The 57,280-nt window shown below is 45.0% G+C and carries 70 protein-coding genes and 2 pseudogenes (1 of these 72 cut by a window edge); 3 read left to right on the top strand and 69 right to left on the bottom strand.

The genetic code is table 11. The annotated features are described in order from the left end of the window. The 3 genes from E5161_RS00370 to E5161_RS21225 all read right to left on the bottom strand — a co-directional run. Positions 1 to 700, bottom strand: partial view of a class I SAM-dependent methyltransferase gene (locus E5161_RS00370; RefSeq protein ID WP_136775620.1) — the 5' portion only. Its footprint begins 92 nt before the window's first position; the window shows 700 of its 792 coding nt (coding positions 1–700); its start codon is at positions 698 to 700; its stop codon lies off the left edge, out of view. A 131-nt stretch (positions 701 to 831) separates the two neighbouring features. Beyond that, entirely contained in the window at positions 832 to 1,191 is a 360-nt protein-coding gene (locus E5161_RS00365; protein WP_136775619.1) for a hypothetical protein, read from the bottom strand. A 172-nt stretch (positions 1,192 to 1,363) separates the two neighbouring features. Beyond that, positions 1,364 to 1,495 carry a hypothetical protein gene (locus E5161_RS21225; RefSeq protein ID WP_281279820.1) on the bottom strand — a complete coding sequence of 44 codons (132 nt, stop codon included), beginning with the start codon at positions 1,493 to 1,495 and terminating at the stop codon, positions 1,364 to 1,366. 1,030 nt (positions 1,496 to 2,525) lie between these two features. Here E5161_RS21225 and E5161_RS20625 point away from each other — a divergent pair. Beyond that, entirely contained in the window at positions 2,526 to 2,696 is a 171-nt protein-coding gene (locus tag E5161_RS20625; RefSeq protein ID WP_169306528.1) for a hypothetical protein, read from the top strand. A gap of 372 nt (positions 2,697 to 3,068) precedes the next feature. Here E5161_RS20625 and E5161_RS00350 read toward each other — a convergent pair whose 3' ends face one another. The 12 genes and pseudogenes from E5161_RS00350 to E5161_RS00290 form a co-directional block, all read right to left on the bottom strand. Beyond that, positions 3,069 to 3,629, bottom strand: a complete 561-nt coding sequence (locus E5161_RS00350; protein ID WP_246042039.1) for a GNAT family N-acetyltransferase — start codon at positions 3,627 to 3,629, stop codon at positions 3,069 to 3,071. A gap of 192 nt (positions 3,630 to 3,821) precedes the next feature. After that, positions 3,822 to 4,490, bottom strand: coding sequence for a Type 1 glutamine amidotransferase-like domain-containing protein (locus tag E5161_RS00345; protein ID WP_136775617.1), 669 nt, complete (start codon positions 4,488 to 4,490; stop codon positions 3,822 to 3,824). 523 nt (positions 4,491 to 5,013) lie between these two features. After that, positions 5,014 to 6,363: a glycosyl hydrolase family 18 protein gene (locus tag E5161_RS00340; protein ID WP_136775616.1), complete on the bottom strand. Its 1,350-nt coding sequence runs from the start codon at positions 6,361 to 6,363 to the stop codon at positions 5,014 to 5,016. 87 nt (positions 6,364 to 6,450) lie between these two features. Continuing rightward, positions 6,451 to 7,059, bottom strand: a pseudogene (locus E5161_RS00335) (aminoglycoside 6-adenylyltransferase); the annotation flags it as partial. 176 nt (positions 7,060 to 7,235) lie between these two features. Further along, positions 7,236 to 7,730, bottom strand: coding sequence for a VOC family protein (locus E5161_RS00330; protein WP_136775614.1), 495 nt, complete (start codon positions 7,728 to 7,730; stop codon positions 7,236 to 7,238). 811 nt (positions 7,731 to 8,541) lie between these two features. Beyond that, positions 8,542 to 9,258: a glycoside hydrolase family 25 protein gene (locus E5161_RS00320; protein WP_246042038.1), complete on the bottom strand. Its 717-nt coding sequence runs from the start codon at positions 9,256 to 9,258 to the stop codon at positions 8,542 to 8,544. A 7-nt stretch (positions 9,259 to 9,265) separates the two neighbouring features. Further along, on the bottom strand, positions 9,266 to 11,011 hold the full coding sequence (abc-f, locus tag E5161_RS00315; RefSeq protein ID WP_425456417.1) for a ribosomal protection-like ABC-F family protein: 1,746 nt from the start codon (positions 11,009 to 11,011) through the stop codon (positions 9,266 to 9,268). A 468-nt stretch (positions 11,012 to 11,479) separates the two neighbouring features. After that, positions 11,480 to 11,578 (bottom strand): sporulation protein YjcZ, encoded by a 99-nt coding sequence (locus E5161_RS21005; protein WP_136775611.1) that lies wholly within the window; start codon positions 11,576 to 11,578, stop codon positions 11,480 to 11,482. 100 nt (positions 11,579 to 11,678) lie between these two features. Then, positions 11,679 to 13,151, bottom strand: coding sequence for a mechanosensitive ion channel (locus E5161_RS00305; protein ID WP_136775610.1), 1,473 nt, complete (start codon positions 13,149 to 13,151; stop codon positions 11,679 to 11,681). Between the two features lie 174 nt (positions 13,152 to 13,325). Beyond that, positions 13,326 to 14,753, bottom strand: coding sequence for an NAD-dependent malic enzyme (locus E5161_RS00300; RefSeq protein ID WP_136775609.1), 1,428 nt, complete (start codon positions 14,751 to 14,753; stop codon positions 13,326 to 13,328). 35 nt (positions 14,754 to 14,788) lie between these two features. After that, entirely contained in the window at positions 14,789 to 16,222 is a 1,434-nt protein-coding gene (aspA, locus tag E5161_RS00295) for an aspartate ammonia-lyase (RefSeq protein ID WP_136776359.1), read from the bottom strand. Between the two features lie 107 nt (positions 16,223 to 16,329). Then, positions 16,330 to 18,138: an ABC transporter substrate-binding protein gene (locus E5161_RS00290; RefSeq protein WP_169306526.1), complete on the bottom strand. Its 1,809-nt coding sequence runs from the start codon at positions 18,136 to 18,138 to the stop codon at positions 16,330 to 16,332. Between the two features lie 113 nt (positions 18,139 to 18,251). Between E5161_RS00290 and E5161_RS00285 the strand changes: the two genes are divergently transcribed. Continuing rightward, a complete protein-coding gene (locus tag E5161_RS00285; protein ID WP_136775607.1) occupies positions 18,252 to 18,431 on the top strand; it encodes a hypothetical protein in 180 nt (59 codons plus the stop codon). 117 nt (positions 18,432 to 18,548) lie between these two features. Further along, positions 18,549 to 18,743, top strand: coding sequence for a hypothetical protein (locus E5161_RS00280; protein WP_136775606.1), 195 nt, complete (start codon positions 18,549 to 18,551; stop codon positions 18,741 to 18,743). 27 nt (positions 18,744 to 18,770) lie between these two features. Here the strand turns inward: E5161_RS00280 and msrB are convergent, their stop codons facing one another. The 54 genes and pseudogenes from msrB to E5161_RS00005 all read right to left on the bottom strand — a co-directional run bounded on the left by msrB (position 18,771) and on the right by E5161_RS00005 (position 56,999). Further along, a complete protein-coding gene (gene msrB / locus E5161_RS00275; protein ID WP_281279819.1) occupies positions 18,771 to 19,754 on the bottom strand; it encodes a peptide-methionine (R)-S-oxide reductase MsrB in 984 nt (327 codons plus the stop codon). A 50-nt stretch (positions 19,755 to 19,804) separates the two neighbouring features. Next, positions 19,805 to 20,473 carry a molybdate ABC transporter permease subunit gene (gene modB / locus E5161_RS00270; protein WP_136775605.1) on the bottom strand — a complete coding sequence of 223 codons (669 nt, stop codon included), beginning with the start codon at positions 20,471 to 20,473 and terminating at the stop codon, positions 19,805 to 19,807. A 21-nt stretch (positions 20,474 to 20,494) separates the two neighbouring features. Then, positions 20,495 to 21,247 (bottom strand): molybdate ABC transporter substrate-binding protein, encoded by a 753-nt coding sequence (modA, locus tag E5161_RS00265; protein ID WP_169306525.1) that lies wholly within the window; start codon positions 21,245 to 21,247, stop codon positions 20,495 to 20,497. A 66-nt stretch (positions 21,248 to 21,313) separates the two neighbouring features. Beyond that, a complete protein-coding gene (locus tag E5161_RS00260; protein WP_246042037.1) occupies positions 21,314 to 21,814 on the bottom strand; it encodes a GNAT family N-acetyltransferase in 501 nt (166 codons plus the stop codon). Positions 21,815 to 21,841: 27 nt separating this feature from the next. Continuing rightward, the gene (locus tag E5161_RS00255; protein WP_136775602.1) at positions 21,842 to 22,363 is read right to left on the bottom strand and encodes a GNAT family N-acetyltransferase; all 522 of its coding nucleotides are present in this window, start codon (positions 22,361 to 22,363) and stop codon (positions 21,842 to 21,844) included. Next, positions 22,335 to 22,871 (bottom strand): hypothetical protein, encoded by a 537-nt coding sequence (locus tag E5161_RS00250; protein WP_136775601.1) that lies wholly within the window; start codon positions 22,869 to 22,871, stop codon positions 22,335 to 22,337. Before E5161_RS00250 ends, E5161_RS00255 begins: the two co-directional genes overlap by 29 nt. Before the next feature lie 22 nt (positions 22,872 to 22,893). Beyond that, positions 22,894 to 23,190: an antibiotic biosynthesis monooxygenase family protein gene (locus tag E5161_RS00245; protein WP_136775600.1), complete on the bottom strand. Its 297-nt coding sequence runs from the start codon at positions 23,188 to 23,190 to the stop codon at positions 22,894 to 22,896. 37 nt (positions 23,191 to 23,227) lie between these two features. Continuing rightward, positions 23,228 to 23,848 (bottom strand): class I SAM-dependent methyltransferase, encoded by a 621-nt coding sequence (locus E5161_RS00240; RefSeq protein WP_169306524.1) that lies wholly within the window; start codon positions 23,846 to 23,848, stop codon positions 23,228 to 23,230. A gap of 16 nt (positions 23,849 to 23,864) precedes the next feature. Then, on the bottom strand, positions 23,865 to 24,425 hold the full coding sequence (locus tag E5161_RS00235; RefSeq protein ID WP_136775598.1) for a GNAT family N-acetyltransferase: 561 nt from the start codon (positions 24,423 to 24,425) through the stop codon (positions 23,865 to 23,867). 21 nt (positions 24,426 to 24,446) lie between these two features. After that, on the bottom strand, positions 24,447 to 25,061 hold the full coding sequence (locus tag E5161_RS00230) for a LysE/ArgO family amino acid transporter (RefSeq protein ID WP_136775597.1): 615 nt from the start codon (positions 25,059 to 25,061) through the stop codon (positions 24,447 to 24,449). Between the two features lie 54 nt (positions 25,062 to 25,115). After that, positions 25,116 to 25,532 carry a metallothiol transferase FosB gene (gene fosB / locus E5161_RS00225; protein WP_136775596.1) on the bottom strand — a complete coding sequence of 139 codons (417 nt, stop codon included), beginning with the start codon at positions 25,530 to 25,532 and terminating at the stop codon, positions 25,116 to 25,118. Positions 25,533 to 25,600: 68 nt separating this feature from the next. Beyond that, the gene (locus E5161_RS00220) at positions 25,601 to 26,062 is read right to left on the bottom strand and encodes a GNAT family N-acetyltransferase (RefSeq protein ID WP_169306523.1); all 462 of its coding nucleotides are present in this window, start codon (positions 26,060 to 26,062) and stop codon (positions 25,601 to 25,603) included. Positions 26,063 to 26,082: 20 nt separating this feature from the next. Continuing rightward, positions 26,083 to 26,349 (bottom strand): hypothetical protein, encoded by a 267-nt coding sequence (locus tag E5161_RS00215; protein ID WP_136775594.1) that lies wholly within the window; start codon positions 26,347 to 26,349, stop codon positions 26,083 to 26,085. Positions 26,350 to 26,366: 17 nt separating this feature from the next. Next, a complete protein-coding gene (locus E5161_RS00210; RefSeq protein WP_136775593.1) occupies positions 26,367 to 26,894 on the bottom strand; it encodes a GNAT family N-acetyltransferase in 528 nt (175 codons plus the stop codon). Next, positions 26,891 to 27,535 carry an HD domain-containing protein gene (locus tag E5161_RS00205; RefSeq protein WP_136775592.1) on the bottom strand — a complete coding sequence of 215 codons (645 nt, stop codon included), beginning with the start codon at positions 27,533 to 27,535 and terminating at the stop codon, positions 26,891 to 26,893. The genes E5161_RS00210 and E5161_RS00205 overlap by 4 nt, the downstream gene beginning before the upstream one ends. Before the next feature lie 118 nt (positions 27,536 to 27,653). After that, positions 27,654 to 29,267 (bottom strand): glycoside hydrolase family 13 protein, encoded by a 1,614-nt coding sequence (locus E5161_RS00200; protein ID WP_136775591.1) that lies wholly within the window; start codon positions 29,265 to 29,267, stop codon positions 27,654 to 27,656. 196 nt (positions 29,268 to 29,463) lie between these two features. Beyond that, positions 29,464 to 29,946: a hypothetical protein gene (locus E5161_RS00195; RefSeq protein WP_136775590.1), complete on the bottom strand. Its 483-nt coding sequence runs from the start codon at positions 29,944 to 29,946 to the stop codon at positions 29,464 to 29,466. Positions 29,947 to 30,021: 75 nt separating this feature from the next. Beyond that, positions 30,022 to 30,213, bottom strand: coding sequence for a hypothetical protein (locus tag E5161_RS00190; RefSeq protein ID WP_136775589.1), 192 nt, complete (start codon positions 30,211 to 30,213; stop codon positions 30,022 to 30,024). A 17-nt stretch (positions 30,214 to 30,230) separates the two neighbouring features. After that, a complete protein-coding gene (locus E5161_RS00185) occupies positions 30,231 to 30,926 on the bottom strand; it encodes a class I SAM-dependent methyltransferase (protein WP_246042036.1) in 696 nt (231 codons plus the stop codon). Positions 30,927 to 30,954: 28 nt separating this feature from the next. Then, positions 30,955 to 31,575, bottom strand: a complete 621-nt coding sequence (locus E5161_RS00180; protein ID WP_136775587.1) for an FMN-binding negative transcriptional regulator — start codon at positions 31,573 to 31,575, stop codon at positions 30,955 to 30,957. A 97-nt stretch (positions 31,576 to 31,672) separates the two neighbouring features. Further along, positions 31,673 to 32,131: a GNAT family N-acetyltransferase gene (locus E5161_RS00175; RefSeq protein WP_136775586.1), complete on the bottom strand. Its 459-nt coding sequence runs from the start codon at positions 32,129 to 32,131 to the stop codon at positions 31,673 to 31,675. Positions 32,132 to 32,208: 77 nt separating this feature from the next. Continuing rightward, positions 32,209 to 32,466: a DUF2164 domain-containing protein gene (locus tag E5161_RS00170; RefSeq protein WP_136775585.1), complete on the bottom strand. Its 258-nt coding sequence runs from the start codon at positions 32,464 to 32,466 to the stop codon at positions 32,209 to 32,211. Positions 32,467 to 32,525: 59 nt separating this feature from the next. Further along, entirely contained in the window at positions 32,526 to 33,665 is a 1,140-nt protein-coding gene (locus tag E5161_RS00165) for a toxic anion resistance protein (RefSeq protein WP_136775584.1), read from the bottom strand. A 26-nt stretch (positions 33,666 to 33,691) separates the two neighbouring features. Further along, positions 33,692 to 35,380, bottom strand: coding sequence for a vWA domain-containing protein (locus E5161_RS00160; protein ID WP_136775583.1), 1,689 nt, complete (start codon positions 35,378 to 35,380; stop codon positions 33,692 to 33,694). A 9-nt stretch (positions 35,381 to 35,389) separates the two neighbouring features. Then, positions 35,390 to 36,127 (bottom strand): hypothetical protein, encoded by a 738-nt coding sequence (locus E5161_RS00155; protein WP_136775582.1) that lies wholly within the window; start codon positions 36,125 to 36,127, stop codon positions 35,390 to 35,392. A 283-nt stretch (positions 36,128 to 36,410) separates the two neighbouring features. Next, positions 36,411 to 36,734, bottom strand: coding sequence for a DUF3024 domain-containing protein (locus E5161_RS00150; protein WP_136775581.1), 324 nt, complete (start codon positions 36,732 to 36,734; stop codon positions 36,411 to 36,413). Between the two features lie 21 nt (positions 36,735 to 36,755). Further along, positions 36,756 to 37,253 (bottom strand): DUF3995 domain-containing protein, encoded by a 498-nt coding sequence (locus E5161_RS00145; protein ID WP_136775580.1) that lies wholly within the window; start codon positions 37,251 to 37,253, stop codon positions 36,756 to 36,758. Between the two features lie 43 nt (positions 37,254 to 37,296). Continuing rightward, positions 37,297 to 37,929 (bottom strand): GyrI-like domain-containing protein, encoded by a 633-nt coding sequence (locus E5161_RS00140; protein WP_136775579.1) that lies wholly within the window; start codon positions 37,927 to 37,929, stop codon positions 37,297 to 37,299. A 99-nt stretch (positions 37,930 to 38,028) separates the two neighbouring features. After that, the gene (locus tag E5161_RS00135) at positions 38,029 to 38,505 is read right to left on the bottom strand and encodes a GyrI-like domain-containing protein (RefSeq protein WP_136775578.1); all 477 of its coding nucleotides are present in this window, start codon (positions 38,503 to 38,505) and stop codon (positions 38,029 to 38,031) included. 310 nt (positions 38,506 to 38,815) lie between these two features. After that, entirely contained in the window at positions 38,816 to 39,292 is a 477-nt protein-coding gene (locus tag E5161_RS00130; RefSeq protein WP_136775577.1) for a cupin domain-containing protein, read from the bottom strand. Positions 39,293 to 39,309: 17 nt separating this feature from the next. Further along, entirely contained in the window at positions 39,310 to 40,008 is a 699-nt protein-coding gene (locus tag E5161_RS00125; RefSeq protein ID WP_136775576.1) for a ferritin-like domain-containing protein, read from the bottom strand. Positions 40,009 to 40,065: 57 nt separating this feature from the next. Then, positions 40,066 to 40,494 (bottom strand): GNAT family N-acetyltransferase, encoded by a 429-nt coding sequence (locus tag E5161_RS00120; RefSeq protein WP_342773804.1) that lies wholly within the window; start codon positions 40,492 to 40,494, stop codon positions 40,066 to 40,068. Continuing rightward, complete coding sequence (locus E5161_RS00115; protein ID WP_136775575.1) at positions 40,491 to 40,904, bottom strand: RidA family protein; 414 nt, start codon at positions 40,902 to 40,904, stop codon at positions 40,491 to 40,493. Before E5161_RS00115 ends, E5161_RS00120 begins: the two co-directional genes overlap by 4 nt. A 353-nt stretch (positions 40,905 to 41,257) precedes the next feature. Continuing rightward, positions 41,258 to 41,752, bottom strand: coding sequence for a DinB family protein (locus tag E5161_RS00110; protein ID WP_136775574.1), 495 nt, complete (start codon positions 41,750 to 41,752; stop codon positions 41,258 to 41,260). A 357-nt stretch (positions 41,753 to 42,109) separates the two neighbouring features. Further along, positions 42,110 to 42,418 carry a hypothetical protein gene (locus E5161_RS21315; protein WP_342773803.1) on the bottom strand — a complete coding sequence of 103 codons (309 nt, stop codon included), beginning with the start codon at positions 42,416 to 42,418 and terminating at the stop codon, positions 42,110 to 42,112. 12 nt (positions 42,419 to 42,430) lie between these two features. Continuing rightward, positions 42,431 to 42,700 (bottom strand): zinc dependent phospholipase C family protein, encoded by a 270-nt coding sequence (locus E5161_RS21310; RefSeq protein ID WP_342773802.1) that lies wholly within the window; start codon positions 42,698 to 42,700, stop codon positions 42,431 to 42,433. Between the two features lie 82 nt (positions 42,701 to 42,782). After that, positions 42,783 to 43,148: an NUDIX hydrolase gene (locus tag E5161_RS00095; RefSeq protein WP_281279838.1), complete on the bottom strand. Its 366-nt coding sequence runs from the start codon at positions 43,146 to 43,148 to the stop codon at positions 42,783 to 42,785. A gap of 756 nt (positions 43,149 to 43,904) precedes the next feature. Beyond that, a complete protein-coding gene (locus E5161_RS00090) occupies positions 43,905 to 44,426 on the bottom strand; it encodes a DNA topology modulation protein (RefSeq protein ID WP_136775572.1) in 522 nt (173 codons plus the stop codon). A gap of 163 nt (positions 44,427 to 44,589) precedes the next feature. Next, the gene (locus E5161_RS00085) at positions 44,590 to 45,129 is read right to left on the bottom strand and encodes a hypothetical protein (protein ID WP_136775571.1); all 540 of its coding nucleotides are present in this window, start codon (positions 45,127 to 45,129) and stop codon (positions 44,590 to 44,592) included. A 195-nt stretch (positions 45,130 to 45,324) separates the two neighbouring features. After that, entirely contained in the window at positions 45,325 to 45,891 is a 567-nt protein-coding gene (locus tag E5161_RS00080; RefSeq protein ID WP_136775570.1) for an AAA family ATPase, read from the bottom strand. Between the two features lie 256 nt (positions 45,892 to 46,147). Further along, complete coding sequence (locus tag E5161_RS00075) at positions 46,148 to 46,543, bottom strand: VOC family protein (RefSeq protein ID WP_136775569.1); 396 nt, start codon at positions 46,541 to 46,543, stop codon at positions 46,148 to 46,150. 173 nt (positions 46,544 to 46,716) lie between these two features. Beyond that, entirely contained in the window at positions 46,717 to 47,055 is a 339-nt protein-coding gene (locus tag E5161_RS00070) for an MmcQ/YjbR family DNA-binding protein (protein WP_136775568.1), read from the bottom strand. A gap of 59 nt (positions 47,056 to 47,114) precedes the next feature. Next, complete coding sequence (locus E5161_RS00065) at positions 47,115 to 47,642, bottom strand: GNAT family N-acetyltransferase (RefSeq protein ID WP_136775567.1); 528 nt, start codon at positions 47,640 to 47,642, stop codon at positions 47,115 to 47,117. 192 nt (positions 47,643 to 47,834) lie between these two features. After that, positions 47,835 to 47,990 (bottom strand): annotated as a pseudogene (locus E5161_RS21360) (type II toxin-antitoxin system RelE/ParE family toxin); the annotation flags it as partial. A 579-nt stretch (positions 47,991 to 48,569) separates the two neighbouring features. After that, a complete protein-coding gene (locus tag E5161_RS00050) occupies positions 48,570 to 48,980 on the bottom strand; it encodes an SRPBCC family protein (RefSeq protein WP_136775565.1) in 411 nt (136 codons plus the stop codon). Positions 48,981 to 49,213: 233 nt separating this feature from the next. Beyond that, entirely contained in the window at positions 49,214 to 49,708 is a 495-nt protein-coding gene (locus E5161_RS00045) for a DUF6933 domain-containing protein (protein WP_136775564.1), read from the bottom strand. 222 nt (positions 49,709 to 49,930) lie between these two features. Further along, positions 49,931 to 50,794, bottom strand: a complete 864-nt coding sequence (locus E5161_RS00040) for a hypothetical protein (RefSeq protein ID WP_136775563.1) — start codon at positions 50,792 to 50,794, stop codon at positions 49,931 to 49,933. Positions 50,795 to 51,031: 237 nt separating this feature from the next. Beyond that, complete coding sequence (locus tag E5161_RS00035; RefSeq protein ID WP_136775562.1) at positions 51,032 to 51,730, bottom strand: hypothetical protein; 699 nt, start codon at positions 51,728 to 51,730, stop codon at positions 51,032 to 51,034. A 749-nt stretch (positions 51,731 to 52,479) separates the two neighbouring features. After that, a complete protein-coding gene (locus E5161_RS00030; RefSeq protein WP_136775561.1) occupies positions 52,480 to 53,025 on the bottom strand; it encodes a GrpB family protein in 546 nt (181 codons plus the stop codon). A 273-nt stretch (positions 53,026 to 53,298) separates the two neighbouring features. Continuing rightward, positions 53,299 to 53,958: a hypothetical protein gene (locus E5161_RS00025; protein WP_136775560.1), complete on the bottom strand. Its 660-nt coding sequence runs from the start codon at positions 53,956 to 53,958 to the stop codon at positions 53,299 to 53,301. A gap of 289 nt (positions 53,959 to 54,247) precedes the next feature. After that, the gene (locus tag E5161_RS00020) at positions 54,248 to 54,907 is read right to left on the bottom strand and encodes a DUF4145 domain-containing protein (protein ID WP_136775559.1); all 660 of its coding nucleotides are present in this window, start codon (positions 54,905 to 54,907) and stop codon (positions 54,248 to 54,250) included. Positions 54,908 to 55,123: 216 nt separating this feature from the next. Beyond that, on the bottom strand, positions 55,124 to 55,711 hold the full coding sequence (locus E5161_RS00015; RefSeq protein WP_136775558.1) for a hypothetical protein: 588 nt from the start codon (positions 55,709 to 55,711) through the stop codon (positions 55,124 to 55,126). Between the two features lie 295 nt (positions 55,712 to 56,006). After that, positions 56,007 to 56,174, bottom strand: coding sequence for a YHYH domain-containing protein (locus E5161_RS00010; RefSeq protein ID WP_136775557.1), 168 nt, complete (start codon positions 56,172 to 56,174; stop codon positions 56,007 to 56,009). A 300-nt stretch (positions 56,175 to 56,474) separates the two neighbouring features. Next, positions 56,475 to 56,999 (bottom strand): hypothetical protein, encoded by a 525-nt coding sequence (locus E5161_RS00005; RefSeq protein WP_136775556.1) that lies wholly within the window; start codon positions 56,997 to 56,999, stop codon positions 56,475 to 56,477. Positions 57,000 to 57,280: the final 281 nt, after the last annotated feature.

Genomic DNA, 57,280 nt, shown 5'->3' with positions numbered 1-57,280 from the left:
CGAATTCTTCAGTTCCAAGTTTATCGACATATTCGTGTATCGTGTGGCTGATCCCATCAGTCCCCGCATGATCGACGGCAGTTACACCGTGAGTAACCAAAAGTGCTTCGATTTCTTCAGGGCTTGTAAAATAAGCATCCGTCCAAAAACAATCTTCATTCCCTTCGAAAAACACACCCTCATTCATCACTTTATCAATTACGCTTTTCCGAATGAACTTTTTATCCCTTGTGGCAAGCATCGGTATGACAGAGTATTTATTTATGTACGCAACAGCCAGGAAACCACCTTTTTTCAAAACCCTCAGGCATTCCTGTATGCAAGTGTTTCGATCGTTACTGTCAGTTAGATGGTACATCGGACCGAAACACATTACAAAATCAAACGTTTCAGAATCAAACCTACTTAAATCCGTGGCATTTCCAACGTTGGCTTCCAAGTTTATTCCGCTTTGTATTGCCTTATTTATGAGCAGCTCCACATGCTTCGGTGTGATATCAACTGCTGCGACATCATGTTGCCGTTTTGCATAATACAGAGAGTAAACACCAGTTCCAGCACCAACATCTAATATTCTGGCTTGTTGGGGCAAGATGTTGTTAAGGACATGGGTCGTAGTTAAAAACTCAATTTTTCTCGAATTTCTGGAGAATCTCGAATCTTCGTCAATCGTCTCGTAATAGTTGACCACGTTTTTCACTAAAGCAACCCCTTGTCCTTTAAATTCAATTTGCGTTTAACTTACCCAATCGATATGGAGATTGCTGAGAGGATTACTAAAAGTGCAATTATTTTCTTCTTCAATAAATCACTCTCCCCCTTTTAAGCGTATTACTTGTTCAGCAGAATGACTTTTCTTGCCACCAGATTTAGTTGCTTTCCCTTCTCGACTTTTTTGATATTTTCTGACTGTACAAGAACCAACTTTACATTTGATTCCAAAGGGAAGTCTGTAATCTTTAAGGTCGTTCCGTTCTCATCAAGGTACTTTGTATTATTGGTAAGCTTAACTTGACAGAGATAGCCCAAACTGTTCACGTTTTTACCTTTTCCTTTATTAATTTCGTCGGAACAATCAACAATAAAGACACCATCTTTAATGGAGTAGACCCTTCCTTGGAATGTTTTTATAGACCCGCAACCAACCAATAAAAGACCAATTAAAGAAAACAAAATCAGAGGTCGCCACAATATCTTTTCCCCCTTCAGCCAGCTTGTGGTCGTTACGGTTAGCGTAATATCACGAGCTGCCCATTTTGGTATTTATAACGATTGGAACTTTCTTCACACGGTTTACCACCATTCCAACTTTATTAATAAAAAGAACAGCCTGCCGACATTAGGCAGGCTGATTTCTGGTTCCTCATCTCCCCGGCCCCGGCGGACGCCGATAAGAAGCGGCTCCAAAAAGAGCGGCTAGCAGAGTAAACATGCCGTACATGCCTCGAGCCGCGAAGCCGATCATCGTAAAGCCCGCTTGAAGGTAAACTTTCATGACAACAACCTCCGTATGTGGCTTGAATAATTGTCCGCCAAGCAACAAAAATCCATTTTTTACTAAATAATTAATGTGATGTTCAAAACGATTATGCCATGATGTGTCGACTATATTTTACCACAACTTTGTTTCCTTGTTTTAACATAACTGTTTGTTACGGCAAAAAAAGGGCTTCATGCGGCAGCCTCCATAAGTTGAACTATCGTACCCGATCGTATTATGAGGTCACCAGATCTTACTGGTCGACCTCATTTTTGTTGGGTCGTAACATTACGGGTAGCCGGGCAGGACGTTCGTACCCGTGGGAGACAGATCCCGTGAGCTATACTGTCCGCCCCCTACTTGTAGAGATCATGTTTAGGCTGGTTGGGACTTGGATCCCGAATTACACGCGATGCTGTGAGTCTGCGAGGTCAGGGGTGCCGGTTAATACTGTGGAAGGGTGAGATGCATTTGAATCCAGTCATCGGTCTGGATGTTTCTAAAGGAGAAAGCATGGCCCAAGCTTTTCTGGATAAAGGCCAACCTTGCGGTAAGGTATAGCTAAGCCGAAGTTTTTTTTAAAGAACAGCATTTGGCAGTTTTATGCAACATTTTATTATTCATGTCGTATCATCGTTTAAGGGGGTGTGGTAATTGATTTTCATTTTTATTATTTTATCGCTACCACTCTACGCGGTATTAGTTTGGAGCTATTTTGAACCCGAAGAAAGCCTTCTATGGGGGAAAAGGTGGATGTATAAAGAAGAACCTGAACTAACCGAAGGAGCTATCCGCTATACCAAAATAGCCTCGTTGATAAGTATTATTGTACTTACTCTCATACTTATACTTGCACTCATTGTCTAATAAAGTTGTGTAACCCATTTGCAAGCCTGCTACTACTGAAATATTTTCAAAAATCCTTACAGAATTATGATAAACAGGTTTCACCCAAAGGTCTTCGCAATCCGTGATATCTATTGGTAACTTATCAGTGGAATCCTAATCGGGTTTCCCTGATATTATAACGAAAGAGGTGCTTTGTTTGAAACGAGTTCTTCTTTTAAACCTACTTGGAGCGATTACATTTGGTGTAGCTTGGACCATTTCAGGTTTTTTAATTAATGGCACAGTTAACTACTCTGGTATAGCCGGAGCGGTGGCTTTTTTTATTTTGAATGTTATTTTTGACAAAGCAAAAAGAGAGAGAGAATAACCATTAAATGTACTATCTGTACCCGTTAGCTGCCCATGCCCCTCACGGGGCACCACAGAATAATGAAAATTTTTACTCCGCATTTTATACTCTTCATACGGCTGGTGAGGAAGGTCGTTTAACTATAGACTTAGGCTCTGATTACTTTGAAAAACGACACCAAGAGGCCATAGTCCGACAGACGGTTCGGAAGTTAGAGAACCTGGGCTTCACGGTAATTTTGGCCTCACCGGAAGCTTCCTGACCTCCCCTTCTTTACACAAAAGACGCAGCTTTAAAATCACTTGAGCTGCGCTTACTTTCGTGCTGTCTTTTTTGGTTCTCTGCTATGAGTTATTTTCAGGGTAGTTTAGTCATGGAATCAATTCAGGTTCAACGAATAATATACCGTAGTGGCTGGCTTGTAATGCTTCCTCTCCAAATCATATGGTCCGTCCCTCCCCAATAATTAGGGAAGAGATATGTTGGTTCACCAAATTTTTTTCTCCAAATTAGTTGGGCATTCGTATAACCGGAATCCAGGCAAAATTCTGAGACTCCTTTGCCCAGTAATGTAAAAAATATAGCATTCAGCATCACATTTGCTACTCCGCGTCCTTGCCAATCCGGATGCACGAAAACAGTCCCAATCTCAGTAATCTCGTCCAATGCACCATCGGTAAGGTCATGAATAAGTGCACTGCAAGGGCCATATTCAACTGTTCCAATAATTTTCTTGTTATGAAGTGCCATGTAGAAGTATCTATCTCTTCCATTCGTCTCAAGATCTACTCGGACATGGTTCCTTTTCTCTTCGATTTCTTTTTCGATATCATTTACTAAATGGGATATACCTTCTTTTTCAAAGGTATCCATCATGACTAACTTGAAGAAACGATGTAACTCTTTAACGTCAACGTAGTCGGGTCTCTTTAACTCAATGGTGTCTAACAAAGTACCCCCTCCTCACAGTTGTCGAATATGACGGTACCAAGCCTTTTCTGCCCAGAGAATGAATTATCCGTTGGTGAGATCCTGCGAATAAGCGAGCATTCGTGAGAAATCTATATTGTACCGAGGGAGTCTAATCGATTTGAAGTGCTCGGTGCATTCGAGATTGTACCAAGAAGCTACAACATAGTAAGATCATGGCGTAAACAGTTTCCAATGCCCCTCGGTTACAATTTCGACCGCTCCATCGATTACTTTGATGGCTGTTTGATCATCAATTGCATAAGCTGGCCCCTGCATCCCGGCGGCCCATCTCTCTGCTGCAGCCATCGTGTTATACGGCAGCATCTCGTGACCCAGGTGCGGAAAGATTGAAAAGTCGACCAGTCCCAGCGTTTCATCGCCACCGCCGGGTGGAGTCCAGCCAACGAAAATTTCACCAATGTTAGGTGCCATCACCATGCTCCCGGCGCTCAGTCCCACATAGACTGCGCGCAGCGACGGCAAAAGGTCTGCCAATCCGGATTGCCGCATCCAGTGGCACAGGTAGAGGGCGTCGCCGCCCGCCACCAGCAGGACGTCCGTCTCCCGGACCAGCGGCACCCAGCGGTCTTCGCCGATGCTTGGCAGCGCTGTCAGCTCCAGCACGCCGACGGACTTCCAGCCCAGGTCGACCAGGCGATCTTCGGAATTCCCGCTGATGAACTGCCAGGCTTTGACGCCGGGGCCGACCCAGGGGTGTCCGTACATCGCGGTGGGGATGCACAGGGCGTTGGAATCGGCGATCGGCTTGCCCAGCATGTCAACCAGCGCGTCGTGTATGCTTTTGTTATTGATGCCTCCAGATGTGAGCAGAAATTTCATAACTTTAACTCCTCGTCTTTGTGTTGTCTGACGTTTAATTCTTCATATTTTTCAAATGTGGTTGCGGACGTATATTGCGACAGCTTAAGCTGGTACAAGAGCCAAACTTACCCGATATTGTTGTCGGTCTTATGTCACATACACGTCCCAAAGGCACCTCCTCTATGTCTACACTTTATCATCCAGCAGCTGGCCCGGTTTCTCATGGATTGCTAATGTGCACAGTCCGGGCCGGACCATATATAACTTTAGTGATGGAAATTAAGCAATCCTGCCCGTTAGAATTCCTGTAATGCGAATAATTTGGACTTTGAATAAAAAAGAGTGCCTCAGTAAGATAGGGTTGCGCAAGGGTCATTGCTGCCCCAAAACCTATCCATCATGGAGGTCACTCTACTATGAAGTTTAAGGTCGCGGTGATCTTCTGGAGTTATGTCTTATATGGATGATCCGCTAAATCGAAACGAGTAAAAAAGTCAGTCCCGAAAGTTCTTCGGCGCCGAGCCGTTATTTGCTGCTTCCACTAGTTTTTACTCACCAGAATGGTTTTGCTGCTTTCGTACCAGGTCACCTTGTAGCCGAAGCTTTCATATACCCAGCGCAAGGGTAAATAGGTACGCCCTTCTTGTATCGCGGCTTTGGTGTCCATGGTCATTCTATTACCGTTTACATCTAGTCTATCACTTCCAATATGGATCTTAACCGTTATCTCTTTACGAACTGCAGTGACCGTACGAGAGGCAGCATCGTATTCGATTTTTGCTCCAATGGTTTCCAGTGCTTTCTTTACCGGGATTTGAATGCGATTCTGACCGTCCTTATAAGGCATTCCCAATTTCTCTTCCGGTACGTACAGCAGCTCGCGATTGTCCACCACAATAAAATAATCGTCGAGCTTATTTTGTTCGTACCTTTGGATCATATCCAATGCAGCTTTCAGCGCGCTTGTTTCATCCCGGGTGTCTTCCTGTATATCGAAAAACATGATTCCACCGCCTTTATTCAGAGCGAGCCTTGTTTTCTGGCGGATCGTGTTGAGACCGTTATAGGAGTCCAATTTATCTCCGGGCACAAAATCGAGATAAGCATTTGCTTTATCCAAAGCCACCAGATGCCTGTATTGCTTCCAACTTGGTCTGGCATACAAGGGTATCCCAACAACGATACGGTCCTCGGTCACTCCCCTTTTCTTCCAGTACTGAATGGATACATCCGCCAACCAGAAGGGACTGTGCTGCTCTCCCTTCAAATCGTAAGCCATAATATTTAACCAGTCCAAGTTCTCAAGGGCTATATCTGTCACGGATTGTACCGGTTCTGCTTTCGTATTTACCGAGACGGATGCCGCAACGGCCGCGCTCAAGGTTTTGCCCATGGGAGACAAAACTTCTTCCAGCGCCAATATGAGACGTTCATACTTCGCGGAAGATTTGGCGTTGGGATATTCCCAGTCGATTTCCACCCCATCCAAGTCATAGAACTCGACGAAATCCCGCACTTCCCGGATAAACCGCCGAAGAGCTTCGTCATTGCCGGCAAGCGCTTCAAAATGACCTTCCAGCCGTTCTTTCCCGTAGTACACCCCTCCGACGGCAATGACAACATTCACGCCATGCGCATGGCTCTTTTCAACCAGTTCCTTTAATCTTTCGGGTTTGCCGATCGGATAAAGTGAGCCGTCCGAAGCGGGCTTCAAAAAACCGTATAGCAGGTGAGTCAGTCCGTCAAATTGAACAGCTTCATCGATTGGATCATTCAAATAGGGAGATTCGGAAAAGTATCCCATGACTTTAAAATTGCCGTTTTCCTTGCCAAAACTAATTTGCCGAGGAAAGAGGGACGCCGCGAGGATAACAACCATGAAGGCTGTCAAAATCTTTCTTTTAATAATCTTGCACCTCCCACTAATAAGGTAATGTTTTCTCCTGTTGTCTCACTCGTTCTTAAGACGTCTTGAATTTTACAAAGTTGCGTTAATCTGCTCGTTAGCTGAATACATCGTTTCGCTTCTGATTTTGTTCAGATAACCTATCATCCCGTTTTCTTCGCTTTGTTTGTAGCTGTACCCGCTGTGCTCTGCAACGTGCAGGGCTGCGGTATGAAACAAGTCGCATGCAGTGAATATCGAAGTCCAAAGTTTATCGTAATCAGCATTGGAGTAAGTTTTTAGGTACATTTCATATAAATTTTCCGGCAGGTATTTGTTGAAGTATTTACCGAACTTTCCGACAGAGACTGAAAAGCCGTTGTTTACGCCGATATACCACTCAAGCATGTTATTGAGCATATCCCTTACATAGTTATTCAACATTTTCATGGCGTAGGGCAGTTCATTCCTAGCTATACCTTTACCTACATTGTTCAAGCACCACCAGAATTCATTGCAGCAGTCTGCAAATAGCTTTTCGGTCGGAGGCTTGATATGCCAGTGTTTGTCGTTAGGAGCCGGTAACAGGGGGAGAAACCCGTCCTTGTCCAGAAGAGTAATAGCAGGTTCTCCGTCATCAGTATTAGGTGTAAATTCTACGCTCAGGTCAATACGGTTTCCATCTTCAAAAATCATCAAATAGGTAAAATGACCGTCACCTCATTTCTTTTATAGGCTCTGTTATCCTTGATTGTTGATTTCTGGCCAAAAGAAAAACCGCCCTATCAATCATAAGGCGGTAAATTCTGAACTAACGTTTTCCGTTATCAATGACTCGTGGTACGGTCTTCCCCCAGTCTGTAACGGCAAAGTGCACTTTATCCCTCATACGCTTGCATCAAAGTTTTTATGTCAATTTTACTCTTCGTTTGGAGCAATGCTTTCATAACTCTTTCTGATTTTTCTGGATCTGGGTCGCTTACCATATCGGTTAGAGTGGAAGGAATAATTTGCCACGACACGCCATACTTATCTTTTAGCCAACCGCAGTTTTGAGCCTTTTCATCTCCGCCTTCGGAGAGTTTTTCCCAAAAATAGTCCAATTCATCTTGATCTTCACAGTTCACGATAAATGATATTGCCTCTGTGAATTTGAAATACGGACCGCCATTTAAGGCTACGAATTCTTGCCCGTCCAATTGAAATTCCACAGTCATTACGGTTCCTTCTGGTATCCCGTGATTATTTTTGCCATGGTGAGTGATTCTTCCTATCTTCGAATTTTTAAAAATAGAAGTGTACAACTCTGCCGCCTGTTCGGCTTGTGTATCGAACCACAAGTTTGGCGTGATTTTTTGGATTTTGTTATTCATAATTTTTCCTCCTTAATATTCAAGCGTTTTAGTAGGTTTATACACAATACAGATTAGCATTAAAAATGAGCCATGGTTTCTTTCAAATTGCTATGTTTAAAAGGTAAGCAGATTCATTATCATACGATTCGATACCGAGAAGCGACATGATTCGGAGGCAAGACTGTTGCCCTCACGTGCTGAATCATTCGCTCAATCAATCGGAGTGCATCCCGCAGAATGAACCACTTCTCCACACGCTTGGTTGTGCGAATCGGCACCTTCTTATGCTTCATGAGGGAAGTAAGTTGATTCGATTCTTATGCAAACGCGAGTTCCACTTGCTTTCAGAATTTCAGCATGTGCTGCTGGAGCATGCTATCCTGCGGAACGGGGCCGTTGAAGAATGGATTGTCCTTGAAGGAATAACCAACCTGCTTGTCGCAAAGACAAGCGCATAAATTAAACTGAATTGTGCAGCAGTCCTGTCCACTTTACATTCATCGACATAACTTAGGGGTGTGATCACAAATCACAAATCATAAACGAAGGCGGTGGGATTTATGGGTTTCAGCTGCGGGGGAGTTGGTGTCGGTAGTTCGGCAGCATTTGTACTTGTTCTCTTCATTCTGTTGGTAATTATCCTCATGTCCGGAATCATTTAATAGTCCACGTTGTGCCTTTAAGTTGGTCTAAACGACCGCCTTTTTCTTGATGGTTATCCAGCATAAAAGCCAGGATCCGCGCGGCGAATCCTGGCTTACTTCCTTTTAACGCCGCGCCCTCTTCCTCGATCGGTCCGCAAATACGCCTTGAAGCGATAAGTCCACGTTCACCCGCCAACTTTAAATTTTCGATTGAATTCTTCGAGAGTTCCGTTAAAGACGTTGATGTCTACGTAAGCATCTATTCCGGCAATATGTCCTCGATTATTGTATTGCCAAAATGTCCATCTTCTCTGGTCCTTTAATTTTGGGGGTTTTATGACATCACGAATCCAAATTTCATGATCGCTAAATCCATCTCCGACATATTGGTTATACGTCGCATAGGTAACATATAAGATAGGTTTCTTTCCATAATGGCTCTCAAGAAGATTACTCATATCCTTAATTTCTTTTCTCATCAATTGAACATCTTTGTTCGTGTCGATTTCGATATCAATGACGGGCGGTAAGCTCTCTTCTTCTTTGGGAACGATCTTTATAAAATTCCTTGCCTGCTGCTCTCCGGTACTTTGTGAAGTGAAAAAATGATAAGCTCCAACGAGCAGGCCGTTTTCTTTCGCGCTTGTCCAGTTTTTTTCAAAATAATCATCAATATGATCTGATCCCTCAGTCGCCTTAATGTATGCAAATTGATATTGATGTCCGCGCGTCACTTTACTCCAATCGACTTCCGACTGATAGTGAGACACATCTAGGCCTTTGACTTCATACTTGTTGGCAAACAAGCTGTTATGCCACACGATTCCCCGATATTCCAGAAACATCACGATAAGAAGTGTCGCCATGAAAATGGCCAAAATCATCATGGTTTTGTTTTTCATAAAGAACTTATTCAATATGTGAACGCAATTCCCTTTCGTTTCCTTCGGTGTTCGTCAGCCGCTTCTTCCGCTCAAGCAGCTCCTTGAACTCGCGGTCCAACGTTTCATACTGCACTCCGCCAGGCAGATGCGAGCCGAGTTCCGCAAGCACGACGGCGATCCGGTTCTCCACTCTCATCTTCTCCTCCAACCGGTCGTGCTCAGGCTGGCGCGTCACGCCATCATGCGCAGTTGTGGAGCGGCTTGCGCTTTTTTGCATATACTCCTCAAATCCACTCTCGACACGCATGATTCGATTGTTCTCGAATACGAGGAGCTTATCGCACGTTTTTTCCAGGAAATAACGGTCGTGAGAGACGATGAGCAGCGTACCGTTATAAGACGACAGCGTATCCTCCAACTGCTCGCGGCTCGCCAGATCCAAATGATTGGTCGGTTCATCCAGAATAAGCAGGTCCTTCTCACGCATGATGAGATCCGCCAGCTTAACCCTCGTACGTTCGCCCAGACTTAGCTGCTTGACAGGCTTCCGAAGCAGCGATTCCTCGATCCCCATGTTGGCGAGCACCGTGCGGACCTTGCCGGCGTCGTCACGGAGCGAGAATGAGCCGCTGATCAGCTCCAGCACCGACCGTTCCGGATCGAGATCCGTGACGTCTTGCGTGAGATAGGCGAGCTTTGCTGTCGGGCTGACCCAAAGTGTTCCGGAACTGGGATGTTCTTTGCCGGAAATCAGCCGAATCAGCGTCGTCTTACCGCAACCGTTCGGCCCCAGCAGGCCGATTCGCTCTCCGCGTTGGACATAGAATGAGCTGTCCTGAAACAATTCGCGATCTCCGTACGTCTTCCCGATCCGTGATGCCTCGATGATCCGCTTCCCACGCTTGCCCCCGGCTTCGAACTCGAACCGCACCTGTGCCTCTTCCTTAGGCCGCTGGACGCCTTCGATTTCGATCTTTTCCAGACGCTTGATTCGAGATTTGATTTGCTGGTCCATTTTCTTCGCTTTGCTTCGATAAAACTCTTTGGTGCCCCGCATATCCGCCATCTTGCCGGTCTTGCCCGCCTCGCGGTGCGCTTTATCCGACCAGTTTTTAAGCCTGTTGATCTCCTCTTCAATTTTCTGCTCATATTTCCGCTGTTCTTCATGTTGGTGCAGTTGGCTGCGAAAACGCTTCTCTTTTTCCTCACGGTAAAAGGTGTAATTGCCCGCGTACTCGACGCTTACCCCGTCATCCAATTCGATGATCCGCTGCACCGATTGATCGAGAAAATAACGATCATGGGAAATTGTCAGCGTTGTCCCTCCGAAAGACCGCAGTTCCTTGATGAGCCAGTCGACGCCGTGGAAATCAAGATGGTTCGTCGGTTCATCGAGGATAAGCAAATCCGGCTTGGATGCCCAGATATGTGCGATGGCCAACTTCGTCCGTTCGCCTCCGCTTAAGCCCCCGATTCGGTCCGCATCCCACTCCTTTACCTTCTGAAGACCCAGATGGCTGGTTAGCGCCAGGAAATCGTCATCCAACCCGATTCCGTCTACGAGAATATCCGAGAATGTGTTGACGGTATAGGAGGTCGACTGCAGTAAATAACCGATTTTCATTTGACGCTTGTGTCGCGTCATTGTACCGCCATCGGACGTCATACTACCGTAAATGAGATTGGCCAGCGTAGACTTGCCTGCGCCGTTCACGCCGACGAGCCCGATCCGCTCGCCGTTAGCGATATCCAGATTGACATTCTTCAGCACGGACTGCTCCCCGAACGACTTTTGTAGATTGCGACATGTAATCAATGTCATACGATCACCGCTTTGCATATGGATTTGATGTTGCTTCTGCAAACAAGGGACGCGATATTCGGTAGGGACCGTGCAGATGGCACAAAAAAACCGCAGGCACTCGGCCTGCGGTATTGTCGGATATGCGGATGAAGGAAAACGAGCCCTCTGCGTACGCCAAGTAAGCGCAGCAAAAGTGCTGTATGCAAGGAGTCAGCTCCTATAGACACACGTTTCCTATTCCGCTCCGCCGCCTAGGCTGAGCATCGTCGTCGACCTATCGAATATCAGGTTCATGACCGACTCGGGAATTAGGACCACATGATGTCTATCTGGATACCTCCTGCCGTTTGTGAATACTCCCAGTATATACATTCGATCTCCGAAAGACAACCCGCTCATTTAAGGCCTATTCCTTACTTAAGAACGGACGTACTTTTAGATGCAAATACCTGCAGCAAGAATGATTACCAGCAGAATGAAAAGCACGAGAACAAACGCTGCACCACCGCCGAAACCTGCACAGCTGAAACCCATGGTGTTCACCACCTCGTCGGGATTTGTGATTGGTCATCACACCACCAACATATGAGGATGGCAGCCATAAGGACAGGGCTTATGCATATTCAAGCCATTATTAGACACTTCCGCTCTGTTTCTTTTCCCAGTATCGCTTCACGGCAGGAATGCTGCCGATGCCAACCGAGATGATGAAAGTGACCGCCAAGGCGCCCATGACGATGAGATAACCGGAGGTGATGATGACCGAGGCCAAGCCGATTTCGGTCAGGCCGATGACAACGGCCAGCACGATGATTACCGGCTGGATAAAGTTCTTCATCGGGCTGGTCGGGCTCACCGCTTGCGAAGCCAGTTTACCCAGAATGATGCCCGCGAGAATGATCAGCGCCACCAAAATGAAACGCGGAAGCATGACCATCAAAGCGGCTACCGTGGAAGATATGAAAGCCAGATCCAGCACGTTGGTGGCTTCCACCAGGAAGAAACCGAACACTAATACGGAAATAACGTTGGCGATCCAGCGCGTCACCGGATAAACCGGCACAGCGGAAGCTCCCGAAGTCGCGTCGGCCAATACACCAGGCTGAGCAACCTGCTCGGGATTCCGTTTCAGCATCGGCAGCAGCATATCCACCTTCTCGTCGATTTTGAGCGGAGAAAGCAGCGTTTGCGTCAAATTCCGGACAACTTTCGCCATGATGTAACCGATATAGAGCAGAAACGCGGCCACCGCGATTTTCGGAATCCACGACATGACCAGATTCAGAATATTTTGCGCCGGTTCCTGAATGGAACGGATCTGCAGCAGATTCAGCGCTTGCACGGCGATCGGGAACAGAATGAGGAAGTACACGATTTTGCCTATGAATGTCGCCACATCGAAGCCTGGTCCGGTCCAGCGCTGCAGGTTCATGGAAGCCGCTAATGTACGGACGAGATTCCCGACGAATTTGGCGATGAGATGCCCCAGAATGATGAGAACGACGGCTCCCGCGACGAGAGGCAAGTAATTAATGATCATCGCGATGACCAAGCCAATCGGACCGGAGATCGCCGGAATGTTGAGCAGGTTCAGGATGCTCGTCGCAAAAAAGAGAATGACCAACGCGTAAGCCAGATTCCCCAGAAGGTCGCGATATTGCAGCAGCTTGTCCATATTCCTTCTATGGGAAAGAGAAAATACGAGATTCATCACGAGTTTTTTGAGCAACGTGCCGAGAATGTGCGCAATGGCGGCAAGAATGACCGCTCCCAGCACGTTCGGGATGTAGGTCATGATGGAGCCGATGAATCCGCCGAACGGTGCCAGAATCGCACTGAAACTGAGCAGCTGCAGTACGAACATGATGGTGACGAGAACAATGAAATATTTGACCGCTTTGCCGATGACTTTGCTGACGGAAGTCGTTTCGCCGAAATAGCTGTTGCCCCTTTGGTCGACGTTCGTTCTGGACAGCGCCTTGGTTACGGCTTTTCCCACGACGCCCGCGATCCAGAGCCCGACCAGAAGCACGACGATCGCTCCGATGATTCTGCCAATTCCACTTCCGCTCAGCAGAAGCAAATTCCAATTGTCCCTGTAGTTCATCTGATTCGTTCACGCTCCTTCAGGTAATGGGTTCTTGCTTTTTTACCCGGTAAGTCGCGAATCAAACGAAGAATAAAAACATGAAAAAAACCTGTCGATAAAACAGGTTCTTCCGATGATATATTAAAATAACCCGCTCTCAAGAGCGGGTTCTCTTATTACTATCTGCATAAATCAGCGAAAATCACGCGGAATTCTGCGGGCCACTTTCGTCTCAATGGCGGCTTTGATGACGCGGTCGCGAACGGCGGGTACAACGTTCTGGTTAAATACGCTTGGGATTATATACTGTTTGTTGAGCTCCCGTTCCCCGATGATGGAGGCGATCGCTTCGGCCGCAGCCAACTTCATTTCCTCGTTGATATCGGACGCGCGGCAATCCAGCGCGCCGCGGAACATGCCCGGAAAACAAAGCACGTTGTTGATCTGATTCGGATAATCCGAACGTCCCGTGGCGACTACGCCCGCGATGTCCTCGATCTCTTCCGGACGGATTTCCGGCGTCGGGTTCGCCATGGCGAAAACAATCGGCTGCGGCGCCATCCGCATGACGTCCTCGCGCTTCAGGATGCCGCCGGCCGAAACGCCGATGAACACGTCCGCTCCCACCAGTGATTCGGACAAATTGCCTTTCAGCCGTTTCGGATTCGTATTTTCCGCAAACCAGGTTTTCATCGGATTGTCGTACGATTCGTCGGCGTTCAGGATCCCTTCCTTATCTACGCCGATCAACTCGCCGACTCCGCCCGAAAGAAGAATTTTGCCGCAAGCCACGCCTGCCGCTCCGATGCCGCACAAAACTACCTTAATGTCACGGATCGATTTGCCCGTCAACTTTAAGGCGTTGATCAGCGCGGCATACAACACGACGGCCGTACCGTGCTGATCATCGTGAAATACAGGGATATCCAGCTCTTGTCGCAGCCGCTGTTCGATCTCGAAGCACCGTGGAGACGAGATATCCTCCAAGTTGATGCCGCCGAACGCGGTTGCGATCTGTTTGACCGTCCGGATGATCTCTTCGGTATCCTGTGTCTCGAGGCAGATAGGAAACGCGTCCACGTCGGCAAACTGTTTGAACAACATCGCCTTGCCTTCCATGACCGGCATCGCCGCCCGGGAACCGATGTTGCCTAGTCCAAGCACGGCGCTGCCGTCCGAGATGACCGCCACCGTGTTTCTTTTGATCGTCAGCGTGAACGCCTTGCCCGGATCTTCTTGGATGGCGAGGCACACTCTCGCGACATCCGGCGTGTACACTCTGGATAGGTCGTCGCGGTTTTGGATCGGCGTCTTGGGAACCATAGCGATTTTGCCGCCGAGATGCAGCAGGAATGTCCGGTCGGAAACATGGATCACCCTGACATCCGACAAATTCGACAGCGCATCCGTGATTTGCCGGACATCGCCTCCATCGGTTACGTTCACCGTCAAATCCCGCGTCGTCGTATCGGAGGTCGTTCCGATAATATCGATCGCAACGATGTCTCCGCCCGCTTGGGAGATGACGGTGGCTACCTCGCCGAACGACCTCCGCGCCACATTCATTTCCAGTCGGATGATAATGTTTTTCCCGCTGAACTTGTCGTAGGAACCGTTCATCCCAGCACCTCCGTTTTCTTTTCGCTATCGGGAGATTAGTTGCTTTCGTCCGCGTCCCGACCGGTAAGCAGCCATTCTCCGGCAATGCCCGGCGTCGTCATTTGCACCGGATCGAGGATCACGTCGATTTCTTCTTGCGTCAGGATGTTACGTTCGAGAATGATCTCGCGGATCGACATGCCGGATGCCGCCGCTTCTTTAACCAAGCGTGCCGCCACTTCATAACCCAGATGGGGGTTCAATGCGGTCACGATACCGAAGCTGCGGTCGACATTGGTGCGGCACTGCTCACGGTTCGCATCCATATCCTCGAGTGCATACCGAAGGAATACATCCACCGCGTTGCGTAAAATTTTCAACGACTGCAGCAAGTTAAACGCGATTACCGGACCCATCACGTTCAACTCGAATTGGCCGGCTTCCGCCGCCATGCAGATCGTATGGTCGTTGCCCATGACCTGGAAAGCGACCTGATTGACCACTTCCGCCATAACCGGATTGACCTTGCCCGGCATGATCGAAGAACCCGGCTGGCGGGGAGGCAGAAAGAGTTCACCCAGTCCCGTTCTTGGTCCGGACGCCATCATGCGGATATCGTTACATATTTTGGACAAATTCACAACGCAGACCTTGAGCGAAGCGGATATTTCGGTATAAGCATCCGAGTTCTGAGTGGCATCCACGAGATCTTCGGCGGGACGAAGCGGGATGTGCAAATCATCCGCCAGCAAGGACACGACCATTCCGATATATTCGACTTTCGCGTTCAGCCCGGTGCCGACGGCAGTCGCCCCCATATTGACGGTGAGCAAATTATCCGCCGCGCGTGCGATACGCGCAATATCCCGTTCCAGCACGCGCCGGTACGCGCCGAACTCTTGTCCCATGCGAATCGGAACCGCATCCTGAAGGTGGGTGCGGCCCATTTTGATGACGTCGTCGAACTGTTTCTCTTTGCGCGCGAAGCCATCCACCAGCGCATTCATCGCTTCCAGCAGCGTCTGTGTAAGCCGGTAAGTTGCGATACGCAACGCGGTCGGTATGGCGTCGTTCGTGGACTGCGCCATGTTCACATGATTGTTCGGACTGCAGTGAAAATAGTCGCCTTTGGCATATCCCAAATGCTCTAGTGCCCGGTTGGCAAGCACCTCGTTCATGTTCATGTTGATCGAGGTTCCGGCGCCTCCTTGAATCGAGTCCACGATGAACTGATCGGCAAATTTGCCTTCAATCACCTCATCCGAGGCCTGAATGATCGCCTCCGCGATCTTGGGCGGCAACAATCTCAAATCGGCGTTCGCGCGGGCCGCCGCTTTCTTCACATGCGCCAATGCCGCTAGCAGCTCGGAATGGATGGGTACACCGGTGATCGGAAAATTTTCCACCGCACGCATCGTTTGAATTCCGTAGTACGCTTCCGCCGGAACTTGCTTTTCTCCCAGAAAATCTTTTTCTATACGACTTTGCATCATCCAACTTGCCCCCTTGTAGGCGCTGTCATACCGATTCATTATAACAGAAAAGTCGAAGAGCTACTCCCCCCTCGACTTCGGTGAGAAGGACCACTTTTCCTCCTTTACCTTAAAGATGCGTTTTGCACCCATACCGTTTTAAAATCGATCCAACCGAGCGGATTCATCGTCACGCCTTTAATGCCGGGCTGGTACGTGGTGTTGGTCGTTTTATGGATGAGGAACAGCACATGCGCTTCTTCGCGGATTCGTTCCTCGATTTCCCCGAGCAGCTTGCGGCGTTCGTTCGTGGAACGGGCGGCAAGCGCCTGATCGATTTTACCGGCAGCCCACTCACGGAGTTTCTGATCCAGATGCTCCTTCAGGAAACTGCCGGCCTGCTCATAGGTTTCGATTTCACACACTTCATCTTCGGCGAAAACAATGTTGTATAAAATACCGTCCGCTTCCCTTACCCAATCCGTCTTCCAGCTATCGGTCCACTGGCTGGACTTCACCGCAATGTTGACGCCGTATTCCGCACAGCGCTTGCGAATCCAATTAGCGTCCGCTTCATGTATTCCTTTGGCGACGATCGTTACCGGAGAGCCGTCGTATCCAGCTTCCCTGAGCAGCGCCTTGGCCAGCTCCACATCGCTGCCGAACTTTCGCTCCCTCGTCTTCTCGTCCGGTCGAAATCCGCGAGCCGGATACCTGCGGTCGCCTCCTAAATCGCGGATCATCGCCGGCCGGTCGATGAGCAGGTCGATCGCTTTGCGGAAAAGCACGGATTGCTGCGGCCCCTCCTTCACCAGGTTCCAGGTCAGCAACGTACACCCGTTCGTAAGTGTTTCGACGGTCGCCCAATCATCTTCCGGATTGCTTTCTTGCTGATCTTGGTCGAACATCAGCTTCTCCCAGCTTTTGCGGGAGCTATCCCCATGCTCTTCCGGCATAAACGCGATGACGACGCCGTCCAAATGGGCACGCCCCATGTAATAGTCCGTATGAGCGGCCATGACGAATCGCTCGTCGTTCCACTCCGTGACGCAAAAAGGACCGGTACCTACAGGCGATTTCCAAAAACGCTCCTCATCCCGCTCCACCAACTCCCGGGGGAGTATGCTGACCGCCGCGGAACTCATGAAACGGTGAAAAATGCGGTTCGGTTTGGCCAGCTCGATGCGTACCGTTCGTGTGCCGACGGCCTCCGCCTTGACCAGTGTGCGAAGCATCCAGCTGTGCGCTTTACCTTTTCTCATCCGTTCAATCGTGAAAATCACATCGTCGGCCGTCAATTCTCTTCCGTGGTGAAAACGTACGCCCTTGCGCAAATGAAAATGCCACACCGTGGCGTCAGGGCTGTGCTCCCACGAATGCGCCACCGTCGGCATGACCCGGCCCGTCGCCGGATCGAACTGCACCAGACGATCGTAGAGCTGCCTTATAATGTGCGCATCGAACGCATTATAGACTTCCGAAGGATCGAGCGTGACGATCGGCGTGTGAACGGGGAGCCGAAGCGTATCCACCTCCCGCTTGCCGTCCGGGGTTTCCGTCCGGTATCCGAAGTGAAGGTCCAGCCATTCGGTGAACCGGTCCTTCACCGCCGAACTTCCTCCATGCGTATGGATCAGTTCGAACGCCTGCTTGTAATCTCCTCTCTGCGCCATATTGCGAGCGGTTTCAAGGAGCAGACTCTCCCGCTCCGAACGGAAAGTGAGCCTTGATCGGTTCCCTCTTCCCCGGCCGGGTTCCCAACGAATCCAACCGTCATCCTCCATCCGGCGCAGCACCAGCTTCACGTTGCGTGTCGTGCAAAACAACGTTTCGGCGAGTTCCTCAAGCGACACCTCAATCGATGAACCGGCGCCTTCACCTTTTGCGAATCGAGCATATAAGTCCAAATAACGTTCCGCTGTAGCCGTTTGCATCCTATCCCTCCATAATGAAAAAAAGGGGAAACAATTTACATTCATTCTACACTTTTAATCCCCTTTTGGCGAGTGCATAATGAGGAAGTCATCAACAGGAGGTGAAATTTTCCATGTTCCAACCGAATAGCACGTATGAAGTTGAAAAAATGTTTGAGTACCGCCTATCGGAATTCGACCGCAACATGCGCGAAGGTGTATACGTCAAGTCCAAGACAAACCGCGGATTGACGTTCAAGCACCTCGGATTCTGGCTCAAATGGTTCGGCAGCAGGCGGCTCGGCACTCATTGAAGTGACGGCCGCTCTTTTTATTGCCTTTAGGGGAAATCAGTTTAAAATATGTTTTCCCTATATTTCCTCTTTTCCGAACCGCATAATGATCCATGTAAGCCAAAGGGGGGACACAAAGTGATCCAAAATCAAAACGTATACATCGTAGAAAAAATGATTCGTCAGAAGCATGAGGAACTGAATAGGCATGTCGGGTTCTATCGGAAGCAGAGCGGTTCCATGTTTGACGTCGCGCTGCGGTTAAACGAAACAGCGCCAACGTTATGGAACAGATGGTTCAAGAAAAGGCGGCTCGACACTTCTTGGAAGTGACGACCGCCTTTTTCCTTTTTAACCCCGTTACTTCTCGTCGAACAGCTTGCGGTATTTCCCGTACCCTTCCTTCTCCAGCTCATCGACAGGGATAAACCGCAGCGACGCGGAGTTGATGCAGTAACGCAATCCTCCAGCTTCGATCGGACCGTCCGGGAATACGTGACCGAGATGTGAATCCGCCTCCCGGCTTCTCACTTCCGTACGAATCATGCCGTGCGAGACATCTTGTTTCTCATCGATGCTGCCTTCATGAAGAGGCTTCGTAAAGCTCGGCCATCCGCAGCCCGAGTCATATTTGTCCAAAGAACTGAATAACGGTTCTCCCGAAACAATATCGACATACAGGCCTTCTTCATGATTATCCCAAAATTCATTGCGAAATGGCGGCTCCGTCCCGTTATTTTGCGTCACTTCGAACTGCATGGGCGTCAGTCGCCCGCGAAGCTTCTCGCGATCCTCTCTCGTGTCCCAATGCCGCGCTATGAACGCATCGCGTCCCGAGCCTTCACGGTAATACCGGTAACGCAGCGGGTTGGTCTTGTAATAGTCCTGATGATAACCTTCCGCCGGATAGAAAGTGGACGCCGGTACGATTTCCACCGCGATGGGCTTATCGAACCTGCCGCTCTCTTGCAGTGCTCGCTTGGACGCTTCCGCTTCCTCCCGCTGTTTTTCGTTGGAGTAAAAAATCGCGGGACGGTACGACGAGCCCCTGTCGTAGAACTGCCCTCCCGGGTCGGTGGGATCGATTTGTCTCCAAAAAATGTCCAGCAGCTTCACATAAGGAAATTCAGCCGGATCGAACGTAATTTGTACCGCCTCGGCATGTCCCGTCGTTTCGGAGCAAACTTCCTCATAGGTCGGGTTCTCCGTATGACCGCCCGTATAGCCGGATACAACCTTGATAATCCCCGGCATCTGATCGAACGGCTTCACCATGCACCAAAAACAGCCGCCCGCAAACGTCGCAAGCTCCAACTCTCCTGGATGCCCTTTATTTTCTGTCAATTGATCTCACCTCTTATCGGATTCATTACCTTGATTGTAAACGAAATCCGTCACCGTTTCGAATGGCGCCCCGCGGCCAACAGCATGAGGAACGAGAGCATGACCGTCGCACCCGCCAACGCCCACGCGAGCTGCACGTTCCCGGCATCCACCGCAACGTAAATCGCCGTCGGGATCGTTTGGGTGCGGTTCGGGATATTTCCCGCAATCATCAGCGTCGCGCCGAACTCTCCGAGACTGCGGGCAAAGCCGAGCAAATAGCCCGCTGTCAACGAGCGAGAGGCCAGCGGAGCCGTAATCCAGCGGAACAGCTGCCACTCGGTCGCACCCTGCGAGCGTGCCGCATCTTCGAGCTCCATGTCCACTTCCTCGAATCCCGCCTTCATCGTCCGATAAACCAGCGGAAAAGCCACAACGACAGACGCGATCACGGCCGCCGTCCATGAGAAAACGATCGGCTGACCGAGCAGCCATTCATAAGCTTCCCCGATCCAGCTTCGCCTGCCGAGCAGCATGAGCAGCACGAATCCGACCACCGTAGGCGGCAGCACCAAGGGGAGAAGCAGCAGCGTTTCGATCGTGGATTTCCCGATGAACCGAGCTTTTGCCATCCATTTGGCCGCAGCAAGCGCGAGTACGAACACGATCAGACTCGCGGCAAGAGCCACTTGTACGGATATCCAAACCGGTGACGCGAATTCGTTCCATTCAAAGCGCATGAGATCACCATCTGCCGTCCATTACGTGTTTTGAGTTGTTATAAATCCGTTCTTTTCGAAAATTTTCATCGCCGGCTCCGAATTCAAATACCGGAAAAAATCGGCCGCTTCCTTCTCATGCCGCGAGCCGGACAGCAATCCAAAGGGATATACGATGGGCTCGTGGCTCGTCTCCGGAATTTCGGCAGCCAACCTGACCTTCCGAGAGTGAATCGCGTCCGTCCGGTAGACGAACCCGAAGTCCGCGTTTCCGGTTTCCACGTAGGCGAGCACCTGACGTACGTCGTGCGCATACACCAGCTTCGATTGAAGCTTCTCCCACATCCCCAGTACCTTCATCGCTTGAAGTGCATACTCTCCCGCGGGTACGGAATCGGGTTCACCCATTGCCACTTTACGGATTCCGGGAGCAAGCAATTGTTCGGCGACGCTGCCGCTGCCCTTCGTATCTGCCGGAGCAATTAACACCAATCGGTTAGTGAGTGCAAGAGTGCTTTGTTTTACAAGGTTTTGAGACGATAACACGTCCATTTGCTTGCGTCCCGCCGATAGGAAAAGATCGGCGGGTGCTCCTTGTTCAATCTGCTTCTGCAGCGTACCGGACGAACCGTAATTAAACCGGATCCGGATATCGGGATGACGGCTTTCGTAGGCAGCCGCGATTTCTTCGACACTCTCTTTCAGGCTGACCGCGGCGGATACTAGAATCATTTTGCCGCCCGGTTCACCGCCCCTGCCGCACGATGAAGTCAAAAAGACCATGAATGCGAGCAATATTACATATCCTGGGAGGGTAATCATGCTTTGTCTCGGCATCTGATCCCCCGCTTCTTTGTTGACCTAAACGCGCCGGCCCAAGATGACCAGGTCCCGCTCGATGCCGTCCATTTTCGCCACTTTCGGAAGAAGTCCCCATTGCTCGAATCCGAACTTTTTCAAAAGCGCCAAGCTCGGTCCGTTATGCCCGAACACGAAACCGACCAAACTCGTAATCGATAGCCGCGTGCATGCCCCGATCGCCCGATCCAGGAACAGGCTCCCGATTCCCTTGGCGCGATAATCTTCCGCAATATAAATACTGAGCTCAGCCGTGGCATTGTAGGCCGGCCGCCCGTAGAACGACTGGAAGCTGAGCCAAGCGATAATTTTTCCCTGATCTTTCATGACCCATAGCGGACGGCGATCCGGCGTATGCTCTTCGAACCACCGGTAACGGCTTTCTAGTGTAATCGGCTCAAGGTCCGCGGTCACCATGCGTCCGGCGATGGTGGAATTGTAAATCTCGACGATTGTCGGCAGATCCGCGAGCGTCGCATCTTCGATGTGGTATTGTTCTGACAATGCTGGTTCTCCTTTTGTTTCGGACATTTAGTTATTATCAAAAAAAGCCGTTGGATATTGGAGCTCGCCTTTCACTTGGTTCAACGCCCCCTCGATGACTTCGCAAACCATGAAAACTTCATCCGGCACGTTAAATTGCTTGAGTTCCAAACCGAAGCCCCTTGCCGGCCAGAAGCCGAATTTCGGATAGTACGAAGGATGGCCGATCAGCAGCACAACGCCGTACCCGAGCTCCCCGCATCTTTTCAAGCCTTCTCGAATGAGTTGGCCGCCTACACCTTTTTTTTGCTTGGCAGGAGTGACGCCGATTGGAGCCAGAACGATCACTGGCTTTACTTCTGAACCTTCGAGGAGGGAGGCCCGGCTGAAAAGTGCATGTCCTATTATGTTACCATCCAACTGCGCAACAATCGACAGTTCCGGTATAAAACCTTCCGATTGACGAATTCGTTCGACCAAGAGCGCCTCGTCTTCCCGCTTTCCGAAAGCTGCGACGTGCAATTCATGCACTTCTTCGAAATCATCCCGTGTTTCCGTTCGAATGTTCAATTCGTTCCTCCTTGTCCTTGATATATTGGATTAATGCCGTTGCGTACCCGGTCAAAATTGCAATAAGGACGCCTAGTGCGAACGTGATGTAATTGATGAAAATGTTGTTCGTATACTGGTTAAACCTCGACCATCCGTAGATCATCGACTGGGGATTGCTTGGTCCCCCGCCTAATGTGGCCAAGATTTCAGTAATATAGAGCTTCTCAAGTCCGCACAAAGAAATACCGATAATGATGAGGATACAGACCCATTCGGCAGCGAATTTCCTCTGAAAAAATCCCCTGCGAAACACAATATTCGAAGAAGTTCCCAGAACAGCGACAAACGCAATATAGACCAAGAAAAAAGGGATCATGAACAAAGCGGCCGGATTCCCATTTCCCGAGAGGTGCCCGCCGGGCCTTGCCCGATAGGTAAACAAATCAATCAGGGCGAGCAGGCATATGCTCACGAATGCTAGAAGGACAAGCCACAGAAACAGCAAGCGATGCTTCGATTCGTTCATGATCATCACCTGGTTGGCTTAGTTACTTCGTGTGGATCTGTACATAGTGTTCTACCGTAGGGAACGGATCGTAAAAATGATGCAGCAAAGCTTTCCATTGCTGATACCCTTCCGAATCCCGGAAGGTGACCGTGTGATCCGAGAGTCTGTTCCATCTTACGAGCAAAATATATTTATCCGCTTCCTCCACACATTTGTGCAGTTCGTGATCGATGTATCCCTCTGCCGCGGTCAATATTTTGCACGCCTTCCGAAAGCTGCTCTCAAAATCGCTGCTCGTCCCCGGCTTTACTTTAAGCGTGGCCACTTCCAAAATCATCGCTATCCCTCTTTTCAAGAGACCTTGATCTTTTTCCTTACTTCACCGCGATCACACAATGAACGTCCATAACTCGATCCGCCGCGGATTCCGATCGAATCTCCCGGAACCCCGCCGCCCTTACCAGCTCTATGACTTCCTCGGGATCATATAATTTGAATCCGTGCTTCGTAAACTCCAGCCTCTCCATTCTTTCTTTGGAGCGAAACGAAACGACCAACTGGCCGTCCGTCTTCAGCACCCGGTGAATTTCCCGGATGTCATTCGCAGGATTCGGCCAAAAGTAGATCGTATTCACCGTGAACACCTTATTGAACGTTTCAGACTCGAACGGGATGTGATTCACTTCGCCTAGGTTGATGTCCACTAGACCTTGCAGGATATAAGCTTTGTTTCGTTTTCTCGCCTGTTCCACCATCGTACTGGAAAAATCGACGCCCGCCACGAACCCGGTCTTCATTTTCGACGCGATTTCATGTATGTACTTCCCATTGCCGAATCCGATCTCGAGGATGCTTTCGCCGGGTCTGGGATCCACAATTCCGATCGTGAAGCGGTTCATGAAGTCATTGCCTTTGTTCATCAATAACCCGACCAGTTTGCCCACGAATCCGGCAGGCTGTCTCAAATGCCGCGCGATCGTTTCTTTGATCCCCATGGAATCCCTTCCCTTCCTATGTCTCGAGCTCCTCATTCAACAGCACCATGTGGATGTGGTCTTCCCATTTCCCATTGATCTTCAAGTATTTTCTCGCCAATCCTTCGTGCTGGAACCCCAGCTTCTCCACCACTCGAAGAGAGCCCTTATTACGCGGCATAATATTGGCTTCGATACGGTGAAGCTTCAGCAGTTCAAAGGCATAGCGCACGAGGAGCCCGACGGCTTCCGTCATGTAGCCCTTGTTCTGCTCGAATTGATCGATTCGATAACCGAGATGGCAGGACTGAAATGCGCCTCTCACAATGTTGCTGAGTGTTGCCGATCCGATGATTTGATCCGGTTGATCCTTTTTGAACATCCACACTTTAAATAGATTTCCTCGTTCCATGCTCAACCGGTCGTCGATAAGCAGTTGTCTCTGCGCTTCCAAGTAGTAAAAGGTCGGGTTCCTCAGCGGCTCCCATTCCTTCAGAAACTGCTTGTTACGGACTACAAATTCCAGCACCTTGTCCGCATAACTCTCATCAACCACTTTCAATTCCAACAATCGAGAGGAACTTAATTGTTGACTCATGTTTCAACCGCCTTTACTTCATCAAAACTGCAGCTGTCTAAATAAGTATATTGCCGCTGTCCACATGACAATGGCTGAAATTTTGTTGAGTACGAGCACCAGCTTGCCTGTCGGATCCTTGCTGCCGATCAGTCGGCCCAAAGCGGCCAATAAAAAGAACCACAACCAGGACACGAAGATACAAGCCGCAGTAAAAGCCACCATTTCTTCGCCTTCGTAAGCCATGGAGCTTGTCCCGATCACACCGATCGTATCCAAAATCGCATGGGGATTCAAAATCGAAATCATAGCGGTGTAAAGGACAAGCTTCCCCACTTGAGTCGGCCGCTCCGGCTGGTTCGTACTCGTCACCGGTTTGTCTCTCCAACTGAGGAAGCCCATATACAGCAAGAACAAAATTCCAAGCACAAGCAAGACGGTCTTCATCCACACAAAATTCATGACGACAAGCGACACGCCCGACACTGCCAGTAAGATCAACAGGGTGTCGCATAACGAGGCGGATATGACAATGGGAACGACGGAAGAAAATCTGTTTCGGGTCGCCCCCTGTGAGAAAATGAAAAAGTTTTGCACTCCTAATGGAATGATTAAACCAATCGCGAGAATAAATCCGTGCAACAGTGCGGGCAACATGGTGTCAGCCTCTTCTCTCCGGTTCAACTTGGATGGCGGGTTTCGCAGATGCGCCTAATAGAAAATCATATGATCCTTATCCGCTTTGTAATAATCCAGTCGGTCTTGCAGCGTGCCGGTATGAAACTCGAACATGTGACCATCCGGATCCAAGAAATAAACCGACTTTTTATCTCGCTCGTCTCGTACTCGGCCCGGCAGAACCTCAACTTTTAATTCCTTCAGCCGTTGCATCAATCCGTCGAAATTCTCATCATCTACTGTAAACGCAATATGCGTATAAGTTCGATTGTTCCGGCTCCGATCGACGTCCTCCTCATTTAAGGCTATCCAAAGGCCATTCAAATCAAAATAAGCCAACTTCCGGCCTTTTACCAAGAGCTTTGCTCCTAATACTTCCTGATAAAACCGAATCGATCTCTCCAAGTCCGACACGGAGAAGCAGAAGTGGTTAATTCCCTGAACGTTCACGGCGTGACTCCTCCGAGCATCAGTTTATGGCTAACTGTTTCCCAATCGCAAGCGGCTACGAAGCCCGATTACTTTTCCATATGTAAAAACTGTATCGGTTTTCCGTGAACATCGCTTAAGGACGTGTTCCGGCTTTGAAAACCATTTCTCCGATATACTTCAATGGCTCTTAAGTTAAAGCTCGCCACTACCAACCGGAATTTGCTCAGCCCTAAGTTCATCGTTCCGTGCTCCAGACCTGCAGCTACAAAATCACGTCCCAGTCCGCGACCTGTGAAAGAAGGCGCCATCCCAAGACCGACGTCCGTGCGCTCCTCATCTTGATATATCCCGGCTGCGTATCCTCCCGGCACCCTTGCGGCATGACCGAAACAGAAAAACCCGAACCTGTTGCCCATCGAGTCGATCGCAACATAGAACTCGCCGTTGAGAAACTCGGCTAACGCTTCCTCGGTATATTCCATATTGTAAAAGTCATACGGAGCGGCGTATTTCCACCCGCATATTTCTTCTGCATATTCTCGGGTCATCGGCGTCAATTGCATCCATCTCACCACAGCAAGGAATAATTCTTTCTTTCCCTCATTTTTTTGCGCACATAGAGAATGATGCCTCGAACCGCTACGATCAGCAAAACAGTGAGCACGAGAGGGGCTGCTTCCAAAGCAAGCACCGAGGCGAGGGGCGCAAGCGACATCAGAAACTCATAGAGAAAGAAATAATCTACCAATCCGACAACGAAAATCGATAATAAGATGATCTGCATTTTCTGATAGTAAAATGCAACCTTGTATACGGCGTGTTTGAGAAACTCCAACCGAATCAGCTCCTCACTCACAGTTTTTTGATCATGTGGATGTCGTGCGGCTCTTTCTCGAAAAGCTCCAGATCCACGGTGTCCGTAATCTCTCCGCCGTTATTCTTGTAGAAATACACGGCAGATCTCGTTTCCGTGGACGATATGTACAAGTACTTGGCGCTTCTTCTTCTCGCTTCATCGCTGAGCTCATCCAGAATACGCGTGCCAATGCCTTTTCTCCGGTAATTCCTGGAGACGTACATCAAATCTACTTGCAGCTGATTTCGCTCCATACCTCGAAATTTATGACCCAGCACTCCAAACCCAACGAGCAGCTCGCCGTCATAAGCGCCGATCGCCATACCGCCGTTGGACAGCTCATACTGAAAACGTTCCTGAAGTTCACGGATTAATCCATCGTCCCAACCCGGAGCTTCATGGTTCGTCGCCGTCTCCTGAAGTTGACCGTATGAGTAGGAGTAGATGAAATCAATGGTTTCCGAACGGTCGATTTCTGCGATTTTATGGGCTTGTTCCTTCGTCATTTCTGCGTAAGTAATCAATGGTTATCCTCCGTCACGTTCCATTCTTTATAAAACTGCTCCAGATACCTAAGCATGAACTCGTGCCGATCTTCAGCCATTCGCCGGGCGTGTGCAGTATTCATCAGGTCCTTGAGTTTTAACAGCTTTTCATAAAAATGATAGATGGTCGTTTTGTTAGGAGACCTGTAATGTGTATCCGTAACTTCAAAGAAAGGATCGTGCATCACTCGCCCCTTCGAACCGCCATAAGTGAAGGTTCTGGCAATGCCGATCGCGCCAATCGCGTCTAGGCGATCCGCATCCTGGACGATTTGCCCTTCCAGCGTGTCCATCGGCGGATTGGCGCCTCCGTTAAATGACATCGTGGAAATAATGGTCATCACATGCTCGATCACTTGAACATCTTCCACATGATCAAATAGCCAGGTTCTTACTTTGTCGAGGCCGGCTTCCTTGGAAACGTTCAGCTTCTCGTCTGCCACATCATGAAGCAAGGCGGCAAGCTCACAGATGAACGGATCCGCCTTTTCGAGCTTTGCGATTTCAAGGGCAAGCCTGCGCACTCGTTCGATATGCCACCAATCATGCCCCGTATGGTCCGACTCCAGCTCTTTTTTTACAAACTGCTCCGCCGAATGAATAATATCATTAACGTTCATTATGATGTCATTCTCTCCAATATCAGCATATTTCGTGTTCTATCATGTCTTTCATGATTATACATCTACAGGAAAAAAAGACCAGACCGCCATTGGGCGATCCGGTCTCGCATGCTTGTTACACAATGCGGTAAATGCACGCTTCGAAGGGCTTGAGCAGCATTTCTTCCGTTGCTGCGCGCTCCGGATAGTTCCGGATGATCGTTTCCTTCAACCGCGAGGATACTTCGTCCGGCAAGTTACAGGGCGTCTCTTCCTCAGAAATGTTCAGCAGCACCAGCCACTTCTCATCGCCAAACGTGCGGTAGTAAGCGTAAAGGTGCGGGTGATCCTCGAAGATCGGCTCATAGTTTCCGTATACCATCACTTCGTTCTCTTTCCGCAGTTTGATCAGCTTCTGGTAGTAATAAAACACCGAGTCGGGATCCGCGAGCGCCTGCTCCACGTTAATTTCTTTAAAGTTCGGATTCAACTTCAGCCATGGCTGGCCTTCACTGAAGCCGGCATTATGCGAAGCGTCCCATTGCATCGGCGTTCTCGAGTTGTCCCTGGCCAAATGCAGCAAGCTTTCGAATACTTCGTGCGGATCTCTGCCTTTAGCCACTTCTTCCTTGTACTTGTTTTTCAGAGCGATGTCGTTGTAATCCTCGATCGACGCAAATCGAACGCCGGTCATGCCGATCTCTTCCCCCTGGTACACATATGGCATGCCGGGGAGTGTGTGTAACATCGTCGCAAAACATTTTGCCGATTCCACGCGGTAGGTCGTATCGTTGCCAAATCGGGTGACCAAACGTGTATGGTCATGGTTGTTGAGGAACTGCGAGTTCCAGCCTTTCCCCCACATCCCGTCATACCAGCGCTTCTGGATTTCTTTGAACCGCTGCATGTCCCAGTGCGCCATATAATCGCATACCTCAAAATGGAACAGCGTGTTCAACTCGCCGCGGTGCTCGCCTACATACAGAACGCCGTCTTCCGGCGACACGAACGGAATCTCGCCGACCGTGAAGATGTCGTAGTGTTTCAGCACTTGGTCGTGCATTTCTTGAAGATATTCGTGAATGCCCGGGTTGTTGCCCAGGTACGAAATGTTATCGGGGTTATCCGAATCCGGAAAACCTTCTTGTTTGGCCAACAGATTGATGACGTCCATGCGGAATCCGTCGATGCCTTTGTCCAGCCAGAAACGCATCATGCTGTAAATCTCTTCGCGAACCTGCGGGTTGGACCAGTTAAGATCCGGCTGCTCGGTTGCAAAAGAGTGGAAATAGAACTCCCCCGTCGTTTCGTCGAATTCCCAAGTGGATGGCGTGAAGTACGAGCGCCAGTTGTTCTTTTCTTTCCGCCAAATGTAATAATCCCGCTTCGGATTGTCTTTGGACGAGCGAGACTCAATAAACCATGGATGCTGATCGGACGTATGGTTCACAACCAAATCCATGATCAGTTTCATGCCGCGGGCATGGACTTCCTTCAGCAGCTTGTCGAACGTTTCCATCGAACCGGCTTTCGGCATGATTGAGCGGTAATCCGAGATATCGTAACCGTTATCTACATCCGGCGAGCCGTAGCAAGGATTCAGCCAAACTACATCGACACCGAGACTGCGAATGTAATCCAATTTCTCGATCACACCCTGCAAGTCACCATAACCGTCCCCATCCGTATCGTAAAAGCTGCGCCAGTAGACCTGATAAACGACAGCTTCTTTCCACCAAGTTTTTTTCATTTTCGGTGCTCCCTTTTCCCAAGTTGCGCTGACAGTTCAACGTAAACAGATACCCTTTCATTTGTACCGAATTTAGGGGCTTCGGTCAACTGTGGGACGGGAGCCACACCTTTATTTCTTTAGGGAAGACAAGTAATCCAAATAGATACCGACAAGTGTTCTTGTCGATGACGACGCTTTGCGCTTTGTAGGTTTGTCATGCCCCTTTCAATTTCACCCGAGTTTGAAGACCTAGCCAGAAGATCGTGGACGGATAGAAATTCAATAGAAAAAGAGCGACAAGCGCGTAATTGTCCAAGCGATCGGAGTTGAACAGGTTCATGATGTACATGCCTGGAAAGTTATAGGCCGCACTGAAAATCCATACGAATTCCGGTCCGAGAAAACTAGAAGTGTCTTCCGAACTTGCAGCGTAATTTAAGAAACAAATAAACCAGACGAGGATTCCAATCCCGGCAACCAAGCAGTACGACAAATAATTTCGACCAGCGCGTCCTGTATGGACTCCATAACGGAAGCCATAAAGAAAATACATCAAATGGATCAAAGCCAAAAAGACAATGTAACCGATACCCCTCAGCAGCCACTCGAAAAGATCAGTTGCACCAAACGCACAAACAATGGCCGCCAATAAAACGAATAGGTGCAAAAGAGTGGAACGTACATTATTGGTCCTCAATTCCTCAGTCTACCTTCTTCCACAATGATGTCCACAAGAACGGCACCCCAAAAACATCTTGATCGCGAATATCCTTCATCGCACGGAACTCCACACACTGCGCAGCCTAGAGATATAGGACACGAGATTCTCGTCCGGCAAATTTTTAAAGAATGGAACCGTTCTTTCCCGATCCGAATAAAACGGGTTCCAAAACTCTTTCTCGGGACGAAACTTTGCATCCAGCATGTTTAATAAATCATCATTCGTTTTGATTGTTTTTTCCATGCCGACACCGCTCTCCTTTAAACGCTCTTGTTCCGCCACCAAATACCCGTACATTCAGGTACGATATTTGTCTTTTCTCCCTTAATTCGATCTCCTAATTCGTCCCCAAAAAAGTCGCGGCATAACTGTTCAGCCTGTTCAACGGAATCGAACTTGTAGTCTGTTCGGATTGCTTTATGCGCGAAACCATACTGCTCTTCTAGTCTCTTGAAGTACGGAATCAAATAATCAGGCGGAGTCGGTACGGTATTTCCCGTACCCATGGTTTCCAGAATGATCACTGTGCCACCTGGTCTTAAAACTCTGTCTATTTCTTTCATGACTTGATTCAAATTTTCCTGCCAGTCTTGATTACCCGAGCTGCTCATGTAACAAATGCTCCACCCGGCTATAATCATGTCCGCGCTCTGATCTTCAAGCGGGATTTGTCTAAGATCAGCTACCGAAGTTTTCCAATTGCGAAGTCCCATGGCTGCTAGTTTACTAGCTGTGACCTTAAGCATGTTGGCTGCAGCATCCACCGCCACAATGCTGTTGCAAGACGAAGCCGCCATACAAGTCAATCTTCCGGTTCCAGCCCCAAGATCCACAACATCTTTATTGGTGAAATCAGCGATCTCGGCAAGTACAGCGGGAATGTTGTTCGTGTAATCTTCTTTAGATACAAGCAACTCATAAGGTGTTGAGATGTGCTCATAGACATCATCGTTCATTAACAAATAAATGACCTCCACGGTTGTGTCAAATTTGCTCTCCTCTAAGATTCTGTTGCATCAAACGTGCGATCTGCTGAGCGTGATCATGGGGAAGTTGTTTCAACTGATCGATAACGCGTTGTTGTCTCTCCCTCGAATGATTTTGGCTTAATTTCCACTTCCCCTCCATCTTGCTTATCTTCAATTTGAATCCTACAATCCCATTCATCATGTTCTGAATATATTCCTCGTTCGTGTCATCCAAATGATAAGGGCTGTTTGCGTCCTCGTATTTGGCAACCAACTCTTTTAATGTCTGTAGAAATTCTTGCTTATCTTTGATGAGTTCTATGGTCCCGTAAACGTGAACAGCGACGTAATTCCAAGTGGGCACGGAAAGATTCGTCTCATACCAAGAGGAAGAAATGTAGCTGTGGGGACCTTGAAAAACAAGCAAGACCTCCTGCTCCTCTATATCTGTCCATTGCGTGTTTTGCTTCGCAAAATGCCCGGACAAATCACCGGCGTCTCGGTCGAGAACAACCGGTAAATGAGTAGCTTCCGGAGAACCGTTATGATTCGAAAACAAAATGCAAAAACTATTCTTTTCGACAAATTCAAAAATCTTCTCTTTGTCATGAACGGCGAAATGCTTGGGTATATACATGTTCAATCATCCTTATTAACCGAATAGGATATCCAATATTGCATCGACTAAAATTACTTTTCGATTACACCAAGGACACTGGATCATAGGTACCTCCTTAAATCTCTAGCCTTAATCGGATCATGTCGCGGCACTGTATCCCGTTTTCAAAAATGTCTTCATCGTAATGCCGCGTAAAAAAGTCTTGATCCACTCCGACGATACGAAACCCGCATTTCTGATATAAAGCCATCTGCTTCATCCCCGAGTTTCCGGTTCCGATCTCAATCGTTTTCACATGCTCTTGTTTGGCTATATCGATCGCGCTTAGAACCAGCTTCTTCCCGATTCCTCTCGCTTGGAAGTCTTCTTTGACCGCAATATTTACGATTTCAATTGTCTCCGGGCGCGTCTTCAATAAAACAAAAACGCCGATTATGTCATCCTTGTATGAGGCGACGTAACAATCCCCTCTGTTCAGATATTGATCGACGATTTCCTTTGACGGATCCGCAAGAAGTAACATGTCGTATGGAACCGAGACGTCTTTTGATAATTTCTTGATTAACAGCTCCATGAGCGTTCTCCTTAGATCACAAAGCGACCCGGCCTTAGGCAGCTCTTATCCTGGGTCGGGTCGTGTGTTTTATTGAGTTATCTTTTCCTGTTGTATAAAGGTTTTTCGAGAGTATAGAATTCATCGTCTATTTGGAGCAATTTCTCGGTGATCAATTTCTTAGCGTCCTCAATTGCTGTGTTATAGATGTAGGGTCCGAGTTCTTTGATCATGAAATCAACGAACTGTTCCGCAGCTAAATCCCCTAACGTTTCTGACCGCTCTTCTTCAAAATAACCTTGAACGTTCTTTACCAATTGCATTTTTTGCTCTCTCGGCAGTTTCAGCATATCCATTCACCACGCAGCCTCGTCTTAATCTGATTACTTCAATCTTACCACTGGAACGGAAAGCCTCACAGACCCAGCTTATGCCCTTTTTCCAGCCTCTGAATTTGCTGCTCTCCCTGATCCGCCAGTTCCCGGAACTGGTGGATCGTTTCACGCATTTTGGGCAGTGCCTCTTGTTTATACGTGCTGATCGAGTCGAGCGCAGACAACACATCGGAAAATGCCTGTTTCAGCGTATCGACCGAAATGTTCGTTTCGAGCGACTGTTTGTGGATTTCCGCTCCTTGCTCCTTCAGCATACGCGATGTGGAGGCGATCAAATTGTTCGTCGTTTCGTTCAACAGTTGGATCTTTTTCAATACAATCTTCTGATTGTAAAGCGCGCTGGCCACAGTGACCGAAATCTTCAACGCCGAAACCGTTACGTTTTTGGCACGGTCCACTCCACGAATCAGTTCTTTATTATTGCGAATGACCACTTCGATCGCCATGATCCCCTGTTGGTTCACGACAAGCATCTGCTGCAAATCCATCACGCGCTGGCGCAAAGGGAACAGCACTTCTTCCGTGATAAACCGAATCTTGTCGGGGTCTTCATTCCGCTGTTTGGCCGCTTCGATCTGTGCCTCGATCGATTGGTCCATCATCGACCCGAGCTGGATTTCCTTCTGCAGCTTCTTGGTCAAATCCCGAAGCGCTTGCTGCTCGATTTCCAGTGTCGTGTTGTCATTTTTGAGCGTCGTTTTGCCCTTATCCAAGGAGGTTACGATGTCTGCGATAACCGAATCGGCTTTCTGGAATTTGAGAAAATAGGCCCTGACCGGATTGAAAAGCTTGCCCAGGAATCCTGTCTTCGCGAAATCAATCAAACTCGGGTCCAAATCCTTCAACTGAGTGTGTAATTCTGCTAACCCCTTGGCCACCTGTCCGCCTTCATCCCCCGTTTTGGAAAGATTTCCGACTGAGACCTGAAGCAGGGAATTTTTCTCCGAAGACGACCGCATCGTATTCAGGCCGAATGTATCGATGGATTGCAGGATCTCCTTGCGTTTCTCCAGAGAGTCGATATCAAGCGCCATGATCGCAGCGACGTTCGAATCCGCAGCCTCCTGAAGCTTCGCAACTTCCTCGGGGACCGGCTTCACCTCTTGCTCAATTGAAGCTTTAATTTCTTCCGGGCTGGCCACTTCCATCGAAAATGACATCCAAATTCTCCTCTCGTTTCTTAAGATTACATCTGCGCGTTAAACAAGTTGCCGATTTTGTAGACAACGTCATCCGTATCCGCGTTGATGCTGGCCGCCTCGTTGATGCTGGATATGCTTTGAAGAGCTTGGATATTGGCGTTGTAGCCGATCGTATAAATCGGCACCTTGTAATTCTCGATGAGTCCCTTAATGTCTTTGAGCGAATTCCCTTGGTTCGTCTCTCCGTCACTTAAAACAAAGATCAGGGGTTTCTCGTTCGGATGCGCGGCCAATTCGTCCTGCAACAGCTTCAGCGCTGCGATGATGCCATCGAATGTCGCCGTTCCTCCACCAGCTTGAAGACTTTTCACTGCACCGACAAACATGGACTGTTGATTCGTATCGTATTTGGCGATCGGCAAATTGATGGTGACTTTATCCGAGTAAGATATCAAGCCGATGCTGTTGTCTCGGCCCAAAAATTTCTGGCCTTTCAACAAGGACTCTTTCAATCGATTGAGCGGCTCGCCGTCCATGCTTCCGGAAACATCGGCTACAAAAACGGCGGCAATCGACTTGCTGCCGTTCTTCTTCTCTTTCCACACTTTCTGCGCGGAAGCCAGGACATTGCCGTCCAAGACGGCCATTTCCGACTTGTAATCTTCGAGCTCGTTAAAACCTTTCTTTTTCGCCGCTTGCTGGTACTTCTCCTGGGTTACGAACTCGGCGAACTTCTTGATAATGTCGAGCTTCCCCTGAGGCAAATCGCCCAGTGCATACAATGGGCTGTCGTGTCTCACACCGAACGGCGTGAACACATACCCGCTCTTCAAATCCGCCGCATTAACATAGGTTTGATACTCCAGAACGAATCCGTCAAGAGCACCCGATTTGGCCGCGTCCCTCATTTGGATTGTCGTCGATGCGATGAACGGTACGTTCGCCTGGAACTTCTCGAAGCCCTGCACCGCTGTGTCGCTTAACGGGTTCGATTTGTCAAACGTTTGAAGTGCCGTGACGAGGAGGTTCAATCCGGTCGAACTGGCAAAAGGATCGGTATACCCCATGGCGAACTCATTGCTCGCGATAGCTTCTGTAACGGTTTTCACGTTAACCGCGCCATACTTACCGACAAGAGCATCGTATTTCGCTTTTGAGATGACAATGCCGGGAACGTTGCCGACGATACGCTTAGATACGAGCTGTGTCTTCACTCCGCTTGCCTTGATGATCTCGCCCCACAGCTCATTGGAAGGCGTGAATGCATCCGGTACATACTTGCCCGATTTAATGTAATCTGTGGCCGTGCCTGATGCGATATTGCGCACTTTGACCGAAACCGGTTTTCCGTCAACTGTGATATTGGCTTTGTTAAAATCCGCAGCCGCATCGGTCAGCCACCCGTCTACCCCGCTGCCAGATTTTTCAGTGGACGAGAAAATCTCCACGAATACGTCGGTCGTGTTATTGACCGTAATGGGGAATTTCGAGATGTCCGGTAAAGAGGCTGCGACATCGATCGGATCGAGGTCGATTTGGCCTTTCACCGGCTCCAGGGTCGTTACCGAGAGATCGGAGTACAACTTACTTAGCCGCTTGCCCGCATTTTCCGCCGTCACTTCACCTTTTGATTTCCCCAGGTTCGACGTCAGATTGACGCCATAATATACAAGGACGAACGCAAGAACCAAGACAACTCCCGATAAGACCAAAAATTTGCCTTTGCTCGTCATACTCCACCTCTATTGTTTATAAAATTTCGTTTGTTTAATTAACGCATCGATTTCCCGCATGCCTGTCATGTTCTCGATGTCCCCCGGCTCCAAGCTGTCCAGGCGGGAAATCTCGACAAGCAGCTTTTCCAGCTTCAGCAGGATTTCCTCATTCGTATCGAGAGAACTTCTAATAAATGTCATAAATTCATTGTATAAAATCGTCTTTTCTTCAAGAACCGCCGCTGAGTATTTCGCCGGCTGATGGCCCATTACGCGCTTGTACTCGTTTTCGTCGAAGATGCTCAGCCGGTTCAGCAAGCTCCTGACGTTAAGAAAGACGAGCTTCTCCACCTCTTGAATGACAGCTGCGAACTTCTTGTAGCTTAACTCGTCGGGTTCGAATCTCTCTTGCAGGACATCGAACAAGCTCTCTTTTTTCTTATGCAGCCGTTCCAACTGGTCCAAGGCAAGCTCGACGTCTGACTCAAGCACTTTTACACGTTTGTAACGGTTGAGGGCCTCTACGTAGTCTTCGTGCGTTCGAATCCGTTTGAGCGGGATGGCGGCTGCCGGTTTAAACTGTATAACATAAATCCCATAAACCAATGCGATCCCGCTGGCGAGCAGAAACGTAACCCCCGTTGCCGTCTGGAGCGCATTTTCGCCGATTTTTATCCCGATAAAACCGGGTGATTGTAGGACGACGTTTGCGGCAACAACGCCGACAATTAGTCCAAGCAGCTTGAACATTTTCGTTCCGGTCAACCCTCTACCTCCTCTTCCCTCACTCAGCAATACGACCGTTTTCCCAAAAAGTGTCACAACTTTAACGAATCATTACGGACTTCTCGTCCCGCAGGATTAACCCCTTGAAAAAAATTCGACAGCTTCCTTCATTTTCCTTTTCAGCAAATGATTTATGAATGGTCGATATAGTGGGTAATGCAAAAAAAAGAACACATCTCCGTTGATGTGTTCTGATTGCGGTGCCACTGACTTTGAACATTACAGTTCTATTCCCGTCTTTGAAGCATTTAGCCATCACTGATTAGGCCCAAAAAATACCGTTTCCATCTATTTCTTTTATTTGTTTTTCAAAGTCTCTATCTGGATTTATGTCATCTACAAAATGCCATTTGTTCTTGCTATCTTGCCAATACACCTTCCAGTGCGTTTCTTCTAGCCTTAGTTGCGCAATTGGGTACTCAAAACGTCCCCCCATATATCCTGATCGTTCTTGAGTTAACGTGACGGTATTTCCCCTAAATTTATAATGAATTTGAAATTCTTCTTTGAGATTTGCGGGTATTTTTTTGTCGATATAGTTTTCAAGTATTTTCTCAATTCTCTTTTTTGTAAAGGGATCTAGCACTTATATCACTCCATCGAAAATTCATCGAATTACACTTACTTGCCTTGGCCTCTTCGATTTCATAGCAAACCTTCTACTTGAAATGATATAGAGTATTCCCCCTAACATCCAATAAGGCTCCCAAAACAAAAGACGCCACCACTTAGCATAACTATCGATCTTCATCTCTAATAAATTTATGATTGAAAGTAAAACGGTTGAAAAGTTTACAAGTCCATATAAAAATAACAATATTCCGCTTACGAAAGCCACGAAATAAACAGTCTTGATGAAAAATTTATGTTCCCAATTTCCTAACATCGTCCCTAATAATAAACCGCCTACTAATTTTAGTATCCCCGTTAACCATACGATTAGTACGAAGTCATTTTCTCTTGCTATAGCCATTCGATATATTTCTCCGCCTAATGTAGCTGCTCCAATCATTCCCCCACTCGCCCAATAAAAACTCATTAGAGCAAACAATATCGACCATATAATGCCGGCAAATAATGGCCATGAATACCTTGAATGATTCATTTTTTCTCCTATATACTTTGTTCTCAGGGTTGTCCGCCTGGTCCTACTTCTCCGAAATGTTGTGGACAGGGAATCTTAAAACCGTTTTCAACTTTGCCGTTTCAGTTTTTCGGGGATCGGACAAATATATTTCCCTGTGAATTTTGCTTGCACGGATAAATCCATGTTCTATGCAGTACGCTTCCATTCGCGCAAAGCTTTCCGGCTCATCGTCAAAGCTTCCGATATGCATCATTTGACAACTCAATCCATCTTCTTCTTGTTCGAACCGGACTTTCTCAAGGTAAGGATTTGGCCTTTTACTCATCGTCGTTTCCAGAAATCGTTCGAACCCTTTTTCAGTCAAAAAGTCGGGCTGGCGAATCATAATCGTGTACTTAAAATTGCTTTTATCTGTCGCAGGCTTTGACCGATCAAGCAAGTCCCATACGCCCTCAAGTGGAAAAACCGTATATTCATAGTATCCAGCCGGTACATCATCACTTTTATAAGACATCCTCACTGCATAGCTCAAACTGTATAAAGCTTCTGTCGCTTTTGTAAATTCCTTGCCGTTAGGGTCCCCAGAACCACTGACCTTAAAAAACGGCATCTTCGGCACTTCGACAATTTCCGGTAACGTTTTTGGTAAATAGAGATGTTTATAATCTTTTTTATAATCTACCTTTTTACTCAAAGCCAATTTCCCCTTTATTCAATATGTTGAGGGAGTAAGCCACACAGCGTGAATATTATGTTATACGCTATTACTGCAATCATGGATTATGCCAACACCTTACCTTAATGCCACGTACATATCGATCTCATTTTCCGCACTTTCCGGGTTGTACCTCTCATCCCAAACTTCAAAATCATACCCTTTTGGTGCATGTCCATGTTTACGCATCCATTGTCCATAAAGGTAATCATACGACCGTCCCAACTCTGACTCGAGACCTTTATGTGTATAAGATACATATTTACTTTCAGAAACTTGATGGCTCACCATCCCTGATGGTACTGCGTCACTTTCATTCACCTCATAACAAAATAGTTGGGTAAAGCGATCGATCCTTGGATTAAATCCAGGTTTCATCGGATAAATTTGCATTAAAATCACATTCTCATTCTTCTTTAAAAGGATCTCGTCTTTTCTTGATAACAATGAATCATATGTTTTTTTCCCAATGCCAGATTCTAATTCATCTAGGTTTGCCTCAATCCTAAAACCTACAATTGTGAATGCCGGTAATTTTACTTCCGTTGCTTCCATGAGTATCACTCTCCAAGTGTTTTTTTGATTTCTCAATATTTAGATGCCAATACATGCTAATTTGATAGATCTTATCTTAGGGAGTCGGGTGTCTAAGTCTGATCCAGCTCCTCCGAAATCCACGTCTAGGTCGTAGAGGTTCAAAAACCCACCTTGGCTGCAACCTTGGGGTGGGTTTTTACTTTCTCTTGTTGTTATTCCCGATGTAAGATAAAAGAGCAATATCGTAGGTTAATTATACCATTCAGTTACAATTCACAACTTCATCTTAGTAGCCCAGCTTTATTGCTTGTTTGAATTGTGTTTTTGCTTAACCCATATTCATCTCAATTCCATATTTCTTAGCAATCGAAATCAACCTTTGTACCTCTTCAGGGCTAGGAGGCCCCTCTAGAGCTGAAGGCATTTGATCTGGGACAGGAATACTGAGTTCTCTAACAAATTTTTCGAATCCAGAAGGATAAACGGATACTAAAACTTTGGCTAGATCCGTATTTAATTTAAAGGTATGTTCAATTCCACGTGGTGCATGTACATAAGTTCCTGGTGTGGCACGAATAACCTGATCCGCTATAAAGTAGGTAACTTCACCTTCCAGAACATAGAAATTTTCATCCTCTCGGGTATGTACATGTGGCGGTGGCTCAAATCCTTTCCGTTCCTCAGTTTGAATAATTGCGTATTGACCTTGCGTTTCTTCGCCCAACACTAATAAGGAGACCTTATTACCTAAAAATAAGAATGAGTTGTCTTCAGATACTTGACGAGAAAAGGGTATACTTGACATCTTTATCCTCCAATCTTTTAATATTTTTTTGATTCTTTAAATTCATTTCTACAAGCAGAGCAAAAGCTGCTAAAACTATACCCTCCAGCTCTAAATACTTCATTATGTTGGTTCCACACAATAATCAATGTACCTTCAAGCAACGCTCGATGAATAAACCTAGAAATACTGATAAGGGTTTTGTTTCTGTGTTCTGTTAACTTACGAAGAGTCTCGGATTGAAATTCAACATGCTTTTCTTCGTCCTGCAAAATTTGATCACATAGACCATTTAAAACTTTTGAATTCGTACACATTTTAAGTGCTTTATAATAGACCTTTGCTATGATCTCTGCTGTTATCAATACCATGACTGATGATTCTAACCCTGCGAACCTACGGAGCTTTCTGAAAACTTGATCAACCCAGTGGTCTTGAATTAGCGGTATATCTTGTCTTCTCATAAATTTGGCTAAATCTCTTGCGTGCCGTTGTTCTTCTCGAATGAATTCTAATAGTGCATCGTAATAGTCTTGATCTTGCGTTTTTAACACATATTTCTTTGCATTATTTATTAGATACTTCCCTTCTGAATTCTCTCCCAGCTGAAACTGTTGTATAGATTTAATGATTGTTTCGCGTTCATATGTAGATAAATTGTAGTCTTCGTCCCATTCAATCAACTTTAGATTTAACTTGTTATTTAGAAAGTAATTTTTCCAAAAGTTGAAGTCCATGGTTTTACTCCATATCAATTTGGTTTATGTCAGATAACATTCTTGTACCCGATATAATTATTTCCCTGATTGATTATTGTAATTTCTTATCATCATTCCAGTTGCCCTTATCATCCCTATATGTGAATAAAACTCCTGAGTATTCTCATCACAAAGCAAATCGATCATATAAAAGTCCTTTAATTGCTCTTTCATTCGTAGAACTAGCTCAGTTCCGATTCCCTTACCTTGATATTCTGGAATAACTTCTAATAAAGGAATGTAAGCTGTTAAGATCTTATCCGATAATGCATTGATAAATCCGACAACTTGTTTCGTATCAGTATCTAAAGCTAGGCATATGAATGTTGAATTTTTTAGTATTTCATAAAATTTATGAATTGGGGGCGGACTTGGCCACCCATGAAAAAAACCAGTGTCTAACTGGGTTGCGTTTATTCCTTCTAATGAATCTAAGTAGATAATCATTAAATTCCCATCTTTCAATTTTTGTCATCCTTGAAACAAATATCATTTATTAGTGCTTGTACTTCGATTTCAACCATTAAATTTGGATCAATTAGACTCTTAACCTCGACCATGGTAGCTACTGGTCTAATGTCCTTAAAATATTGACCATGAGCTTTCCCTATTTCTTCCCATTTACTAATATCAGTTACAAACATTCTTGTTCTTATAACATCGGACATACTTGCTCCTAATTGTTCCAACGTACTTTTAATGATCTCCAAGATATATATTGTTTGTTCATATGCACTGTCTTTACCTACAACTTCTCCGTCCTTCATTGCGGTGGTTCCTGCCACTTCAATAACATTCCCGATTCTAATTGCTCTACTATATCCAACAGCATGTTCCCATGGCGAACCGGTTGAAACTCTTATTCTTTCTCTCATATATATATCCCTCCTGAAAATTCTATAATTTCATCGTCTTAAGCAGCAATTTCATATAACGTCTCTTATAGAAGTTACTGCCATCTTAAACAACCAACCAAATAAACTGTCTTATAATTCCTTTACTTTCGTATCTGTTAAATAGTCATGTATACCCTTTTCCCCTTTATTGAAAAACAAAACTGTGATATACAAAATCCATATTATATTGGGAATCAATATTAAGTTTTGGTTCTCTGGCTTTTCAATACTCCACCAAGGTTGAGGAATCAGAACAATTACATGTGTCAGCTCCCAAGGCAACAACCTAATAAAGGTCTACAAAATGCGATGCGAGTGGTTACAAAAAACTTTCAATCGGTTTTTTGACTTAAACTTAGCAATTGTTTTTTGAGTAACATGATCTGTCCAATATGATATGCATTATGAATACATAAATTTGATACTACTCCCCACCATGGAGCATTGAAATATGATGGGATTTCTGTTATTAGTTTGTGATCCTCACTTTCCTCAAGGGCCCTATTCCAACTTTTAAAGACTGTTTCAAGTCTCTGTAGGGTCTTCTTCCACTCAATATCATTTATAGAATGTGGATTCACGTAAAACGTATCATCATTATTTATTGAACTTTTCGATTCAAATTGTTCAAGGTTATATCTCTCAAGCCATTTCTCATTCCAAAAATTGAGATGATTCACTATCGACCAAATGGATTGTTTACTTTCATTCTCCCATGCAGCTTGTGCTGCATTTAAATCTATTAAAATCTCTTGAAGAGGAATAAACCAGCTCTTATCGTTATAACAAGCGTTTAATTGATCTAAGAGAATAGATTTATAATTCATCCCTATACCTCACTTCTCGATTAATACCGTGTTATCAGATGCAGCCAATTTCTCTGAGTTACAGTCTCACTATATCTAAATCTGACTAAGTCTTTCAATTGCGTGCTTTTCGTTTAGTAAGAAAAAGACATCTTTCCCCTTATTACTTTCATATCTAAGACAAATCGGTCACACCCTGTTTGGCATCTAATTGTTGCCATAAGATCCAGGGCAGATTGAGTATCATATATCAATAGTTCATTGCTATGTACAAGGGCAATTTCCATACCATTCTCGATTAAATTACTTATATTCATATTAATCTCCCTCTGTATTTAAAGTTCCATATGAACGTGTGTACCATACTTACTTCGATCCTTAAAATACATGTTGTAGATTCATAATTCCTATATCCACTGATGTTTCGATATATCCTTTAATCTGGATAAAACTAAAGACATTGAGTGGTTCATCTATTACTTGTTGTTCATAATCCATATCACCTAGAACATAAGGGACAAATTCTACAACATCACTGGACTTTACCTCCTGCAGGTCAATGACCGCAGGTGAATCACAGATTGCTTTCCTCATTTCATCAGTACAACCATAGTGTTCTAAGAGTTTTCCATTCAGTAATCTGAAATCATTGTGATACGAAGGGTACACTCCAGCATCTGCTTCCATACGGTTCCGCAATCACGGCATATAAAATCCCTTCAACCACTGATCATCGGCAATTAAATGTGCATAATATCCGAGCACATATAAGTTAGCAGAATACGATTTATATTTATCTAGAAATCCACGATAATCAATGTATCTTGTATAATTCTGATGATCTCCCTTGTAGAAATGCGATTCATTCTTTGTTGGAACAGCATCAGGAGCGAGACAGCCTAATAAAAAGGAAGTTCGATCTACGATATTTAATGTTTGGGCAATTCTATTGCCGATAATCAAATGCATGATTCTGGACCCCATAATTAGAATCACCTCAAAGGTATTGTATCCTTAGGTATGCGACCCTAACTGCAGCGTGAATGGAATGTTATGTAAAGTTCGATGCCTCATCGAGTTCGGCCACAAACAAATCTATTATCGGTCTTGTGTATGTATCGAATTTCATCAAGTCTGAAAGAGCTATCCAAGCAATTTCTATAATTTCTTCATTGTCCATTATGCTCTTGTCGGTTTCCTCAATTCCAGAAATGATTTCCGCCCTAAATGTATGTTTTTCTCCATCGAAATGCATCTTTGTCAAAATACGCACTTCATAGCCTGTTTCTTCTTTGACTTCCCGTACACATGCTTCTTCTGGTGTTTCCCCTTCTTCGATTCCTCCACCAGGGAAATTCCACACAATATCTCCTCTATGAACATACTGGCGGACCATAAGCACTTTGTTTTCTTTAATGATAACTGCTTGAGAAAGGATATAATCATCTCTCTTCTTATTTAATAAACACTCGTATTTGACAAACGTATCTCGTGTTCACGAACCCGAGAACCTTAAGGCTCCAAAGGAGCCGGCCGCGACGCGATTAGGTTTCGCTGGGTTGGCCGCCTGATCCGCTCTCTCGAAATATCCTCGGACGGACCGACCAGCCATCCAGGCTGCGATGTGTAAATACGGTGTTAGCTGAAGTTGTTAGACTTCTTAGAAATACCCCACAAGATAATTAGATAAATTTGAAATACAGCTAGCCATATAACTATTGTGTATAAGTTCAGCTTGATTATTAGATCTCTTATATATAATGTCTCTGAATCGGGATTCATCAGATACCCGCTTGTAATACCCCAATTAAAGTAATGAAAAAAATTACTAACCAACAAACAAATACAGGAAAATGAAAATAAAAGATACAGCCATAAACTTTTATGCTTCTTAATCAAAATTTCTTTCGAATTAATGATAATTAAGTAGCCTGGCACGACAAATAGATTAAAACCCATCTCTAGTAATGTCGTTATTGTGCTCTCTTCTGATAGCAATTCTGTAATTATCCAAAAAATCAAAAATAAAATATGTCCTAGAAAAATTGGTGCTATGTTTCTTATAAATATGTTATTTTGTAGCTTGACCTTAATCACTTTCACCCCTTCTAACAATTTCATCTAACGTTCTTGTATTCACGAACCCGAGAGGCTTAAGGCGGCAATATCTTTATCAAAATTTTCCTTTACTCTTCATTCGATCTATAAATTCATTTACCTGTTTTCTTGTGCTTAAGATGATAACTTGCTTTTGATCTTTCACTGTCTCTAATGCTTTTATGATTTTTGGTCTACTTCTCTTTTTATAATTCCAAACCCATACAAAAAATGCCCAGTCTAGTTTTTCAGGGCATTCTTCGTTAAGATCAGGTCTTGTTTTTCCATGATATTTTATTCTTCGTTTTATAATTCGATAGATACACAATATCCTGGGCATATCAAGAAAAATTACTGTATCAGCCCTCTTTAGTCTTAGATCAATTGTTCTTGAGTAATTGCCATCAATTATCCATCGTTCTTGTTTTGCAGCTTCTTCTACAAAATGATCCCATTCCTCGTTAGGAGTCGGAACCCAACTTGGTTTCCAATAATACCTGTCCAAATGTATGATTGGCAGGTTTGTTGCTTTGTTTAGCTCTTGAGAAAGGGTCGACTTACCCGAACCGGCTGATCCGATTACTAAAATGCGGTTCATCAAATCTCTCCTGTTTTTTAGGTCTCACGATTTCTTCTAACGTTCATTGTCCGCCTGATCCAGCTTCCTCGAAAATGCCTCGGATGGACCGAGGGTAGGCGAACGCCGGCTCGATGTGTGAATACGGTGTTAACCGAAGGAATCGACCTCCTTGAATACACTTTCAATCCGTTTTTGTTAATATTGGATCATCTACATTAAAATTGATTATTTTTATTTGATATCTATTAAACAATTCCTCAGCCTCAATGTGAGACCATTCTTTGTACTTACCATCAGTTTTAAATTCAACAGCATCAAACGGGGCATAAATTAATTCAAAATTTGAGCCTTTCCCTTCCATAAAACTTTCAGGACAGCCAGGCTCATAATTGATTTCTTGATTATCACTAATTTTAAGTAACGTTATTCTTTCAATTCCACTTGCAAAATAGTCTTTCCACTTGTGATATTTACCTACTCCTTCATTCATTCCAATCCCATCATATTTACAAATTAAGGAGTCCTTTATTGTCAGTAATTTACCTTGACTTTCAAATTCCAGTCTAAATGGAAACTCAGCATAGGTTAGTTTAGGAGCTGGAGGCGCAGGCTCTAACCATATACCAATAGCAATTAGCAACCAAGGAAGTATGGCGAATACAACAATCAGCATAATTGGTGCAAGTGCAATTATTGATAATATAATTAGGACCTTTTTCATTTTTCTCTCCTGATATTTTTACTTTCGATTCTTTCGGATAACGTCTTACGTATTTACGAACCCGAGAGCCTTAAGGTCACGAAGTGACCGGCCGTGACGCGGTTAGGTTCGCAGGGTTGTCCGCCTGGATCCACTTCATCGAAAATACATCGGGCGGACCGAGCAGCCATAAGGCTGCGATGCGTGAATACGATTTTAGGTGAAGTCAGTCACCTCTTCGAGATTGCCCTCAATATTCTTTGAGATCTTCCTTAATATGATCTCAACGATTTCCTTCGTAGCCAAATTATCAGTCTCTATATGTTCTTGGAATCTATTACTCCGTAGTGCCTCAACACATTTTTTTGTTTGCTTATAAGACCAACCATCTAACTTATCGCCACGAATTGCTAAGCGTTTATGTATTGTCTCTTCTGAGGCTTTCAAACAAAAATGTTTGATGTCTTTATCAATATCTCTAAAGCCATTATATATGTACTCGAAATTTTCTGATTTATAAATCGTCATTGGTACTATTAAATGTCTTTTATACTTCAGTCTTACTTCAAGGGCGATCTTTACTGTAAGTATTCTCCATAATTCTATATCTTGAAAATCATCTGTCTGTTCTTCTTTAAGTCTAATCTCTTCTGGTACGACTTTTCTAATCATGAGTCCGATTTCCTCTGGGTCATAAATCATGCTATTAGGGATTAAGGGTTGAAGCATGCTTGAAGTAGTTGTCTTTCCGGCTCCAAATGCTCCATTAATCATTATTATCATTATGTCACTCCAAGTTTTGATTTTTTATAGGCTCTTTGACTGATTCACCTAACGTCGTTGTATTCACGAACCCGAGAGGCTTAAGGCGACAAAGTCGCCGGGTGGCTCCGCCACCTAGCCTCGCAGGGTTGTCCGCCTGATTCCGCTCTTCGAAATGCCCCCGACGGACCAAGGGTCGGCGAATGCCGACTCGACGCGTGAATACGGTGTTATGTGCTGTCGAGGCCATCTTGAATTACTTCCAACAATTCTTTTGTTATAGCCAACCGGACCAAACATCAAATCTATTTCCATTCAAGTCATAGAATCTAAAGTTCTTACGATTCCCATCGTACATCCGTACTTCCGAAACTCTTACTCCACGTTCTTTTAATATTTTATATGTTTCATCAATATTCTTTGATCGAAATGTTACCAATTGCATTTCATAGTCAATACCTTCCCAATCATCAGTCAAATATGAGATTTTTACATCATCTTTGTTTTTTACTTGAACCAAAAATATAACTGGGCCAGATCCGAGATTAAAACAATGACCATTCCATTGTAGTCCCAATTTTTCCTGAAACCATTGAATCGATTCTTGTTTGTTTAAAACAGGCAAATAAACTGTGTCGATGAACTCAACGATTTGATCATTTTTTTGAAACATTGTATTCCCTCCCAATACAAATGATTAATTTTCTTGGCATCGATTGCACATAACGTCTCTCTTATTCACGAACCCGAGAACCTTAAGCCTCAACGGGGCGGCCGCGACGCGGTTAGGTTCGCAGGGTTGTCCGCCCGGATTCACTCCCTCGAAATGCCTCGGACATCCTCGAATTACCTAGCAAAATATGTTTTTGACAAATTCTTTGGAGCAACATTTTTCCAAGCAATCCTTATTAGTTCCTTTACTTCATCCTCATTTGCAGTTTCAAGGTTTATATTCATGTAATTAAGATTCGAAAATGCTTCTGGAATCGTGTATGTACTAGGATCCATTCTCGTATAGATTTCTCTTTCTTCCTTTGTAGTCTTAACTGTTACGGTTTTCATGTCGTCTTGGATAACTGTAAAGATCTTATTATTAATTCGAAATGAAGGCTTTCCCCAATGTTGTACTTCTTCTGTTTTAGGCAGAGATAATGCAATTTTTCGCACTTCGGATATTTTCATCATTTGATTTCCCCCCACATTGTGGATTTTCGAGAGCTGAAGTCGACACTTATATGGAGCACTTACAAGTTACTCTTTAGTTCCTTAACTAAATAAATTAATAGATCATCATCCACCATTACTGTTTGGCCTGGTATCACTTGAACATTCTTATAGCTCATACCATTACCGTCCAAGATATATCCGCGAGATGTATACATTCTTTGAGCATTTCCATAATCTTTATAGAGCCCTACGCCTAGTCCTATATATCTTGAGATCTTTGATGCAATGAGTTCTAATTCATGAAATAATCTGCTCGCTATCCGCTTTCTCCTATACTCGGGAAATACGTTCAAATCGTTAATCTCGGGAATGCTATTATCACGAAAAGAAGGATATTGAGATTCAAAGAGTAAATGACAGCAACCTGCTAATGCATCATTGCAATAAGCGGTTAATGTAACTCTTTTACCTTTTTGGTTTTCTTCAAGGCACTTTAGGTAATAATCGCCCCGTTGATACCACCTAAATCGTTTTGCAAACTCTTCATCTAGCAATTCCGCTTCTTCAATTTTGTTTAGTCTTTTTATGTTTATGATATCGTTCATCTTTTTCCCGCTTTCTGTCGATTTCAGCTAACGTTTCCGCATTCACGACGTTCAACTCCCTTAGATAGCTCATATCTTAGGGAGTTGGTTGTGTCGCCTGAATAATCTCCTTGAAAATACATTCGGCAACCAAGGGCGACTGCCCGCAGCGTGAATGCATTGTTATCTGAAGGAGCTCCCAGATACCCACAATCAATCGTTTTTATAATCTCTTGCACCGTGGACAATCGTACTGATAATTATGTTCTCGTCTGATATGTAATAAATCAATCTGTACCTATGAACAAAAAGTTCCCGCACGTTCGGATCGTCCATCTCTGGAACAATGCGTCCTCTGTGCGGGAATTCGTGTAGTGTATTCGCTTAGTCCATCACTTCTTCATAAAATGCTAAGGCGTAGTACGTGGAATCATTAGAAATAAAGTCGACTATGTTTTGTAAGTCCTTGAAAGCAGTGATTGTCCATATTACTTGTTTAGCCATTTATCCATCCTCGCCTTAACTTCCTCGGTCGTCAGTACATTCCCTTCATCTAGATCTTTCAGTCCTTTTTGAATTTTCGATCTTACATACAAAGTGTATTGGATGTCCTCAATCGAACAATCTTCAGGCAATTTATCGATCATTTGTTTAATATCGTCTTTAAGCATTTTCATCACCTCATTGTCATTATAACATCCGTTTTGGTTTTCATTCACGCACTTAAGTTCGCTTCGCTCTTTCAGATAACGTCTCTTGTATTCACGAACCCGAGAACCTTAAGGTCACGAAGTGACCGGCCGCGATGCGGTTAGGTTCGCAGGAGTTGTCCAACCTGCATCAATTCCCTCGAAATGCCTCGGGCGGACCGAGCAGCCGTCAGGCTGCGATGCGTGAATACGATGTTATCTGATGGACACACCATCTTCGAATTACTTGATTAAGCTCTTAAATTATCTCACTTAATTTATTCAATACTTCTTCCCATCGTAATTTCATCTCTTCCCTAACATTCATATCCGATAAATTCTCTTGGTGAAAACTAAGAGTGGTTTTATCTCCGTTAGGGATTGTTCGTATTTGAAGTATTGTTGGTTTTATCCAATTTTCTTTCTTCCAGGTCAATCTAATATTCTGAAACTGATTAACAACTCTTATATTTCCTGAAACTCCATCTTCAGTTAGGTACTGCTGACCTACTTGTATAGAAAAAGCGGGTAGTTCACCTAACCATGTAGTAATTCCTATTGTTGAAGTGATTAGATTCCATGCATTCTCCACAGTAATTGGAAATGTTCTTCTTACACCAACTTGAAAACCTGCTGATACTGTTTGGCCTACAGGTTTTATCTTCTGCATTCATATTCCTCCCAACGTTTAATTGCATTTTTGCGTGTCTTTCAGATAACGTACTTGTATTCACGAACCCGAGAGGCTTAAGGCGACGAAGTCGCCGGGTGGCTCCGCCACTTAGCCTCGCAGGGTTGTCCGCCTGAATCCACTCCCTCGAAATGCCTCGGGTGGACCAAGGGCCGAATGGCCAGATGTGTGAATACGGTGTTATGCGATGCCAGTGCCACCCTGAGTAATCTTCAAACTATGTTGTAGTTCTTATGATCCCATATGGATTCTTTAAAGTAATTGATCGGTTCCATGTAATCTATTGGTTTATGAATCATTCTGTTCAGCCATTTCAAGCGTTCAATATTATCGTAAAAGTCATCCTCAATGAACCATGTAACTTCTTTCATTGTTCCTAGGACACTATTGTTGTTTGTCTTCGAAATAGCTACTTCTGCGCCATATTCTAAATATCTATTGATCAATGTTTCGTTAATTCCCTCACGGAGTGAGTATTCCCGAAAAGTTAAAATGAATTTATCTTTCAATCGTTCTAATTGCCCTGTTCTTATTCCATCAATGATAATAGCTAATCTAGTTAAATCGTTCACAAAGACAATGTGTTTTCGTTTGTTCAAGATATATATATTTGCATGCCAGCTTAAAAACGGAGCTACATTGATGTCTTCAACTGGAGTTGTTTTCATGTCTTTCAATAGGTCTTTAGTAAGTCTTAGAGTAAGCATGCTGTTGTTCCTTTCTCGCACTGGTTTCGCATAACGTCTCTCGTATTCACGAACCCGAGAACCTTAAGCCCCAACGGGGCGGCCGCGACGCGGTTAGGTTCGCAAGGTTGTCCGCACGAATTCACTTCCTCGAAATTCCTCGGGCGGACCAAGGGTCGGCGAATGCCGACCCGCCGCGTGAATACGGTGTTATATGATGCCAGCGCCTTCTCTGAGATATCTTCAAAGATTAATCTTATTATATGAATTGAATATCATTAAACACTTCAGGGTTTTATAAGCTCTCCATTCTAATCTAGCCGTTTCACCCGGAGGCTCCCATTCAATCTGCCATCCGCCATCATCATCTTGTTGGGATTCTAATGTTTTCAAATGATCATGAATTGTATCGTCAGAAAATATACTTCTACAGTAGGAAGTTGATGATGGAGAAAATTCTAGAGGAGAAAGACCATAACTCTGGGAATAGGCATCCAAGCGAAAGAAATTGGCGGTAATAAGTTCTTTAGATAATTTCTGAAATAATCCTTTAATATAGTCTGTTTGGGGTAAGCTTTCTAATAGACAAAATGCAGTTAAAATCGTATGTGCATCTTCATACGAGTTAGAAGAAATGTCTTTCAAACAGCATTCTATTGCTTTATCGAGCCAGGAATCTTCTACTCCTTGCCATTTGAGAAGTCCGACAAGTCCAGTTAGCCTGCTGAATGATGGCTCTGCAGAATGTGAATTATTCCAATGTTCAGCTCTTGGATATTTAGCTGATGAAGGAAAAATTGTTGGAATTCCTTTTACTAGGTCAGCATGTTTTGAAATATAATAACAGGCTTTTTGAGCAAGTTCTTCGTCTTTAATGTTGCAATCATATAAGATACGTAATGCAAATTCCATATAGAGTGGTTGACTACTTGGCGACCGTAAATCTGGCTCTATAGCATTTCCAAAACCACCATCATCGTTCTGATAAGCTTTAAGTGAAATCAGAATATTACTTTTTGACCCACCTTGAAAAACGTATTCAAATATCCTTCTTTCTAATAATCTTCCATGCTTCCAAATGAAATTGGCTGCCTTTTCAAAATTCATATATTCCCCTCCATTGAAATACTTACAGTTGTACTTGCGCAGGTTTCATATAACGTTCTTGTGTTCACGACGCCCCACCGACTAAATGACCCGAAGGGTCCGGCCGCGATGCGGTTAGTCGGTGTGGGTGTGTCCACCTGGATTCATCGAAATCCCTCGGGCGAACCGAGGGCCGAATGGCCCGAAGCGTGAACACGGTGTTATATGAAGTCGTCGACATCTTGAAATACAATCAATTTATTTATAACTGATTTTTCTTATTCTTGGTTTGTTCCCATTTTCTTTTACGAAGTCAAATATAATGATACATAGAAGTGAAATCACATCAGCCATAACTTTTGATATCTTATTAAGATTTGTTGAAATATCTTTATCGTTACTTCTCTTTTCTAGAATCATAAATAATTGATTTACCTGAATATCCTCAGCAAATCTCAAATCATTACTAAATGGATCATCAATACTGATAACAAGTGAAGTATCAAGTTTCTCCTTCTCCAATTCAATTAGAATATTTCTGATAGGTTTTGCATCATTTCTAACATGAAAATTGTTGTAATGAAATACTTTATTTCTCGACTCGTCCATAACACTTTTAACGAAACTATAATCCTGATTGTTATTAATCATTTCAAAAAACTCTTGGTGTCTTTCTTTAAAAAATTCAATTGAGTTCAACTTATCTCTTGACGAACTCATTAAACAACTTTCAATAATATCCATTGATTCTTTAACAAAACCTAGACCCAACTTATAAAAATAAAAAGTAAAATCAGCAAACTTGTCGGAATCTACTAACTCAAACAATAACTTATGTGTTTTTAATAAGTCTTGCAATGCCAATGAAAATGAACATATCCAAAGGTGATAATCTTGCTTTGGGTCTATTAAGTCAGTGATTCTAAATTTGAATTCTAGCTTGCGATAATAATCCATATCGTTCACCATCTCATAATTTGAGTATTACGACGACTTCATATAACGTCTCTCGTATTCACGAACCCGAGAACCTTAAGGTCACGAAGTGACCGGCCGCGATGCGGTTAGGTTCGCAGGGTTGTCCGCCTGACCCCACATCCTCGAAATGCCTCGGGGGGACCGAGGGCCGAATGGCCCGAAGCGTGAATACGATGTTATCTGAAGTACAACACATCTTCGAATACCAATCAGAAATTATAAATCATTCAAGTCTTTTTATTTCCTGAAACAACATTTCTACCCATAAAGACTTACATTTTTAATAAGGTACGATTAAGTTTATAAAGCTGTGCTGTTGCAATCTACTTACTTCTCGGTCCTGAGCAATCGATACATAAACTTCGAATAAATTGATCCAAAAAATTGGTGCGCACGGCAAATGCAAATAAAATTATTAGTAAGAAAAGAACTACTATAGTTATAAAAACAATCATAAATTTTCTTTTTTCATTCTTAATGTATTTTTGTTCTGTCATATCTTGATCTTTCAATTGATTCACCCTCAGTCGTATTTCAGATAACGTCTCTCGTATTCAAGAACCCGAGAGGCTTAAGGCGACAAGGTCGCCGGGTGGCTACGCCACTTAGCCTCGCAGGGTTGTCTGCTTGAATTCTCATCTTCGAAATTCCTCGGGCGGACCGAGCAGCTGATTGGCTGCGATGCGTGAATACGGTGTTATCTAATGCCATTGCCTTCTCGGTTAAACTCATACATCTGTGTTGCCTGGTTTCCATCCCACTTCTTGAGACCAAATATGAGCTCTACTAATGATCTCCCAGACAATCGGTCCTTTGCCTTCAACATACTTTGGTCTTTCGGTCTTAAATAACGCCATTAATCTATGTTTCTCTTGAGCATATTGAACACAATCATCTTTGTGTGATCGCAGATAATCTCTGAACAACAATGTCATTTGTTCTGCGAAACTTCCTGACTGTCTCACATGAATATGAGTTCTTCTGCTTCCTGGAAGTTCCCGAAAATACTTTTTCGTTTTGTCTGGATTTTCTATCCGAAGTTCAAACCCTAAATCCTCAATCTGTCTTTTGTATTTTGATTCTTCTCCGAAATCACGAACAGATATCTGTATATCTATTATTGGTTTTGCATCCATTCCCACAATAGATGTAGAGCCAATATGATCGATCCGATGAGCGGTTTCCTTAAGTGACGCCCTTAGTCTTATTGCTAGCTCCTGAAATAATTGAGCCCAAGTAGGATCATACTGGGCTATTCTCCATTGATCTTCCATGAGCAGCTCCTTTGACTGTATTCCACAATGGTTTCAGATAACGTCTTTCGTATTCACGAACCCGAGAACCTTAAGGCTCCGGAGGAGCCGGCCGCGACGCGGTTAGGTTCGCAGGGTTGTCCGCCTGATCCCGCTTCCCGAAATTCCTCGGGCGGACCGAGCAGCCGAACGGCTGCGATGCGTGAATACGGTGTTATCCGATGCCTCCGACTTCCTGGCTCACTCTCAAAATGCCCTGTTCTTCTTTCCGATCTTATATTTTGTCGACATTAATTAATGATCCACTATAAAATCACATAGATTATTCTCATAATCATCCGAATGACAATATGGATGATCAGTTGGACTACTTTGAATCGCAAAATCGATTAAATACTGATCGTTTGGGTATTCTTTGAAGCTCTCATAATATATGAATACTCTAACATCAAATTTAGCTGGAGGTAGGGCATTAATAACCTTATTTAAATCCCCAGATGTCAATGCTCCATTTTTCTTTCTTAATTTTATCCAGATATCATGTCCATTATTACTCCAGTAACGTAGAGTTTCAGTCTTGCTTTCATTATCATCAAATTCCAATGGTGCTATTTTTTTAACAAAACTTGTTTTTAACTCTCTCATATAACTTTCCACATAAGGCTTCACACGGTGTGCTTGATAAGTATCCACCACATTATTCCCGGCTTCAAAAATAGGCAGAGTAAGAATAGCAGCACCAACAATGATTACTATACTTGTTCCAATATAGGAATAGGAATTGTAAATGAGCCTGCCGAGCAACAAAAAAACTATTGTTCCTACTACAGCCAAAGCGGCAACCCCGAAAGCGGCCGGCTTATTATCATTGCTAAGTAATCCGTCACCAAGATTAAAGATAAAAAAAAGAAATGAGTAAAAACATCCAACGCCGACTCCTACAGCAGATAACAAGTAGATAGTCTTCAAAAATGTTCTCAGAATTCCCACATCCATGTTCTCAATTAATTATCATCCTATTTTATCAGCATGAGTTTCATCTAATGTTTATTCCTTGAACTCGGAGGTTTCGGATAACGTTTCCGTGTTCACGACGTCCCACCACCCTAAGGTCCGAAGGACCGGCCGCGATGCGGTTGGGTGGTGCGGAAGTGTCCCGGCAATCACTTCTTCGACTGATCTTCCGGGACTGAGGCAGCTTGTCTGCCGATGCGTGAACACATTGTTATACGAAGCCACAACATTACGCCGGATTTCGCGTAATAAAATCTCTAACAGACTGTGAATAAAGCAAAACCTGTTCTTTCGTATACTCGGAATATTTCCCATGTGCTGCTTTATTCCTCAAATCGAGCCAAGATGTAATATTTTTTTGATCTAATTTTGAGTATGCATTGTTCGAAGCTAACTCTGAGTTGAATCGGTCTGCTTTCTTTGGTTTTCCATTATCCATAGTTAAAATATGATTCCTGTCACAAAGCTTCCTTAGGTGTTCCTCTAATACACTTCCAATCATAACAGCAGCTGGATCCTTGTATCCTTCACTAATTAAATAGTCTGCCATATCTATAAAATCTGAGAAGACATCAGCATGTATTAATTCTTGAATGGTTTGAATGTATCCAGATTCATATTCACTTCTGATTGCTTTCAATATTCCTGCGAATGATTTCATAATATACGAATTATCTACACCATATCTCGTTGCGATTGATTTTGCATTTTCTCTATGAATTGAACCTGGAGGTGTAAGTCTATTAATCGTCGAGTCAATTAACGAGATAACCTCCATAACCTGATCTCCAGGTAGATCGGAACAATCCTCATAACGCGATTGACTTTTTAAGGTGTTCCACTTACTAAGCACATAATCTATCTGCTCGGTTATTGATTGAATATTCATCCTGAATCCTCCCATAAAAACTTGTTTGTTGTGGTTTCGTATAACGTCTCCCGTATTCACGACGCGACCCAGCCTTAGATAGCTCCTATCTTAGGCTGGGTCGTGTGTTGTCTGAGCTTCTTCCTCGATTATACTTCTGACAACCAAGGGGCGTAAGGCCCGCAGCGTGAATGCGATGTTATACGAAGTCTTGGCCATCCTGAATTACATTCTAATTCACTTTATCATCTGTGCTTCAAATTCTTTTGCAATGATAAAAGAATCTTCAAGGAGAAGAACTTTATAGTTATTAGTCTGTTGCTGTCCCTTAGCTATAATGCTGCTTCGAACCCCCTGTTCTTGGAGTGCTCTGTTGTATACATTGATGATTTGCTCGGGACCGGTAGCAAGTAATCCGTTGCCTTGTTCAAGTAGCCAATTCACTTTCTCATTAAACAAACTTCCAAATGGGATCCATTGCTTTGTAATATCAATGTGTTCTCGATATAGCTTTCCAATCAATGCCTCTATGTCATTAGGGATGCTTGAAAAGTATAGTTCGAAATCTGGCTGGTTGTACCGCCAAAGTAATATGTGTTCATCATACTCTTCAATAGATTCAAAATAACAAAAACTGATCTTATGGTCGTGTACGTCTTTGCAGGTTAACTTCCATGTTTGTATTACATCAGTTTGATATTGATAAACGATATCTAAGGATAATTCTAATTCATCGTCAGTGCGCTTAACACATTCCGTAATTCTAAAGAAGACATCATCTTCAAGAGGAGTCTCATCTAATGTTTTCAACAATTCATTTATCATTAGCTTCTCACCCCTTTAATATCTAGCCAAGATTTCGTATAACGTCTCTCGTATTCACGAACCCGAGAACCTTAAGCCCTAACGGGGCGGCCGCAACGCGGTTAGGTTCGCAGGGTTGTCCGCCTGATCCAGCTCCATAGAAAATTCCTCGGGCGGACCGAGCAGCCGAACGGCTGCGATGCGTGAATACAGTGTTAGATGAAGTCACCCACTACTGAGAATACACATGCATCATCTTTGTGAAATAAACCCAGCTTTAAGTTTCAAAGCTGGGTTTAGTAATGACCTATTTTAATTACTTTTTCTTGTGATAATGATAACCAGTACATAGACCTTTCTGTTTTGATTTAGCAGAGCAGTTATGTCCGCCTCGCTTATCGGTTCTTCCTGAATGTGCAAATGCAGTCGAAGATGTACCAACTAATAATGCCACGGCAATTAAAATCATGATAATCTTTTTCATGTAATCACCTTTTCCCCTATGCCTTAGGGTTGGATTAGCTCTCAACATCATTCTACATCATTTTCCATATCTAGGATATAATCAAGTTTCAATTTTACTATTCGGGTGATTTTATCTAACGTCTCTCGTATTCACGAACCCGAGAACCTTAAGCCCTAACGGGGCGGCCGCAACGCGGTTAGGTTCGCAGGGTTGTCCGCCTGATTCCTCTTCTTCGAAATGCTTCGGGCGGACCGAGCAGCCGTCAGGCTGCGATGCGTGAATACGGTGTTATCAGAAGTTATTGCCTTCTTGATATACTCACACAAGATCTTTAGATAGCTCGCTCTTTATGATTTTCAACATTGCGTTCCGAATAACTCCACTAAAAAATCCAATAAAAGACCAGTAAATCGAGAATTTTTTATGTGCATTTTTACTTGTGCAGTGAATTCGTGTTTCTGTTGTTAAATATAGACCGTCTTGTTTCTTCTCATATCGAAAGTTCCAAGCAGCCTTTATAAAATCTGATTGATCAAATTCAGAAAAACCGCTTGGGGTAGTATGTATAATGTTTCCCTTCAACTTCCATGGTTGAGCAATTAAGCCTAGTACGATTTCACTTTTATTCTGATCCAATAAAATAAAACCTGCCCTTAATGCCTTATCAAAATTGAGCTTCTTCGTGGACAAACCACGTAAGAAAAACAAAAACCGTATTATTCTCGATTTTCCGAAATCAACATGGTTCATTATTGAATTTTCAGGGATCTCCTTATTGTTTAATAGAATCTGATTACATTTAGCAAAGTCCCACCGAGGTAGATATTTATCAATAAGCTTCACTGATTCTACCTCCTTAAACATCCTGCGATAATTTCTGATAACGTCGTTGTATTCACGAACCCGAGAACCTTAAGGCTCCGGAGGAGTCGGCCGCGACGCGGTTAGGTTCGCAGGGTTGTCCGCTTGAAACAGCTTCCTCGATTTGCCTCGAGCGGACTGAGCAGCCGTAAGGCTGCGATGCGTGAATACGGTGTTATCTGATGCTGCTGACATCTCTGAAATAACTTCACAATCTGTTATCACATTTTTCGAACTTACATTTCATTGCAATCAAACGTTTT

The sequence above is a fragment of the Cohnella pontilimi genome (assembly GCF_005049045.1).
Taxonomy (GTDB): Bacteria; Bacillota; Bacilli; order Paenibacillales; family Paenibacillaceae; genus Cohnella; species Cohnella pontilimi.
The sequence above is the reverse complement of the archived record's forward strand: the minus strand, read 5'-3'. Positions and strand labels throughout refer to the sequence as shown.

Coding starts and splice junctions, on each gene's coding strand:
- E5161_RS00345 (WP_136775617.1), bottom strand. CDS start 4,490: ATGAAATTTCTGCTCACATCTGGAGGCATCAATAACAAAAGCATACAC.
- E5161_RS00205 (WP_136775592.1), bottom strand. CDS start 27,535: ATGAACGTTAATGATATTATTCATTCGGCGGAGCAGTTTGTAAAAAAA.
- E5161_RS00130 (WP_136775577.1), bottom strand. CDS start 39,292: ATGTCAAGTATACCCTTTTCTCGTCAAGTATCTGAAGACAACTCATTC.
- E5161_RS00235 (WP_136775598.1), bottom strand. CDS start 24,425: ATGAGTCAACAATTAAGTTCCTCTCGATTGTTGGAATTGAAAGTGGTT.
- E5161_RS00180 (WP_136775587.1), bottom strand. CDS start 31,575: ATGTATATACCCAAGCATTTCGCCGTTCATGACAAAGAGAAGATTTTT.
- E5161_RS00035 (WP_136775562.1), bottom strand. CDS start 51,730: ATGGATTATTATCGCAAGCTAGAATTCAAATTTAGAATCACTGACTTA.
- E5161_RS21005 (WP_136775611.1), bottom strand. CDS start 11,578: ATGGGTTTCAGCTGTGCAGGTTTCGGCGGTGGTGCAGCGTTTGTTCTC.
- E5161_RS00125 (WP_136775576.1), bottom strand. CDS start 40,008: ATGGACTTCAACTTTTGGAAAAATTACTTTCTAAATAACAAGTTAAAT.
- E5161_RS00185 (WP_246042036.1), bottom strand. CDS start 30,926: ATGAACGATGATGTCTATGAGCACATCTCAACACCTTATGAGTTGCTT.
- E5161_RS00220 (WP_169306523.1), bottom strand. CDS start 26,062: ATGACCCGAGAATATGCAGAAGAAATATGCGGGTGGAAATACGCCGCT.
- E5161_RS00230 (WP_136775597.1), bottom strand. CDS start 25,061: ATGTTGCCCGCACTGTTGCACGGATTTATTCTCGCGATTGGTTTAATC.
- E5161_RS00170 (WP_136775585.1), bottom strand. CDS start 32,466: ATGGATATGCTGAAACTGCCGAGAGAGCAAAAAATGCAATTGGTAAAG.
- E5161_RS00015 (WP_136775558.1), bottom strand. CDS start 55,711: ATGATAAATGAATTGTTGAAAACATTAGATGAGACTCCTCTTGAAGAT.
- E5161_RS00065 (WP_136775567.1), bottom strand. CDS start 47,642: ATGAACGATATCATAAACATAAAAAGACTAAACAAAATTGAAGAAGCG.
- E5161_RS00090 (WP_136775572.1), bottom strand. CDS start 44,426: ATGAACCGCATTTTAGTAATCGGATCAGCCGGTTCGGGTAAGTCGACC.
- E5161_RS21315 (WP_342773803.1), bottom strand. CDS start 42,418: ATGGAAGCAGATGCTGGAGTGTACCCTTCGTATCACAATGATTTCAGA.
- E5161_RS21225 (WP_281279820.1), bottom strand. CDS start 1,495: ATGAAAGTTTACCTTCAAGCGGGCTTTACGATGATCGGCTTCGCGGCT.
- E5161_RS00175 (WP_136775586.1), bottom strand. CDS start 32,131: ATGGAGCTGTTAATCAAGAAATTATCAAAAGACGTCTCGGTTCCATAC.
- E5161_RS00075 (WP_136775569.1), bottom strand. CDS start 46,543: ATGTTTCAAAAAAATGATCAAATCGTTGAGTTCATCGACACAGTTTAT.
- modB (WP_136775605.1), bottom strand. CDS start 20,473: ATGCGCTTTGAATGGAACGAATTCGCGTCACCGGTTTGGATATCCGTA.
- E5161_RS00200 (WP_136775591.1), bottom strand. CDS start 29,267: ATGAAAAAAACTTGGTGGAAAGAAGCTGTCGTTTATCAGGTCTACTGG.
- E5161_RS00040 (WP_136775563.1), bottom strand. CDS start 50,794: ATGAATTTTGAAAAGGCAGCCAATTTCATTTGGAAGCATGGAAGATTA.
- E5161_RS00045 (WP_136775564.1), bottom strand. CDS start 49,708: ATGCTTACTCTAAGACTTACTAAAGACCTATTGAAAGACATGAAAACA.
- E5161_RS00085 (WP_136775571.1), bottom strand. CDS start 45,129: ATGAAAAAGGTCCTAATTATATTATCAATAATTGCACTTGCACCAATT.
- E5161_RS00190 (WP_136775589.1), bottom strand. CDS start 30,213: ATGGAAAAAACAATCAAAACGAATGATGATTTATTAAACATGCTGGAT.
- E5161_RS00240 (WP_169306524.1), bottom strand. CDS start 23,848: ATGGGGATCAAAGAAACGATCGCGCGGCATTTGAGACAGCCTGCCGGA.
- E5161_RS00305 (WP_136775610.1), bottom strand. CDS start 13,151: ATGAACTACAGGGACAATTGGAATTTGCTTCTGCTGAGCGGAAGTGGA.
- E5161_RS00300 (WP_136775609.1), bottom strand. CDS start 14,753: ATGAACGGTTCCTACGACAAGTTCAGCGGGAAAAACATTATCATCCGA.
- E5161_RS00160 (WP_136775583.1), bottom strand. CDS start 35,380: ATGACGAGCAAAGGCAAATTTTTGGTCTTATCGGGAGTTGTCTTGGTT.
- E5161_RS00020 (WP_136775559.1), bottom strand. CDS start 54,907: ATGAATATTCAATCAATAACCGAGCAGATAGATTATGTGCTTAGTAAG.
- E5161_RS00050 (WP_136775565.1), bottom strand. CDS start 48,980: ATGCAGAAGATAAAACCTGTAGGCCAAACAGTATCAGCAGGTTTTCAA.
- E5161_RS21310 (WP_342773802.1), bottom strand. CDS start 42,700: ATGCATTTGATTATCGGCAATAGAATTGCCCAAACATTAAATATCGTA.
- E5161_RS00080 (WP_136775570.1), bottom strand. CDS start 45,891: ATGATAATAATGATTAATGGAGCATTTGGAGCCGGAAAGACAACTACT.
- E5161_RS00290 (WP_169306526.1), bottom strand. CDS start 18,138: ATGCAAACGGCTACAGCGGAACGTTATTTGGACTTATATGCTCGATTC.
- E5161_RS00115 (WP_136775575.1), bottom strand. CDS start 40,904: ATGAGAGAAAGAATAAGAGTTTCAACCGGTTCGCCATGGGAACATGCT.
- E5161_RS00110 (WP_136775574.1), bottom strand. CDS start 41,752: ATGAATTATAAATCTATTCTCTTAGATCAATTAAACGCTTGTTATAAC.
- E5161_RS00250 (WP_136775601.1), bottom strand. CDS start 22,871: ATGAACGAATCGAAGCATCGCTTGCTGTTTCTGTGGCTTGTCCTTCTA.
- E5161_RS00145 (WP_136775580.1), bottom strand. CDS start 37,253: ATGAATCATTCAAGGTATTCATGGCCATTATTTGCCGGCATTATATGG.
- E5161_RS00070 (WP_136775568.1), bottom strand. CDS start 47,055: ATGATGAAAATATCCGAAGTGCGAAAAATTGCATTATCTCTGCCTAAA.
- E5161_RS00030 (WP_136775561.1), bottom strand. CDS start 53,025: ATGGAAGATCAATGGAGAATAGCCCAGTATGATCCTACTTGGGCTCAA.
- E5161_RS00285 (WP_136775607.1), top strand. CDS start 18,252: ATGTTCCAACCGAATAGCACGTATGAAGTTGAAAAAATGTTTGAGTAC.
- E5161_RS00010 (WP_136775557.1), bottom strand. CDS start 56,174: ATGAAAAAGATTATCATGATTTTAATTGCCGTGGCATTATTAGTTGGT.
- E5161_RS00245 (WP_136775600.1), bottom strand. CDS start 23,190: ATGATTTTGGAAGTGGCCACGCTTAAAGTAAAGCCGGGGACGAGCAGC.
- E5161_RS00165 (WP_136775584.1), bottom strand. CDS start 33,665: ATGTCATTTTCGATGGAAGTGGCCAGCCCGGAAGAAATTAAAGCTTCA.
- E5161_RS00135 (WP_136775578.1), bottom strand. CDS start 38,505: ATGGAAGCAACGGAAGTAAAATTACCGGCATTCACAATTGTAGGTTTT.
- E5161_RS00320 (WP_246042038.1), bottom strand. CDS start 9,258: ATGAAAAACAAAACCATGATGATTTTGGCCATTTTCATGGCGACACTT.
- E5161_RS00330 (WP_136775614.1), bottom strand. CDS start 7,730: ATGAATAACAAAATCCAAAAAATCACGCCAAACTTGTGGTTCGATACA.
- aspA (WP_136776359.1), bottom strand. CDS start 16,222: ATGCAAAGTCGTATAGAAAAAGATTTTCTGGGAGAAAAGCAAGTTCCG.